The sequence below is a fragment of the Bacillus sp. CDB3 genome (genome assembly GCF_002081505.1).
Taxonomy (GTDB): Bacteria; Bacillota; Bacilli; order Bacillales; family Bacillaceae_G; genus Bacillus_A; species Bacillus_A cereus_AT.
Window position 1 is genome coordinate 57,672 of sequence record NZ_ALBR01000084.1, and the last position, 57,671, is coordinate 115,342.

Genomic DNA, 57,671 nt, shown 5'->3' on the forward strand with positions numbered 1-57,671 from the left:
AGAAAATCCAACTTTAATAGTTTTATTTCGACCTTTATCGCTAGAATCCTTTGCCCATTCTGGTGGTTCCATTGAACAACCAGCAGTAACTACCATGATGCATGCAACGAGTATCAGTAACCATTTTTTCATGAATTGCCCCTCCATTACGCTTCTTTTCGACGATCAATTAGTACAGCTAGTAAGATTACAAGTCCTTTTACAACTTGTTGGAAGAAAGAAGATACACCTAATAAATTTAAACCGTTATTTAGTACACCAATAATAAGCACACCGATGAATGTACCAACAATCCATCCTCTTCCGCCAGAAAGGCTCGTTCCTCCTAACACAACTGCAGCAATTGCATCTAATTCGTAAGAAGTACCAGCAGTCGGCTGTGCAGAATCTAACCTTGATGTTAAGACAATACCTGCAAGCGCTGCCAAAATTCCGGAAAGACCGTAAATCATTACTTTAATTCTCGTAACATTAATACCTGATAAAGCTGCCGCTTCTTCATTTCCACCAATAGCAAACGTACGGCGACCAAACGTTGTTTTCTTTAAAATAAAGTACAGTACTGCAAAAGCGATCATCATTGTAACGGCTGGCACAGGAATACCAAGGAAATAACCACGGCCAAACATTTGGAACATTAAATGATCACCAAGACCAGTGATCGGACGTCCGTCCATATAAACAAGCGTCAACCCGCGAAAAATAGTCATTGTTGCTAAAGTCGCAATAAACGGAGCTACTTTTCCCTTCGCAATAATGATACCGTTTACAATACCCATTACAAGACCTGCTAATAATCCAACTGCCATTGCAAGGAACGGATCCATGCCACTTGCCATCATTCCGGCAACAAGTGCACTTGATAATGCTAAAATAGAACCTACCGATAAGTCAATACCCCCTGTTAAAATAACGAAGGTCATTCCAAATGCAATGAGTGCATTAATCGATACTTGGCGCAGTATATTAAATAAATTTGGAATTTCAATAAATGCTGGATTTAAAGCTGTAATTACCACGATAATTAATACTAACCCAATTAAAGAACCAAGTTGTTGTAATACATTCCCCTTCTTAGCCATATCTTACTCTCCCCCTGTAGCTAGTGCCATAATAGACTCTTGCGATGCCTGATCTTTCTCTAAAATACCACCGATTTTCCCTTCATGAATGACAAGAACACGATCACTCATTCCTAAAACTTCTGGAAGCTCAGACGATACCATAATAACGGCATCACCTTGCTCGGTAAGCTTATTCATAATAGAGTAAATTTCTTTTTTAGCCCCAACATCTACACCTCTTGTTGGCTCATCTAAAATGAGTAACTGCGGATGAATACCTAGCCATTTTGCAATTACAATCTTTTGCTGATTTCCACCAGAAAGAGATTTTACAGATTGCTCTCCGTTTGCTGCTTTCACATTAAGGAGCTTCATCATATCCTCTGTAAATTGCTGTTCTAAACCTTTATTAACAACGCTTCCCTTTGAAAGACTTTTTAAGTTTGGTAATGCTAAATTTTCACGAATGGAAAAATCTAACACAAGTCCTTCTGATTTTCTATCCTCTGTAATAAAAGCAATTCGTTGTCTAATTGCATCAATTGGACTATCAATTTTCACTTCTTGTCCATTCATAAAAATTTGTCCTGAATCGAGCGGTTCATATCCAAATATTGCTTTCATGATATCCGTACGACCGGCTCCCATCAAACCAGCAACACCAAGGATTTCACCTTTTCTAACTTGAAACGAAACATTTTCAAATTTTCCTTTTTCGTTCCGTTACGCATTTCAAAAATCACTTCACCAATTTGGCTATTGCGCTCTGGATAACGTTCACCAATACTTCGGCCCACCATCATGCTAACTACTTCATCAAATGACGTTTCTGGAATTAATCTTTTCCCTACATATTCTCCATCACGCAAAATCGTAATAGCATCACATATTGAAAAAATTTCTTCCATCCGGTGTGAAATATAAACAAATGAAACGCCCTCTTTACGTAATTTATTAATAACAATAAACAGCGTTTCAATCTCGCGATCTGTTAATGCTGCTGTAGGTTCATCCATAATAATAACGCTCGCATTTGTCATTAATGCTTTCGCAATTTCAATAATTTGCTGTTGTCCAACTGATAATTCACCTGCTAGCATAGCGCCTCTCACATGTAGACCAAGATCCGCTAATTGCTGCTGGGCAATCGCATTCATTTGACGCGTACGCAAAATACCTGTTTTCCCATACATTAACTCTTTTCCAAGAAACATATTTTCAGCTACCGTTAAATTCGGTAATATGTTCAACTCTTGATGGATAAATGCAATACCATATTCTTCTGCTTCTTTCGCATTTTTAAAAGTTCTTTCTTGTCCATCAATCGTGACTGTTCCACTGTCTTTTTTATATACACCTGTTAAAATCTTCATGAGCGTCGATTTCCCCGCTCCGTTTTCCCCCATCAATGCATGGACTTCTCCTGTTTCAATCATAAACTGTGCGTTTTTTAGAACAGGATTACCACTGAACGCTTTTGAAATGTTTTTCATTTCAATATGCATTCTCATCACATCCCTTTATTAAAAAATCACGCCTGCATGTAAAATAACATTCGCATAAGGCGTTGCTTCTCCTGTACGAATAATCGCCTTCGCCCTCTTTGTATGCTCTTTAAACTCCTTATGAGACACATATTCAAATGCTGGCTCTATTAAACGCATCTCAACCTCTTTATTTACCTCTGCATTACTCATAATAACTTCTTCTGCTAACGTCACTTTTTCAATCGCCATATCATCGGCAACTACTTGTAATACGTCTAAAAAACTAGGTTTCCCAATCTCAACTGCTAAATCAATTCGTTTTACTCCATCAGGAATAGGTAATCCGCAATCAGCAATTACAATCGTATCTGTATGTCCAAGTGAAGCAAGGACTGCCGCGATTTCGCTATTTAATACACCGTGCTTTTTCATCCGACAATCACCTGCACTTCACGCACCCTATCTCTCGTTGGCATACCGCCTTGTGCCCCAAGTTTTGTTACAGAAAGGCCACCAGCAATATTGGCAAAACGAATTGCTTTTTGAAGTGTTTCTCCTTCAGAAAGTGCAACTGCTAACGCACCATTAAATGTGTCACCAGCTCCAGTCGTATCTACTACATCAACAGCAATACTAGGAACATGTACAATCTCCGTACCATTATGGAAACGAACACCGCTAGAACCTTCTGTTATCAGTAGTTTGTTTGGGTATTTAGCCAGTAGATCTTCAATTGGTGATGTGAAATCATCTAATACAATGCGACACTCATGCTCATTTGGCGTAATATAAGTCGCTTTTTCTAAAATATCTTCTGATAAGATTTGTGCTGGAGCAGGATTCAACATAACCGGAATTTTATGCTCCTCACAAATAGACAGAACGTATTTTACTGTTTCAAGCGGAATCTCTAGTTGAAGAACAACCATATCAGCTTTTACAAGAAGGTCTTTTGAACGATCTACAATCGACTCATTTACAAGAGCATTTGCTCCTTGTACGACAACAATACTGTTGTCCTCTTCTGCTAAAATGATATGGGCAATTCCTGTCGTTCTATCTGTAACCGGTACCACATAGTCGATAAAAACGCGTTCGTTCTCCAAATTTTTTCTAACTACTGTTCCATAATCATCATTTCCTACTGCACCAACCATCGCTACATTTGCTCCTAATCTAGCTGCTGCAACTGCTTGGTTAGCTCCTTTCCCTCCTGGGATCGTATGAAACGCTTCACCAATTACTGTTTCTCCTGCTTTCGGCCGTATTTTTGAAACAGCCACTAAGTCCATTGAAATACTACCTACTACTGCAATATTCGGCATCTGTCTCATCTCCTTACTTCGTTGTATTTCTTTCTATAATTTCAATCGGTAAACGATAGTGTTTCTCTTCTAATGCATTTCCTTCCATCTGCTCTAACAACAGCTCTGTTGCAATTTTTCCCATTTCATATATTGGCTGTGCAACAGTCGTAATAGATGGATACATCATTTCTGTTAAAGAAATTCCATCGAATCCGATAATTTGTAAATCATCTGGGATAGAAATCCCCTTTTGAAGTGCAGCCTTTACAATACCAATTGCAATTAAATCATTCCCAGCAACAATTCCGTCAATATGCGGATACTCTTCCAATAATTCTACCGCTACCTGTTCACTATTAGCTGGATCGAATGTACTCTCTGCAATCATATAAGAAAGATTATTTTGCGTAATAACGTCTACAAAGCCTTCAAAACGTTCATTGGCTGTGCTTACATCACGTGGTCCGCGAATATGTGCAATATGTTTACATCCTTTATCTATTAATAACTTTGTCGCCGCCTGACTCCCTGCATAGTTATCTGCATATACAGTAGGAATGCGCTCATTAAACATACGGTCAATCGCAACAACTGGAATAGACAAATTCATGTAATTAACACTATTTTGTGGATTCGTTGCCACAATAAACCCATCCACATTATTTTGTCTAAGTACGTCAATGTATTGTTTCTCTTTTTCTAAACTTTCATCAGAGTTACAAAGGACAACTGTGTAACCTTGCTTATGTGCTACATCTTCTACGGCACGTGCAACTTCCGGAAAGAATGGATTCACGATATTTGGAACAACTAAGCCAATTAAACGAGATTTTTTATTGTATAAAGAACGCGCTACTGTACTAGGCTTATAATCTAGCATTTCAATTGCTCGCTCTACTTTCTTTAATGTATCCTCATGAACATATCCATTTTTATTTAACACTCTGGAAACGGTCGCAACAGATACTCCCGCTAATTTTGCAACGTCTTTAATCGTACTCATTCTCTTTTCTCCCCATTTCGTGTAACCGTTTACAGAAAATAATATAACGCATTTATAAAAATACGTCAATCATTTCTCATAAAAAAGCACCGCCATAAGGCGATGCTTTTTCATTACGAAGATGATGCAGTTCGTTCGTTCTCTTCTACAGCAGGCTCTTCAGCACTTTTTTTACGATCAGACAGCTTAATCTTCTGTAAGAAAATCGTAAAGATTGCACCTACTATGATAAATACTAATCCTGTTAAGAATACAGTATGAAGTGAGTCTACTAAAGAACTTTTCAAAATTGGTACGATGCTATTAGAGAATGCTTCTGGCATTTGCTTTAATGCTTCTGGATTAAAGAGCATCGAATATAAACCTTGTGGGTCTGTATGAATCATATCTTTAAATTTTGTTACCATTTGTCCCGCTTCTTTCGGGAACGTATCTAATACAGGTACTAATTTATTTGTTAATGTTGTACCTGAAGTGTTATTCATAATTGATCCTAAAATTGTAATACCGAATGTTCCACCGATTTGACGGAAGAACTGACTTGATGATGTTACTACACCAAGATCTTTTTTCGGGAAGCTTTCTTGTAACGCCAATGTTAATGTTGGCATAACAAGACCCATTCCTAAACCGATAACCATCATATAAGAAGTAGCGGTAAGCTTAGTTGTGTGCATATCCATCGTTGTTAATAACCAGAATCCACCAGCCATAACAAGCATACCTGTGATAATTTGTGGTTTCACACCGACTTTTAATACAAGTTGACCGCCGATAATACTCATAACAATCATTGTAATCATCATTGGTGTCATGATCGTTCCTGATTCAGCAGCACTTACTCCTACAATTCCTTGCATGAAGAACGGTACGAACATAATAGCTCCAAACATTCCGATACTCATAAAGAATCCAATCGCATTCAGTATTGTAAAGGTGCGATTTTTAAAGAAATGCATTGGTAAAATTGGTTCTTCAGCTTTCGTTTCAACAATAATAAAGCTAACGATACCAATTAAAGCTAATGCGAATAACCCGATAATTTGCCAAGAATCCCATGCATAATCTTTCCCGCCAAACGTTAACGCAAGTAATAAACTTACAACACCGAGGATCATCGTAAAGATTCCAGCGATATCAATTTTAATTGGTCCTGTTTGTTTATGTGATTTTAATCCCATTGCGATAAAGATTGTTGCTAAAATACCAACTGGTAAGTTAATGTAGAACACCCATCTCCAGTTCACTGCGTCTACAATCCAACCACCAACTTGTGGGCCAATTACAGAAGCAAGACCGTATAGCGCTCCAAAAATCCCTTGCCATTTCGCACGTTCTTTTCCCGTGAACATATCTCCGATAATAATCATAGCCATTGGCATCATAATACCGCCACCAAGACCTTGAATACCACGGAAAATAATTAACTCTGTCATCCCATTTGCCATACCACATAACGCTGAACCAATCATAAAAATAACTAGCCCTGTTATATATACGTTACGACGACCAAGTAAATCCGCTAATTTACCTGCGATTGGTACAACTGTCGTTGATGTTAACATGTAAGCAGTTGTTAACCATGTCATTAAGCTTAGTCCGCCAAGTTCACCGACGATACGCGGCATTGCTGTACCAACGATTGTTCCGTCTAACGCAGCAAATAGCATTGCGATTACTAAACCAATCAACAACAGCTTTCTATTTGTATTTTCTTGTTGCTCCATGTAATCTCCTCAATTCCTCTTAGTTCTTCTCTTTTTTCTCTTGTGTCCCGCAAATAATTGTTTCTAACTTTTCAAAGAGGCGTAACAAATCTTCCCTCTCTTGTAATTCTAAGTGTGAGAAGTATTTTGCTATATGCTCATTACGAGCTGCCATCGCCTCTTTTACTGTATCTTTCCCCTTTTTCGTTAGCTCAATGACAACAACGCGGCGATCATTATCGTCGTGATAACGCTCTACTAGCCCATGATCAATTAAACGATCAATCATTACTGTAATCGCGCTCGGTTTCACGTACATTTTCTCCGCCAATTGTGTCGCCCTTGAAGCTCCGTAATGATCTAAAATCTTTAAAATATAAAACTGCGGTGGTGTAAGTCCTGATGCTTGCATTTGTTCTAATAGCTCTGTTTGCATTTTCTTTCCTATAGCGAATGTAAGAGCTTGAATCTTATCAATATGAGTCATATCATTTGGCATGTTATCCACCTCTTATTTAAGCAATAAAATATTTAACGTATTTAAATATTAATCCCACAAACAAAATACGTCAACAACTTTATTTATAAAAACGTTTACATTCTTGTCACAAAGTTGTATAATTTTCGTCGAAGTTAATATTGACAGTCACGGAGAATCGGAGTATACGGCTATGAATCATAAAAAAGGGAACTTTTTTATATTTCATAGCCTTTTTGTATTCTCTCTGTCTTAAAAGGCTTTGAATTAATTAGGGGAGGATTTTCATTTTATGTTTTTCACACAATTATTTAAACCTGCGCCCCACGCAGAACGCTTACCAGCTAATCGCACTGATAGCGAATACCGTAAATTACGTTTACAAGTATTTTTAGGTATCTTCATCGGTTATGCGGGTTACTACTTTGTTCGAAAAAACTTTTCACTCGCAATGCCATACTTAATCGAACAAGGCTTTAGCAAAGCGGAACTCGGGGTTATCCTTTCAGCAGTATCTATCGCTTACGGATTAAGTAAATTTCTTATGGGTATCGTATCCGATCGTTGTAATCCTCGCTACTTTTTAGCAGCTGGGCTATTTTTATCAGGTATCATTAATATTATTTTCGGCTCATTTTCTTTCATTACAACGAGCATTATACTTATGTTTGTACTTCAGTTTTTAAATGGATGGGTACAAGGTATGGGATGGCCTCCTTGTGGCCGTACGATGGTTCACTGGTTCTCGATTAGTGAACGTGGTACAAAAATGTCTATTTGGAACGTCGCTCATAATGTCGGTGGCGCACTTATGCCTTCTCTCGTTACATTAGGCTTATATCTCTTTGCAAATGACTGGAAAAGTATATTTTACTTCCCAGGTATTCTTTCAATTTTAGTTGGGATTTATGTATTAATTACGATGAGAGATACACCTCAATCTTGCGGATTACCTTCTATTGAAGAACATACTGGGGAATATCCATCAGAGGAAAAAGTAGCGGACCGTGAACGCGAACTTTCGGTGAAGGAAATTTTATTTACATACGTATTAAACAATAAGTTCTTATGGTACATCGCTATCGCTAACGTTTTTGTTTATTTCGTTCGTTACGGCGTTGTAGACTGGGCTCCTACTTATTTAGTAGAAGAAAAAAGCTTTACTCATAGTAGCTCACGTACCGCTTACGCTCTATATGAATGGGCTGGTATTCCAGGTACACTTCTTTGCGGATGGATGAGTGATAAACTGTTTAAAGGGCGCCGCGCACCTGCTGGTATTTTATTTATGGTCGGTGTATTCATTGCTGTTCTTGTTTACTGGCTAAATCCTGCTGGCCATCCAATCATTGATAGCATCGCACTCGTTTCCATTGGATTTTTAATTTACGGACCTGTTATGTTAATTGGTCTACACGCTCTTGATTTAGCACCAAAGAAAGCTGCTGGAACTGCCGCTGGTTTAACTGGGTTCTTCGGTTACCTAGGCGGAGCTACTTTTGCTAGTGCTGCTATGGGCTTTATCGTAGATGCATTCGGATGGGATGGCGGATTCATCTTATTACTTGCATCCTGTGTACTTGCAATGTTCTTCCTTGCCCTTACTTTAAATACAGGGTCGGCAAAATCAAAACAAGCTTAATTACTAATATTATACTTACAAAAAAAAGAGAGACCGTTCTTCCCAGAATGCCTCTCTTTTTTCTACATATAAATCTTTTTTCTTACAAAAGATTTATTTCCCTCTTACATATATGTTAGCGTTTCCAAAACTCTTCAACTACTAATACAACTGCATTCAATTTTTATATAAAAAGATTTTTGAATATTTTTTCAACTTATTCTTGTCAAACATTGTCAATTTATATTAAAATAACAACAACATACAAAATATTTAGTTTTTTCAGAAAGATGGAGGGATAGCCATGAAGAATCCACTTCTTCGCATTGAAAATTTACAGACGTCCTTTCGCATACAAGATCAATACCATGCAGCAGTTGATAACGTTTCGTTAACTGTCCATGAAAATGAAATTGTCGCGATAGTTGGTGAATCGGGTTGCGGAAAAAGTGCACTTGCCCTTTCCATTATGCGACTGCATAATGAAGCAAATACAAAATTACAAGGGCAACTTTACTATAGAGATAAGGATTTACTAACTATGTCGACCGCAGAAATGAATAAAGTACGCGGATCAAACATCGGTATGATTTTCCAGGAACCTCTTACAGCACTCGATCCTCTTATGACAGTTGGAAAACAAATCGAAGAAAACTTAGACTACCACACAAGCCTTTCAAAAACAGAAAAGAAAGAACGCACCTTAGAACTACTCCATCAAGTTGGTATTCCAAAACCAGAACTTACATATAAACAATACCCACATGAATTATCTGGCGGAATGAGACAAAGAATTGTTATCGCAATCGCAATTGCTTGTAACCCAGGACTCATTATTGCTGATGAACCGACAACCGCTCTAGATGTAACAATTCAAGCTCAAATACTAGACCTACTAAAATCCATTCAAGAACAAACAAAGATGGGTATCATTTTAATTACACATGATTTAAGTGTTGTTGCCGAAACGGCTGATCGTATTGTCGTTATGTATGCAGGACAAGTTGTAGAAACAGGAACAGTAGAAGAGATTTTTAATAACCCTCTTCACCCATATACTCGTTCTCTATTAAACTCAATTCCATCTGCGTATGCTGAAAAAGAAAAATTGCATGTAATTCAAGGGGTGGTTCCTTCGTTAGCAAAGCTACCTCGCACAGGTTGCCGCTTCCAAGCTCGAATTCCATGGGTTAGACCAGACCAGCATGAAGAAAACCCAGTTTTACATGAAGTAAAACCAGACCATTGGGTACGTTGTACTTGTTATAAACATTTCAACTTCCAGCATAAGAAAGGAGATGACGTAACTCATGGCACTGCTTAAAGTAGAAGATTTAAAAGTACACTTTCCAATTAAAGGTGGTTTCTTCGGGCGCACATTAGATTACGTGCGTGCTGTCGATGGTGTAAGTTTTGAATTACAACCTGGTGAAACGTACGGAATCGTTGGTGAATCAGGTAGTGGTAAATCAACAACCGGTAAAGCAATTATGCATTTAACAAAAGCGACGGGCGGTAACATTCATTTTAATAATAAAGATTTAACAAAATTAAGTCGCTCTGAGTTACGTGAACAACGAAAAGATATTCAAATGATTTTCCAAGATCCATATTCATCGCTAAATCCGAAGAAACGCGTTCTCGATATTATTGCCGAGCCTCTTCGGAATTTTGAGAAGCTTTCGCCTGAGGAAGAACGTAGAACCGTTCAAGAGTATCTTAGTATAGTTGGATTAAATCCAGAGTCTATTTATAAATATCCACATGAGTTTTCCGGTGGACAAAGACAGCGAATTGGTATTGCACGTGCTCTTACATTAAAACCAAAGCTTATTATCGCCGATGAGCCAGTATCTGCACTTGACGTTTCTGTACAAGCGCAGGTTTTAAACTTCTTGCAAGATTTACAAGCTGAACTAGGATTAACATATTTATTTATTAGTCACGATTTGGGCGTAATTCGTCATATGTGTGACCGTATCGGTGTTATGTACCGCGGGCGCATTGTGGAAGAAGCAACTAGTGCAGAGATTTATAATAATCCACAACATATTTATACGAAGCGATTAATATCAGCAATTCCTGATATTCGTCCTGAAAACCGAGAACAGCAACGTAAATTACGTCGTGAAGTAAGCGCTGAATACGAAAAATCATACGAAAACTATTTCAACGAAAATGGTCGTGCTTACGATTTAAAACCAATCTCGCCAACGCATCGGGTGGCATTACCATAAGGGAGTGATAAATCATGTGGAAGTTTATATTACGCCGAATCTTAATCATGATTCCGCAATTATTCATATTAAGCGTGCTCGTATTTCTACTAGCTAAAGCAATGCCAGGTGATGCATTAACTGGAGCAGAGATGGCAAATCCGAAAGCAGATCCAAAAATCCTTGAAGAACAACGTGAAAAGCTAGGATTAAATGATCCTGTAACAACGCAATATGTACGGTGGATTAAAAACGCTGTACAAGGTGACTTTGGTGTTTCCTATGCTCATAAAATGCAAGTAACAGATTTGATTGGTGAACGTCTCGGAAATACAATTTCATTAGCAATTGTTATTCTTATTCTTACCTATATTATTGCCATTCCACTTGGAGTAATAAGTGGCCGTTGGAACGATACTTGGGGCGATCGACTCATTACACTCTATAACTATTTAGGATTTGCTACACCGCTCTTTATTTTCGGATTAATTATGCTCTTCCTTTTCGGATTCCAGTTTCCAATTTTCCCGACCGGGGGTAGCGTAGATCCACAAATTGATACTGGTACATTTGCTTATTATGTAAGTAAATTTAATCACCTTTTATTACCGGCTCTATCAGGGGCATTAATTGCCACTGTCGGTACTGTACAATATTTACGTAGTGAAATTATTGATACGAAACATAAAGACTTTGTACGAACTGTTCGAGCAAAAGGTGTTCCTGAATCTAAAGTTTATTCACGACATATTTTACGAAATTCTTTTTTACCAATTGCGGCCTTTTTAGGTTATGAAATTACAGGTTTAGTTACTGGGGCACTCTTCTTAGAAAATATCTTTAGTTATCCAGGAATTGGACAATTATTCATCCAATCTATGGGACAACGTGACTTTAGTGTAGTAACTGCCATTGTTTTATTTACTGGATTCGCAACGTTACTCGGAACACTTCTTTCCGATATCATTTTAAGCATCGTTGATCCACGTATTCGAATCGATTAATGGGGAGGAGGAAAAAATCATGTTAGCAAATCCTGAAAAACAAACCGAAGTCATTCATTACGAGAAAAGCCCCTCTGGTTTCTCCATTATGTGGCGCGAATTTCGTAAAGATAAATTAGCAATGTTTTCACTAGTCTTTCTAGCAATATTACTATTAGCAGTCTATGTAACATCTTTTATTATGAAACAAGAAGATATTGTACGTGTAGATTTGTTTTCTATCTACGCACCTCCCTCTGCTGAACATTGGTTAGGCACTGATTATGGAGGCCGTGACATTTTTGGACAACTTATCATTGGTACACGAAACTCATTTACTATCGGACTAGCAATAACAATCCTTTCTTGCTTAATTGGTCTTTCTATCGGATTAATTGCAGGCTATTTCGGAGGAAAAGTTGATAATGTTATTATGCGATTCATTGATTTCGTAATAGTACTACCAACGTTAATGCTTATTATCGTATTTATCACACTTGTACCTACTTTTAATATCACAACGTTTATTCTAATTATGACTGCTTTCTTATGGACAGGAAAAGCAAGATTAATTCGCTCAAAAGTATTAACTGAAAAAGAACTCGATTATGTTGCTGCATCTAAAACTCTAGGTACACCTAACTGGAAGATCATCATTTTCCAAGTATTGCCTAACTTAAGTTCTATTATTATCGTAAGTGTTACATTAAACCTTGCAGGGAACATCGGTATTGAATCTGGTTTAACTTACTTAGGATTCGGTTTACCAGAAAGTACACCTAGCCTTGGTACACTTGTAAGTTATGCAACAAACCCAGATGTTTTACAAGAGAAATGGTGGATTTGGTTACCTGCATCAATCATGATTTTAGTGTTGATGCTGTGTATAAATTTTATTGGTCAAGCGTTAAAACGTTCGGCTGATGCAAGACAAAGAAAAGGATAAGGGGTGGAGAAGTTATGAACAAACCAAAATTGTACAAAGTATTAAGTACACTTGCTGCTTCAACATTATTACTATCTGCATGTGGGGGTGCTGATAGCGGAAGTAAAAAAACTAGTACTAGTACTAATACTAACCAAACAGATACGAAAAAATTTAATGCTCTTGTAAAAAATGATAAAAAAGAAATTCAAGACGGATCGTTAACATATGCTCTTGTTTCAAATACACCATTCGCAGGTGTGTTAAGTAGAGTTGTATATGACGGTGCTCCTGATGCTGAAGTTATCGATTTCTTTGATGAAGGCTTATTATATACAGATAAAAACTGGGAAATTAACAACGAAGGACCTGCAACTTATACAATTTCCGAAGATAAGAAAACAATTACAATAAAAATTAAAGATAATGTAAACTGGCACGATGGTAATCCCGTAACGGCTGAAGATTTAGAATTTTCTTACTTAATCATTGGTAACAGTAAATATGCTGGAGTTCGTTATGATACACAAATGCAAATGATCGAGGGAATGGAAGAATATCACGCTGGAAAAGCTGATAAAATTTCAGGTATTAAAGTTGTTGATCCAAAAACGATCTCTATTACTTATAAAACTGTTAATCCATCTTTAAAAACTGGTATTTGGACATATCCTACTTCTAAAAAATATTTAGGCGATGTACCAATTGAAAAATTAGCTGAATCAGATAAAGTTCGTAAAAATCCAATTGGATTCGGACCATTTAAAGTGAAGAAAATTGTTCCTGGTGAATCAGTTGAATTTGAACGCTTCGATGACTACTGGGGCGGTAAACCTAAATTGAAAAATGTAACTTTAAAAGTAGTAAACCCAGCAATCGTAAATGCTTCACTGAAAAAAGGTGATATTGATATCGCAAAAGTTACTGCAGATCAATATCCAAATGTAAGTAAATTAAAAAATACACAGCTAATTGGTAGAACGGGTCTTTACTATAGTTACATCGGATTTAAGTTCGGACATATGGACAAAGAGAAAAACGAAGCTGTAATGGATAAAGATAAATTTAAAGACGTTCGTTTACGTCAAGCGATGGCATATGCAGTGAATCGTGAAGAACTTGGGCAGAAGGTATATCATGGCCTTCGCTTCCCAGCTAACTCACCAATTCCACCATCTATGCCGAAGTTCCATAATAACAAATCTGGTGCATATGACTTCGATGTAGAAAAAGCGAAAAAATTATTAGATGAAGCTGGCTATAAGGATAAAAATGGTGATGGATTCCGTGAAGATCCAAAAGGCGGAGAATTCAAAATTAATTACTTAGCTAGTAGTGGTAGCGATACAAGTGAACCACTTGCAAAATTCTTTATTCAATCTTGGAAAGACATCGGCTTAAAAGTAGAACTTGTTGATGGTCGTCTACACGAATTCAACTCATTCTACGATATGATTAAGAAAGATGATCCAAAGATTGATATCTTCGGCGGTGCTTGGAATACTGGTTCTGACCCTGACTTATCTGGCCTTTGGTCAAAAGATGCAAGCTTCAACTACGCTCGCTGGGTAAACGATGAAAATACTAAATTATTAACTGAAGGTTTATCAGAAAAAGCTGGTGACGAGAAATATCGTAAAGAAGTATATGATAAATGGCAAAAATTAATCCATGATGAAGCACCTATGATTCCACTTCATTATCAATTTGAATTAACAGGCGTAAATAATCGTGTGAAAGACTATGATGTTGCTCCTGGTGCAAAATTAACATGGAAAGACGTTGCAGTAACAAGCGATAAAGCAGAAACAGAGAAATAAAATAAAAATAGCTCCTAGCCTATACTTTCTTTCGCTAGGAGCTATTTTTTATTTATCTCTAAAGTATACATTTTGTAGTTTATAATGACCATTTCCCTTCTTCTTATACAATACGATTAAAACATTTGCTGAAACATCTTTATTAAAACAGCTAACGTAACAGATCCAGCAAATCCCCCTAAACAAATTAAACTTACCCCTTGGCTATAAGACAAATTTTGAAGTGATTTCATATCTTCCATCCTCCCCATATCCTCTTTGATATTCTTATTTTATCAATGGGAATTTTTTCATAACATCGATTTCGCTGACAACTAACTTACAAATTTGTAAGTTAACAAATTCCCTTTAAACTTATATATCTAGTATGTCCACACTCTCCCCCTTTATACATCAAAAAAGACCTCGAAATATATCAAGGTCCTGCTTACACTACATAATATCTCACTCAACTTATTTTATCCCGCTATTTGTGGGCAGTAAGACCCCCACCTCAAAATTCAGTGAAAGCAAAGAAGTTAGATGGGGGGGCGGGCTGCCCGTAAAATCCCGATTGGTGAAAGCTGATAATAAGTGGGGGATGAACAAAACCCCCCTACTTATTAAAGTTTCACTTTATAATCATCACCGGGCATTTCACTCGTTTTGCTATTTTGTGACTTACACTACCAAGTACCATTTCTTGCAGTGTATTTAACCCTCTACTTCCAGCAATAACAAGGTCAATATCCCCTGTATTTACATATTGAACGAGCGTATCTCCAGGATCACCATGTAGAATCGTAATTTTGTAGGAAATGTTCTCTTTCTTTAATAAACCCTCAATCTCTTTTAATTTATCTTTTCGACTAGCTGATATTGTTTCTAAATCCGTTTGTCCTTGTATAATATCTGATTTTGCCGTTCTATTATCTACTACGTATACAACTTCAACATGTGTTTCTTCGTTAAATTTCGCAATATATGTTGCATGCTCAGCTGCTCGAAGTGCATGTTCAGAACCGTCACATGCTAATATAATTTGTTTGTACATATGCTGAATCCCCTTTTCGTTATCCTATCCGTATTATATAATAAAGCCCCCTAAAAAGGAGGCTTCTAACTAGCAATTCTCTTATTATAGGTAGCTAAATTTGAAACAATCTTCGAGCTTAGTTCATTTAACCCTGTGATCCTTACTTTCACACCGCTTTGTTCATACTTCATTATAACTTTATCAATTGCTGCTACTGCTGAATCATCCCATACATGTGCATGAGTAAAGTTCAGCTCAATTTCTTTTGCATCTTCATTATATGAAAAAGCATTTATAAAATCTGCCGTAGATGCGAAGAATAGTTGGCCGTGAATTTCATATATTTTCTTATTTTCAATATACAAATGTTTCACGTGAATCTTTGCCATATTGAACGCAAATAAAACCGCGCTAATTACTGTTCCAATAATTACACCTAATCCTAAATTATGTGTGATTAAGACAATTACAACTGTTACGATCATAACAAATGCGTTTCCTTTCGGTACTTTATGAAGCGTTTTTACAGAGTTCCAATCAAAAGTCCCAATCGAAACCATAATCATAACAGCAACTAAAGCAGCCATTGGAATATGAACAACGTAATCACCTAAAACAAATAGCAATACGATTAAAAAACCACCGGCTACAAACGTCGATAATCTCCCGCGACCACCTGATTTAATATTAATAACAGATTGTCCAATCATTGCACATCCTGCCATTCCTCCGAAGAAACCAGCAACAACGTTTTCAATACCTTGCCCACATGCTTCCTTATGTTTATTACTTTCCGTATGTGTCATATCGTCTAAAACCGAAGCTGTTAATAATAACTCTAGTAAACCGATAATTGCAAGCATAACTGAGTACGGTAAAATAATACGTAATGTCTCAAGTGTAAACGGCACATCAGGAATACTAAAGAACGGTAATTCTTTCGGTAAGCTTCCCATATCCCCTACTGTTTTCAACTGTAATCCGCTCATAAGTGCAATACTTGTCACAATGATAATTGAAATAAGTGTAGACGGTACAGCCGTCGTAATACGTGGAAATACATATATAATTGCAAGTCCTAAGGCGACAAGTGCATACATTTGCCAAGTTGCATTTTTAAAATGCGGCAATTGCGCTGTAAAAACTAAAATTCCAAGTGAATTTAAAAAACCACTCATAACGGATTTAGGAACAAACTTCATAAATGAGCTCAGTTTGAACACTCCAAAAATAATTTGAACAATACCTGTTACTATTGTCGCAGCAAATAAATATTGTAAACCGTGATCTTTAACGAGCGTCACCATTAATAATGCCATTGCACCTGTTGCAGCTAAAATCATCCCAGTTCTTCCGCCAACAAACGAAATTGTAACCGCAATACAAAAGGCAGCGTACAATCCCACCGTCGGATCTACGCTATCGCTTCAGGAATTAACGCTAAAGCAACGACAATTCCTGATAGTACGTCCCCTTTCACATTGGAGAACCATTCATTTTTTATAGTTTGAAACAAAGTAACACTCCTCTACTCTTTTATCCCGCATTAACGGGCAGTAAGACCCCCACCTCAACATTCAGCGGAAGCAAAGAAGTTAGGTGGGGATCAACTGCCCATAAAAGCCCGATTGGTGAGGGCTGATAATCAGCGGGGGATGAACAAAACCCCCACTGATTAAAGTTTCACTTTATCATTTGATTTTCTCCATAAGAAAACCTAAGCCGACTGCACGCAGGCTATTATATAACGGGTAGAGGATTTTTTGCTATGTAAAAGTTTCCTAAAAAAAGACGCTACCTTAGCAGCGCCTTTGCTCATTTTACCCCGCATTAACGGGCAGTAAGACCCCACCTCAAAATTCAGCGAAAGCAAAGATGTTAGGTGGAGATCAACTGCCCGTAAAAGCCCGATTGGTGAGGGCTGATAATCAATGGGGGAGGAACAACCCCCCCCCCCACTGATTAAAGTTTCACTTTATTAATGTCCACCGTGACCTTGACCACTTTCTTGCACAATCTCTAACCTCTCATCCAATATACCTTGTGTTTCAAATGAAATATCACTAGTACTTCCTAATAAGAAGCCGTGGTTATACGGTCCAAGTGTTGGGTCATCTTTAAACTTCGGTTGAATACTAGCAAGGAAGTCATAAACTGGTTGTGAAGCTTTTCCTTCCTCAAGCAAAACAACAGGGGCGTGTTTACCCATATGTGAAAACGGCGCTCCCGCAATTGCTAAGTCTGGTGTTTTACTCGAAACAAACGACAAACCGTGGCCTGGTTTTGTGAACCCCCAGCCAAATTTCGTTTTTTCATCTTTAAATTTCGCAAACGCAACCGAATTTTCTGTTGGCGTCTCCCCACTAATACGTGTTACTTTTCCGTATTTGCTTAGCTCTTTTTCTACTTCTTTTGAAATGATTTTTTCTGGTCCTAATACATATATATTGGCTTTATCTTTTCTCATCTTTAACGACTCAATTGTCGCTTCTGGCACCGTTTCTTTTTCTACATATAATAGAGGTTCTGGCATATGAGAAATCCAGTTTACAGCCGGTGTTGTATATAAACGCCCTTCCTCTTCAGACGAACCGACGATAACGCTATTTGGATAGCTTCCTGTTATATCGGCGTATTCTTTATCAACATCTTTTGCAAATGTAGCTGGATCTGTTTCTTTTATTTGTTTTACTTTATAATCTTTTAATTGTTCAAGCGTGCTAACGCCTACATCCCCCATAACCATAATTTGTGTTCCATCTTTCGTTCCGAGCGGATTTAATCGTTTTATTTCTTTTAACGTCATTTCAGGTACTTTTTCTTTTTCTATAAATAAAATCGGTCCGTTATTCGGATGATGAATAAGATCCGCACTTGCAATACCTAATTGCCACTCGTTCACTGGCACTAAAATAACAGCACCTGGCTGATTCTCTTTATGAGTTGCCGGCCATATTGTTTGCGAAGTTAATACTGCCATTTGCAAAGGATCATTTGTATTTAATCTCGTTACATTTTTTAAACTTGTCGTTAATAAATCATTCGATGCACCTTGATTCATTTCTTTCGGCGCAGTTACTTTCTGATTCATTTTCATTTCCTTTTTCTCTGTTTTCTTCTCTTCTGTAGATTCATGATTTTTATGATCTGTATTCGTTTGTCCGCATGCCGCAAGACCGACTGCTGCAATTATTGTTATCCCAAAAATTCGGATCATCTTTTTCACTATATCGCCCCCGTAATTGTTTTCGAACCAATCTTATTACCTAAAATGGAATTTCAACTTTACAATAACAAGCAATTCTGAAGAAATTATGCAGATGCATTATAATCTGCACCATTTCTTCATGATTTTGACTTACAATTTAAATAATAACTACAAATGCGGAGGTACTCTATGATTGATATACTACTCGTAGACGATGAACCGAGAATGCTTGAATTATTAACACTTTATCTTACTCCAATCGGATATAACTGCGTATGTGCAGTGTCCGGAGAAGAAGCTATTTCACATATAGAAAATCGAAATTTCAAATTTATTTTACTCGATATTATGATGCCAAAGATGGATGGATGGGAAACGTGCAAAAGAATTCGATCATTTAGTAACGTTCCTATCATTATGGTAACTGCCCGTGATCAAACGGTAGATGTCATCCAAGGGTTAAAACTTGGCGCAGATGATTACGTGACGAAACCATTCCACGAAGAGGAGCTTTTCGCAAGAATTGAAGCTGTTTTAAGACGAACGAATCAACGTACGCAAATCCAATATCACGGCATTTTATGGGATGAGGCAAAGCACTTCGTTTCTGTCCATAATGAAGAACTTCTTCTCACTCCAATCGAATTCTCTTTACTCGGATTATTTTTACGTCATATGAACTACGTATTAAGCCGTGATCAGCTCATTGAACGAATTTGGGGGTTAAATACAAATACAGAAGATAGAACAGTCGATTCACATATTCGTAATTTACGTGACAAATTACGAAAAGTAAATTTCCCCATTGATCACCATTTAAAAACTGTTTACGGAGTAGGATATCGATGGATTGATACCCTAGATTAAGGAGCAAAACGATGAAGCGAATTTCTATTCAACTCGGATTTTATTTTCTAATTGTTACACTTTTAATCGAAAGTGTTCTATTTGTCTTGCTCTATTATAGCCTTGTGAACACTAGAGTAAATGAAGAAATGACTGCTTTATTAAAGCGTGGAAATAGTCACCGAGATGTCCTTGAAAAGTATTTTGATAAGCAAACAATCTCCCATGTTGCTTTAATGGAATCCGAAGCTGAAACAACTGTTATTATTACAAATGCAAATAAGGAAGTGCTAGCAAAATCCAATGAAATAAATACTACTATAAAAAAGCATATTGAAGGAATGCAAACACGAACAGATCATGATGGAGCGATTATAGAGAATCATTGGAAAACATCTAATTACATATGTACAGTTAGCCCAATTGTAGTGGCAGGAAAAACGGAAGGCTATGTATATATGTTTCTCGGGACGGAATCAATCGAAAAAATGGTTAACGGGCTAACAAGACAATTCATTATCGCCGGAGTCATTACTTTCCTATTAACAGCTATCACCATTTTTCTATTGTCACGTTTATTAACAAAACCATTGTTACACATGAAACAAGCGACTGAAAAAATGAGTAAGGGGGATTTATCGGTTTCATTAACGACTACTCGAAATGACGAAATTGGTGAACTAGCAGAATCCATCCAAACTCTCGCAAATGATTTACATTATATGAAAACTGAAAGAAGTGAATTTCTAGCAAGTGTTGCTCATGAATTAAGAACACCTTTAACGTACGTAAGAGGTTATGCTGACATTGCATTAAAAGAAAGTACACCTCCTGAGCAACGTTTACGATACTTATCCATTATAAAAGACGAATCTGATTATATTACAAACTTAGTTCAAGATTTATTTTCACTCGCTCAAATGGAAAAACATAACTTTTTTATTCAAGTAAAGGAAGTGCATTTACACACCTTCCTTACTCGCATAACCGAAAAAGTAAACGCGATGTATAAGGAAAGACACATTACAGTTTCTTTCACTTGTCCTCCTTCACTGTTAGTAAACTTGGATGAACAGCGATTCGAACAAGTTGTAGTGAACATTTTAAATAACGCTTACAGGCATTCAAAAGAACATTCTTATATCAATATTTCTGTTACAGAAGAAGATAAACATATTTCCATCAAAATTGAGGATGAGGGAGAAGGTATTCCCCCAGAAGACCTTCCTCACATTTTCGACCGCTTTTACCGGGTTGATAAAGCGCGCTCCAGAGCTACAGGTGGAACTGGTTTAGGACTCTCCATCGTAAAGGAAATTGTAGAACTACACGGCGAAAATATTACTGCAACAAGTGAAGTTGGTCATGGATCTTGCTTTACGATTTCATTACCAGCTACATAAAAACACGACTATACATCAATAGTCGTGTTTTCTTATCCTTTAGGACTTTACTTTATAATATAGATTTACGAATTGGCCAAAACGTTTCGTATCCGTTAAAGTTAAATGAATTTCCGGGTTCTTTTCTTTAAATAACGGAATACCAGAACCTAATATATGCGGTGTAATCGTAACAACATATTCATCAATTAGATTATTCTTAAAAAATTCTCTCAGTAGACTCCCTCCGCCGACCATCCATATTTTAGAGCCTTCCTGCGATTTCAACCTTTTCGTAAACTCCACTACATCTTCATTTACAAACTCTACATGTCCGTTTGAACCTTTTTCTGAATTAGAAAACACGTAACATTTTTTATCTAAGTATGGGAATGTTTCTGTATGCTCTACCACATAATCATACGTTCTCTTCCCCATAATTATCGTATCAATCGTTTTGTACATTTCTGTATAACCGTTGTCTCCCTCTCCTTCGGTTTCCATTAACCACTGTAAATCATCATCTTCTTTCGCAATATATCCATCCAAACTAGCTGCAATAAATAAAACTATTTCACGTGACATATCTTTTCCTCCTTGCATCTCATCTTGATAAAGTGAAACTTTAATCAGTGGGGGGTCTGTTCATCCCCCACTGATTATTAGTTGAACCAATCGGGCGTTTACGGGCAGTAGATCTCCCACCTAACTTCCTTGCCCCAGCCAAATTTTGAGGTGGAGTCTTATTGCCCGTTAATGCGGGATAACATATGATGTAAACAATATACTAACAATAAAACATGACAATTTATGTCATGTTAAAAAGAAAAAAGGTGATACATTTGTCAAAAGCTAAACGCTTATTAGATATTCTTATATTTGCTTCTGCGAAAAAAACATTTACAGCGCAAGAAATAGCTGATGAATTTAATATTTCCGTTCGTACTGTCCATAGATACATTTTAGATTTAAGTGATATGGGGTTACCTATTTATGCTGAACAAGGTCGTAACGGAGGATATAAAGTATTAACGAATAGAGTCATTCCGCCTATTTTATTTACCGAAGAAGAAGCGGTTTCTATCTTTTTTGCTTTTCAATCTTTAAACTACTACCGAGACTTGCCTTTTAATACAGAAATTAATTCTGTTACCCATAAACTGTATAGCTCTCTACAAAATGATGCGAAAGCGAAAGTTGATAAAATACGTTCTTATATTGCTTTTTGGAATCCGAAGAGAACAATTGATACACCACTTTTAAAAGAAGTGTTAACGACGGCTATTGAAAATAAAAATTTACACTTTCAATACGAATCTAAATCAGGGATCAAAACAAAGCATGTTCATCCTATCGGTGTATATGCGCATGATGGTTTATGGTATTTGCCATCCTATGACTTTAATAGAAACAAAGTATTACTGTATCGCGTCGATCGTATTCTCTCCATATTATCAATGGAAGAAAATAAAGATACGTTCATGAATTTAGAAGAGTGGTTTATCTCTAACTCTAACGTAGTACACAGTCCTACTCAGTTACATGTTTTACTGACAACAGAAGGTGTACGCCAATGTAAAAGCGTTCCTTACCTAGAAGAGCTCGTTGTAATAAACGAAGACGGGACAGGATATATACATTCAACAATTGATAAAGGTGAAATTAACTTTATTACTCCTTTATTTTATAGACTTGGAAAAGATGCACGAGTTTTAGGACCGAGAGAATTGATAGATGGTTTGCGTATACGCGCGAAAGAAATTTTACATATGTATGAAGACGAAAAAAGCTGCTAAATATAAGCAGCTTTTCGGTTCAGTTGTTCCTATTGTTTTTACTATTGACGAATATCAAACCACCAACGATGTTTCGCATTCATATTTTCAGTGTCGCCAGTCCCTCTGTAATTGAAAGCATCCAAAAAGATTGAATCTAGTTTATCCTCATCTACAAAATAACCTAGGTTAACCTTTACCGTTTGTCCTGGTGTGATACTGCCAATATTGTAAAAGCTTTTTCCATCTCCGTGGGGTTCTAAATAATCAACTTCGCCCGTCATAATATTTCTTTCTGCAACTCCATTTTTTCCAGCGTACTTCCATGCATTCCCTTCAAATTTAAGCTGTTTTATGGATGGATGCATATAGATTTCTTCTGTCGCCTGTTTACCAATGTTTTTCACTGTTGTTGTCAAGTAGACAAATTTAGGCTGAACTAATTTTGACTCTACTAATTGATCAATTGAATCTTTACCATTTCCAATTTTATATTTATCCCGTCTATATGGTATCAATTGTCCTGCTTGATCCAAAGCTTGATTCTCGCTTAGTCTCCCTAATCCCGTTTCATTAAAGTTTTCTTGCTTAAAATCTTTGATTGAATCAAAAACTTCAACTTTTTCTATCACATATTCAATTTTGCTGTTATCCATGATAATCGTTACTGGAACCTTTTGTCCTATATGAAATAGTCGTTTACTATCTTCTTTCAAAGGAATCACCTTAGTTTTTTTAGGTTCATCTCCTTCGCTAAAACGATTTTTATCATAATCTGTTGTATCTGATGCCTTTTCTTTTGACGTAGGCTCAAGTGAAATGTTCTCTAACACATCCATCATTTGTTCTTCGTTTATATCTGATCCAATAAAACTTTCTAACATAATCCCCTCTTTCTCAAAAAAGAGAAAGACCTCTCTGTTAAACGCTAAATTGTTGTTTCCATTTTCTTTATTGACAATCACTGCTTTCTTGCCATTTATCTCTTTCTCTTCGTAGCTTTTTGAGTACAGCGTTTTAAAATTCGAATCTTTTCCTACTCTCCAAAGAATGAATGAAAATCCACCCTTTGCATAGTTATCTTTAAATGAATATTTCATAGCAGTGTCATCAATTGCTTCCATATTTTCTGGCAATTTACCAACCTTCAACTTATACCACTTATCAGTCTTTTTCGATTCCTTATTTGTTACTGAAACATTTACTTCGTAATTTTGTTTTTGGACAATCATATTATAGACTTTTACTGCACCAAAAACGGTTGTCGGCATGCCAATCAATAAGCAGGCAGCAGCGATTAACATACGATGTCTTTTACGCTTTTTCTGTGGTCGCTCGCCCTTCAGCTTAATCTCCTCCATAAACAATTTCTTTTTGCGCGTATATGTATGTGAAAATTCATGTTGTTCTTCAAGTGTATCAAAATCATCTAAAGCAATATTTTCAGCAAGGTCATACATTTCTTTGGAGTTCTTTGAATTCGTCATTTTGTATACCTCCTATAATACTTTGTACTCGTTTTCGAGCGCGCTCAAATTGCTTGCGGACGTTAGCCTCTGTTATCCCCATTACATTTGAAATTTCTTGATACGTTAAGTTATAGAAGACTTTGTACTTAAACACCTGTCTGTTCGATTCATTTAACTCTTTTAGCAATGTATCAATTTGAACCTCAGACATTTTACGTTTTTCCCACTCTTCAATATTTTCATCTACTGCTTCTGTTGATTCTCTTTCATATTCTTCTAAAAATGTTTCATGTCGTTTATTTTTCCGATAACTATCAATCGCCTTGTTTTTCGCGACCCTCAAAATGTAGCGTTTAAGCTCTTCAGTGCTCAAGCTATGGAGCTTTTCCAAGTTCTTATAAAGAGTAATAAACGTCTCTTGAACCGCATCTTCAGCCTGCTGAATATTATTTAAAATAGAATAAGCTACATAATAAATTTTTTGTTCATACAACTCGTATAGCTCTTCCATCTTTTCATAATCATTGTTTGTAACTTTCATATAATTCCTCCTCTCACTCTATATAACGAATGAGCGCTATACTTTGTGACACTGCAAAATCTTTTTATAGATAAAATTTAATAATAGAATAAACAAAGCTCAATTTCTCTATTGTAACTGATAATTGAGCTTTTGTTTATTGTAATTTTCCTGACTGCCCCATTAAAAACAACTCTCTTACGCCTTTTCAGTAAGTAGCATTTGCTCTATCGCTTCTTTTAACAAATTCTGTGTCTCTTCAAAGCTATAATTCTTCCACTCTCCCGGTTGTACCGTATAAAACTCAGCAAATGAACACTCTTTGTATCTCGGTACAACATGCATATGATAATGCCTTAATCGCTTTTGCAATAATCTTAGAAGCATCCATAATCGCTTTTGCTACACAATCATCTAATTCATCTACTTCTACAACATGCTGCTTTGGAACGATTAAAGTATGTCCTGCATAGAAAGGTGCATGATCTAAAAAAACAAGTTATATAATCGTCTTCATATAGTTTCCGCTTCGTTTGCTAGTTTAAGTTTACACCCTAAACAGTCCATCATGGTTCCTCCTCTTTCAAAAACAAAAAAACGTGAGCGCCCTATTCTCACGTTTTTCTGTTTCACTTTACCCCGCATTAACGGGCAGTAAGACTCCTACCTCAAAATTCTGCTATAAAGCAATGAAGTTAGGTAGGAGATCAACTGCCCGTAAAAGCCCGATTGGTTCAACTAATAATCAGTGGGGATAAACACCCCCACTGATTAAAGTTTCACTTTACTAATTCAATTGTTTCTGTAACTTTTATACTATCCTTTACAGATTGAACGATCGTACAGTTTTTCACCGCAAGTTGCAGTGCCTTGTCTAATTGCTCTTCTGTAATGTTCTCTGCTTTAATTTTATAGTGCAAATGAACACTTTCAACTGGTTTTGATAAAGCTTCACTTCTCCCAATTTCAGTTTCAATTGTAAACGTATCGTATGTAATACGTTTCTTTTCTAAAATTGTTCGGAAGACAATTGCACTACATCCTGCGATAGAAGAAATGAGTAATTGTAACGGTGAATACCCGTTTTCTTTTCCAATCGCTAATTGACCATACGATAAATCTGCTTCTATATCATCGTGTTTGATTGTTAGTTTCATTTGTTTTTTCCATCTCCACTTTCATCGGTTTCTGTCGCTTCTTACTCATATAATAATATATGTAGCAGAAAATGATAAATGGAATACCACAATATAAAGCCATTCGTTGTTCTGGAATAAACGCTAAACTAATAACAACGATACTATTTGTAATTAAAGCTAAAATCGGAACAATCGGGTATAGTGGTGTTCTATACTTTAAGTCCTCTAATTTTCCTCCGCCTTTTATATACTGACTTCTAAAGCGAAGTTGCGATAAAGCAATAATGATCCAACTTGAAACAGCCGATAAGCCAGCTATAGATAATAAGTACATATATACTGTATCTTCTGCAAGGAAGCTTGTTAATAAAGATAATGCCGCAACAGCAATCGTTACGACTAACGCTGTAATTGGAATACCACGTTTATTTACTTTCTTGAAAGAAGTTGGTGCCATTCCTTCATTTGCAAGTGACCATAGTATACGCGTTGCTGCATATAATCCTGAGTTCGCTACAGATAATAAAGCAGTAATAATAACGAAGTTCATAATATCAGCTGCATATGGAATACCGATTTTATCAAATACAACTACGAATGGACTTTCAATTACTCCTGCTTCTTTCCAAGAAATTAATCCTACTAAAATTGTCATTGTTAAGATGAAAAATAACATAATACGCCATACTGTATTACGAATCGCGCGTGGAATTGTTTTTTCAGGATTCTGACTCTCTCCTGCTGCAATCCCGATTAACTCTGTTCCTTGGAACGAGAAGTTAACTGTAATCATCGTAAGTAGTACCGCTGCTAGTCCATTCGGGAATAATCCGCCATCACTTACAAAGTTAGAGAAAAGAGGTGCTGCTTCTTTTCCATCGTATGGTAAAAATCCTAGCAATGCACTACCACCAAGAACAACAAATGCAAGAATTGTAACTACTTTAATACTAGAGAACCAAAACTCTAATTCAGCATAACTCTTCGCTGATATTGCGTTTGAAGCATATAAAATAACCCCGAATACGAGACACCATACCCAAACATCAACATTCGGAAACCATCTTTTCATCATTAAACCGATCGATGTTAATTCTAATCCTACTGTTACTGCCCATCCAATCCAATATAGCCAACCGATCATAAATCCAGTTCCTGGTCCAATAAACTTCGTCGCATACTTTTGGAAAGATCCTGAAACTGGCATTGCTACCGTTAGCTCTCCAAGACAAAGCATTGTTAAATACATAATAAATCCGCCCACTAAATATGAAAGGATGGCTCCCCCTGGTCCAGCCTGATTAATGGTGTAACCTGAACCTAGAAAAAAACCAGTTCCGATTACACCACCTAGTGCGATCATAAATAAATGTCTACTCTTCATCGTACGATGTAATTGTTCATTCGTTGTTTGCTGCATCTTAATCCTCCCCTACAAGTACCCCTATATCTTGTTAAAATTTTCTGATAATAAAAATATACACGAAAGCGATTACAATTTCTATATAAAATTAAAACTTTTCTGATAAAATAATATAAAAAATCGAATTATCGCGAGATTTAGATTCTAATTAGAGGAAAATAAGGATAAACAAGGAAAAACCCTTACATATATTGTAAGAGCTAATGAAGTTCTAATCTTCTCGATAAAATTGATAAACTATAATTTACGATAAAGTACATACAAGCTACTACTATAAACGTTGGAATCATATAATTTACATTCTGCCCGCTAATAATTTGAGCATTATGCATAAGCTCTGGCAGTGATATACCAACTGCTAATGATGTATCTTTCAGCAATGAAATAAACTGACTGACAAGCGGCGGGACCATTCTCCTTAATGCTTGTGGCAAAATAATATGCCAAAGCGCTTGAACATACGTTAATCCTGAAGATCTTGCGGCCTCAATCTGCCCTTTTTCAATCGATAATAGACCACTTCGAACAATTTCAGATATCATTGCTGCTTCAAATATTGTTAAAGCAACAATTACAGCTGTTATAATTTCTAATTTCAATCCTACTTCTGGAAGTGCAAAATATGTGAAAAATATAATCAAAAGTAGTGGTAAATTTCGAATTACTTCAACGATAATTCCTAATACTTGTGAGACGACAGGTATTTTCATGTAGCGCAATATCCCTATTACACTACCGATAATAAAACTAAGTACAATCGCTACAAGAGCGACTTCTAGCGTGATAAGCAATCCTTTTAATAAAAAGAGTATATGATCTCCTGTAATAGCACCTTGAAAATCCATCTACACCCCCTCCTTTGCCAAGCGTCTTTCCAAATAACGCACCAGCATACTTAGCGGAATTGTTAATACTAAATAAAACATCCCCACAAATATATATACATCAAACGTAACAAACGTCTTCGTTGAAATTAAGTCTCCTTGATACATTAAATCTGTTCCAGCAATAATTCCGAGTATTGAAGAGTTTTTTACTAAATTGAGAAATTGATTTCCTAGAGGAGGAATTACGATTTTCATCGCTTGAGGTAAGACGACATAATACATCGCTTGCGTATAAGTTAATCCTGAAGAACGTGCTGCTTCCATTTGACCTTTCGCGACTGATAAAATACCAGCACGAATTACTTCCGCAATAAAAGCCGCTGTATAAACTGTAAGCGCAACTGTCCCTGCTACAAAACCGTTGAAAGTAATTCCTATTACCGGCAAAGCAAAATAAAAAATGAATGCAATTAATACGAGTGGAATATTTCTAACAAACTCTACATAAGCAGAGCCACTCCAATTTAAAATACGAATAGGTGAAATTCGCATCACTGCTATAACAATCCCTAAAATAAAACTTCCTATTAGCGCAACTATACTAGACATCACCGTATATTTAAATCCATCTAAATACATATCAATATTATTCGTCAAAATAGAAAAGTCAGGCACATATTCCCCCCTCTTTCTTTATAAGAAGAGGATGAGTATCCCTCACCCTCTCATTCTTACTTTTTATTCCGATCAGTTTCACTTTATTTTTCTTGCTTTTGACCGATCCATTTTTCATACAATTTATCGTATTCTCCATTCGCATTCATATCTTTTAGTAAACTATTAATCTCTTTCGTTAAATCGTCTGCACCTTTTTGCACTGCAATTCCATACGGTTCATCCGTAAATTTTTTCCCTACAACTTCATAATTAGAATCTTGTTTTGCCATTCCATAAAGAATTGCATTATCTGTCGTTAAAACATCGCCCTTACCTGCTTTTAACGCTGTAAATGCTTCACTGTAATTTTCAAATTCTAATACTGTTGCTTCTGGTGATTTTTGACGAATGTTATTTGTAGATGTTGAGCCTTTTACAGCCAATACTTTAACGCCTTGCTTCACATCATCAATACTTTTAATATTGCTTCCTTTTTTCACAAGTAACGATTGCCCCGCTTTAAAATATACGTCTGAAAAATCCACTTCTTTTTTACGCTCTTCCGTAATTGTCATTGTAGCAATAATGGCATCAATATCACCATTTTTCAGCATCGGAATACGTGTTTTAGATGTTACTTCTTTCAGCTCTAGTTTCTTTTCATCACCAAGAATTTTTTTCGCAAGCGCCTTCGCGATATCAATATCAAATCCTTCTACCTGCCCTGTTGAAGGGTTTTTCAATCCAAATAAATTCGTATCATTCTTCACCCCAACTACTAACTTCCCGCGCTTCTTAATTTGTTCAACAGCTCCGCCCTGCTTCGTATTCGTTTCTTTCGCCTCGTCTTTTTTACCTCCGCATCCAGCAACAATAAGCACGAATAAACATGAGAATACGATTAGGGTAAACAACTTTTTCATCTTAATCATGAAATTCCTCCTTTAATGATTTAATACCCGGCTTAAAAATAGACGTGCTCTTTCTTGTTCAGGATTTGCAAAAAATTGTGCTGGTGTTGTATCTTCGATAATTTGACCGTCATCCATAAATAAAATTCTATCTGCTACCTCGCGTGCAAATCCCATCTCATGTGTGACGACGACCATCGTCATTCCTTCTTTAGCCAGCGCTTTCATAACATCAAGCACTTCTCCGATCATCTCTGGATCAAGAGCGGACGTAGGCTCATCAAATAGCATAATTTCCGGTTGCATCGCGAGCCCTCTAGCAATAGCTACCCTTTGCTGTTGACCTCCGGATAATTGATGGGGATATACACCCGCCTTCTCCGGGATTCCCACTTTCTCTAAATAAAACATCGCTGTTTTCTCTGCTTCTTCTTTGGAAATTTTATTTACTTTAATTGGTGCTAGTGTAATATTCTGCAGAACTGTTTTATGTGGGTATAAGTAAAAATGCTGGAAGACCATACCAATATTTCGGCGTAATTCATTCATATCTGTTTTTTTATTGTGTACGTCTGTATTTTGTACAATTAATTCTCCATCGGTAATCGCCTCTAACTGATTTATACACCGAAGCAATGTACTTTTTCCTGATCCTGAAGGACCAACAACTACTACCACTTCACCTTTTTTCACTTGCACATTAATATTTTTCAAAACTTGGAAGTTACCATAATATTTATTTACATTACGAAACTCTATCAACATACTCCCCCCTTCCCCTAAACAAAGCATGTACATTCTTTTTATATTCAAAAATAGGCAAAAAAATAACTTTCAGCTTCATTTTGTCCATAAAAAAGAGCAAAGGGATTTCCCTTTGCTCCTTCATTTCTATTCTCTTAAGATACTTCTTCTTTCTTGTCTTTCCCGTATTCATGCTCCCAGAAATCAGCATTTTTAATTCCTAATTTTTGCGGATCGAATACTGGATCTTTTCCTTCTTTTTTCTGCTTTTCATAATCCTTTAATGCAATCAATGCCGGCTTTTGTAATAATAGAATCGCAATAATGTTAACCCATGCCATAATTCCTACACCAATATCTCCTAAGGCCCACGCTGTTGCTGCTGTTTTTACGCAACCGTAGAATACAACTCCTAAGAATACAAACTTTAGTACGATAGACATCCAAGGGCGGTCTTTATCACGATTTAAGTAAGCGATATTCGTTTCTGCAATGTAGTAATAAGCCATAATTGTTGTAAATGCGAAGAATAGTAGAGAGATTGCCACGAAACCGTTTCCAAATCCAGGGAAAACAGATTCTACCGCAGCCTGTGTATAACCAGGACCTGGTTGTGCACCATTTAATTTATTGACGATAAAGTTTTTTCCGCTTGCATCAAATACGTTATACATGCCTGTAATAATCATCATAAATGCTGTTGCTGAACAAACAAATAATGTATCAATGTAAACGGAAAATGCTTGTACTAATCCTTGTTTAGCTGGATGTGATACTTCAGCCGCTGCTGCTGCATGGGCCCCAGTTCCTTGCCCTGCTTCGTTTGAATAAATACCACGTTTTACACCCCAAGAAATTGCTAAACCGATAATCCCGCCAAAAGCCGCTTCTAATGCAAATGCACTTTTTAAAATTAACATGAAAGCATCTGGTAATTTTTCAATATTCATAGCTACAATTACACAAGCTACTAAAATATAACCAAGCGCCATAAATGGAACTACAACTTGCGCTACGTTAACAATTCGCTTAACTCCACCAAAAATAATAAGTGCTAATGCCGCTACTAATACCGCTCCAGATACAGAAGTATTAATACCGAAAGCTGTTTCCAAACTTACAGCAATACTATTCGCCTGAACACCCGGTAACAGCATCCCCGTTGCAAGAATTGTCGCTGCAACGAACACTAATGCATACCATTTAACCCCTAGTCCTTTTTCAATGTAGTAAGCCGGACCTCCGCGGAATTGTCCTTGATGCTTCGTCTTATATATTTGTGCAAGTGTCGATTCTACATAAGCAGAACCTGCTCCTAGAAAAGCTACCGCCCACATCCAAAAGACAGCTCCTGGACCACCGAATGCAACCGCTGTGGCTACTCCAGCTATATTCCCTGTTCCAACGCGTCCTGATAAAGAAAGTGCTAACGCCTGGAATGAAGAAACACCAGCGTCTGATTTTTCTCCTTGAAATGTAAGCTTCACCATTTCTCCTACATGCCTTACTTGTAAAAACCTCGTTCGAATGGAAAAATATAGACCTGCTCCTAAACATAAATAGACAAGTGCCGGACTCCAAACAATATTATTTATCCAACTTACGATAGCTTCCAACATTCCTCCCCCTTTTTATAAAGAATATTCAGAATATACATAAAATTATATAATGTATACCGAATCTATGACAATATTATTTTAATAAAACAAACATATTTTTGTATAAAAAAACAAAGTATATATTTATTTTACATACTTTGTTTCGATATGAATGTATTATATATTCACAATTGCTTCCCTCTTTATAATTCTTTCATAGAGTTGTTCTGCTAATTCTCGGAAATGATCTGGCATATCTTTCCCTTTAAACTTCTTTTGAAGCGTACCGTATAAACCAATATCACGTAGACGTAAAAATAACGGTAACGCTTCATACCAACTATCCGCTAGCCTGTGCTCATATTCATAACCCTTTCTTAGCACCTGCAACTGTTTACGAGCAAATTCTGTCTTCTCCTCCACTGTCCATGGTGTAAAAAGAACAGAGTAATAAAGAACCATTGCCAAATCATGAATAAAGTAATTATAGGCCGCATCATCAAAATCAAAGATTGTTAGCCCTTTTCCGTCATAATGAAAATTCCCTGGATGAATATCGCCATGCATAAGGCCGAATGTTTCTCTTTTAACCGGAAGAGCATTTATTTCCTCCATTAATACAGTGGCAATCCCTTTCACCTTCTCATCTTCTAATTCATTAACAATGCTACTTTCGTCCTCTTCCCACGTATCACGGTAGTCTGTTTTAGGGTAATTCATTGTAAGACGATGCAGTTGTCCAATCGCTTTTCCCCACGCTTCAAAGTAAGCATCTCCCCAATAAGGCGATTCTTCTCCTTTTACTCGCTCACCTTTTGCATATGTAAATAGGGAAGCAAAAAAGAAAGTGCCATCTTCCGCTCCGATTTCTTCTACAAGATTTTGAGATATTGAATTACGAGGTCCCGCCACTTTCGCCCCATGCTCCGCAACATACCGTAAAAAATCTAGTTCAGCCTCTACCGCTTTTTTAGACCGATGAGAAGAATGAGTTAAGCGTAATACGTAATCTTCATTATTTTTATCCTTCGCCTTAAAAATATAATTCTCAAAATCACCAAGTGGCTTTTCTTCCACCGTTACATGATATGCCTTTGCTGCTCTTGCTAAAATCTCTTTTGTAAAAACGCGTTCTACAGCTATTTCCATATGTATCCCTCCTATATCTCTTCTTAATTCGACATAAATGTGAGAAGTACTGCTATGAAGTTAAATAGTGCATGGGCAATCATAGCAGATAAAATGGAATTTGTTTTCTCATATAACCACGCGAATGCTACTCCGCTTAAAAAATTCACCGGTAATGTGTTGTATGTTGGAATATGAACAACGGTAAATATTATGGAACTTATAAGTACGCCGCCCCATATGCCATATCTCTCACGAAAAAACATATAAAAAGCACCTCGATATAAAATCTCTTCGTAGATTGGAGATATAACCGCCGCTCCAATTACCGCGATACAAAATGCGTAGAATGATTTATTATTTTGGACCGTCTCTGTTTTACTATTTTCAAAGGAAATACCCATTTTCTCCATTATCATTAATACAGCAACACTAACTATAATTAAGAAAATACCCACTACAACTGTCCATAAGAAATCTTTCCATGAAAGCTTCCGAATTCCAATATCTTTCCACGACAGTTTATATCTTTTTATGCAAAAAAGATAAACTAAAAATGTAAATATCACTGCCATTATAAGTCCCATTAATACTCCAGCATATAATGAGTTCCCTATTATTTTTAAAGCATAATCATAAAAAAGAGATTCAACCGTTACTGGAACAATAATGAATACAAACATAAATAAATATAAAATTTCTTTCCATCCCCACATATACTTTAAAGTCATCTACACCATCCCCTACATCCTATTTTCTTTAGTATAAAAGACGACGTAACGTAACTTTCAAGCTACTTTTTCAAATAATCCAAGCATAAATTTCTTATAAAAAACAAAAATTAACAGAAGGAATTTTATTCTAAAAGAGGTGGAATTTATGACACAACACGAAGAACAGCAAGAAAGCAAGAACCAAAAGCATATGTTTCCATCACTTCCGGAAAACGTTAATTATATTGAAAATAAACTTTGCCACTCGGATGATATAAAAAAATTAGATATCCCTTTTCAAAACGGAAAAGGAACCATTATATATATCGAATCTTTAGCAGATCCAAATTTAATTCATCAATTAGCTCTTGAGCCTTTATTAACGCGGTCGGATTTGGCTTTAGATAAAGCTTTTTCTACATTAAATATGAAAAAAGAAACGAATTTAAATTATGGGGTACAGCTTTTATTACAAGGAAAATCATTATATTTTCATGAACACGTCGATAGCTTTTGTATTTTCGAAACAGCTCTATCTTTAAAAAGAGATATAACAGAGCCGGATAATGAAGGCATTGTACGTGGACCACATACCGGTTTTGTAGAAGATTTAGCAACCAATTTAGCTTCTATTCGTAAACTCATAAAAAGTCCAAGTGTCGTCGTTAAATATTTCACACTTGGTGAAGAAATGCACACGAAAGTGGCAATTGCTTATATTCAAAATATAGCTAATGACGATCTCGTTGCAGAAGTAAAAAGAAGATTAGAAATGATTAAGACAGACGCACTCATGCCACCAGGCTACATACAGGAATTTATAGAAGATACATCTTTCTCACCATTCCCGCAGCAATTAAATACAGAGCGCCCAGATAGAGTGGCTGCCAATTTAATGGAGGGGCGAGTTGCTATTTTATCTGACGGAGATCCAACAGCTCTTATCGTTCCTGTTACATTATTCGCTTTTTATCAATCACCTGATGACTATAATAATCGCTGGATTGTCGGTTCTTTCGTGCGAATGATTCGCTTAGTAAGTTTTTTAATTGCCTTTCTCTTACCAGCTATATATATCGCAACTGTCGCTTTTCATCCTGATGTGTTGCCACTCGAACTCGTTTATACAATTAAAGCTTCATTAGAAAAAGTGCCACTTCCTCCTATTTTTGAAGCTCTCTTAATGGAATTGATCTTCGAATTATTGCGCGAAGCTGGTATTCGTCTGCCGAGCCGCGTTGGACAAACAATCGGTATTGTAGGTGGTTTAGTAATTGGGGATGCGATCGTAAAAGCCGGCCTCGTTTCTTACACAATGATTATCGTTGTAGCTTTAACTGCAATTGCATCTTTTCTCGTTCCATCAAACGACATGAGCTCAGCAGTTCGAATTCTTCGTTTTCCGTTAATGATTCTCGCTGCTCTATTTGGCTATGTAGGAATTTCTTTCGGTTTAATTATTACTTTCGTTCATTTATGTCAGCTGCATTCTTTTCATACACCATACCTTTCACCCATTGCACCCATGCGTATAAAAGATATGAAAGACTCTTTTGTAAGACTTCCTATTTGGTCATTTTGGGAACGCCCCCATGATCCAAAGCCGAAAAAAATGCAAAGACAACATGTAACACGAGAGGATGAGAACGGTGACAAACACGCAAAGTAAGGTTTCACTCACTCAATTTACCTTCTTCGTTGTTCAGTGCCAAATTGGTGTAGGTATACTCTCTCTTCCTAATCGTCTTCATCCAATTGCGAAAGGAGCTGGATGGATTTCTACACTTATAGCTGGGATAGCTATTCAAATTATCATTTTACTTATGTGGTTTTTATTAAAGAGATTTCCCGATAAAACTATATATGAAATTGTTTGTACAATGTTTGGAAATAAGCTCGGGAAACTATTCGGTTTTTCTTATATTGTCTACTTTATCATCATCGGGATGACTGTTATGTTAAATGCTTGTAATGTCATTAAAGTATGGATTTTACAAGCAACGCCTTGGTCTGCGATTCTAATTTTATTTACAGTTACATGTGCTTATTTAGCTTATAACACATTCAAAGTCATTGTACGATTTTACGTCATGGCCTCTATCCTCATTATTCCGATGGCCTTCTTAATTGCGCTCGGATTAACACGTGCTGATTTTTCATATATTTTCCCGCTCACAGAAGCTGGATGGTGGAATATTATTCAAGCATCAAAAGAAACCATTACAGCAATGTATGGCTTTGAAATTATCCTTATCGCCTATCCAAAAGTAAATGGGACTCCTGCCGGAAGACTAAAAGCAATTTCTATCGCTAACGGGTTAGTAACAATATTTTATGCTTTTACAGTCTGGATTTGTTTTATCGTATTTAGTCCGAAACAAGTTGAACTTATTCCTGAACCAGTTGCTTATTTACTACGCTCTCTACATATTGGAATCATAGACCGGACTGATTTACTATTCATACCAATATGGATGATAACAGTTGTGGCTTCTATTGCTAGTTATTATTGTGCTGCTTCAATCGGAATTGGACATATATTCAATCTTGCTAATCATAAAAAAGCTGTTCCAATCGTTGGTATTATTGCTTTTAGTGTAGCCTTATTTATAGATACACCTGAAGAATTAAAAGTAATTGCAACTTTCACTGATAAGTTCACCTATATTTTCATAGTTGTCCTCCCTCTTTTATTTCTACTTTATTCAGTAATAAGAAATAAGAAAGGAGAGCAATATGTTCAAAAAAAGAATTAAATTACTTTTTGTATTATGTGCTAGTTCATTCCTTTCTGGCTGTTGGGATCAAGAACCATTAAGAGAGGCAAGATTAGCTTATAGTATTGGATATGATATTACAGAAGAAAATAAACTTCAGCAAACGATTGAGCTCGTAAAAAGTTCAAGCGGAGAGCAGTCTTCATTCGAGAATGAAGTACATTCAGCAACCGGACATAACATAAGAGATACAAGCGATGCACTAAAAAAAAATGTAACTGGGAATATCCGTTACTTTAAATACGGTGTTCAATTATTAGGAACAAAAATCCAACAAAAAGGTATACTACCCTATTTAGATGTCAGCTTTCGAGACCCAACAAACCCAACTGCTTTAGTGAAGCTTATTTCAGTAGATGGTGATACATCCGAGATACTCGAAAAGAAGAAAGTAGGGAATTTACTGATTGGAGATTTTCTAAAGAAAAAAGTGAAAAGCTTAGAAGATATGAGTGTGTTTCCAAAAGAAACTTTAGAAACAGCTGCTACAAAAATGTTAGATCCGGGTAAAGATTTCACTCTCCCTTCTATAAAAATAAAAGGAAAAGAAGTTATTACAGACGGGTTAGCTTTATTTAATAAAGACAAATTAACTGGACATTTACCCTTGAAACAAGCTGTTTTATTCGTGTTATTAAACGGAAAAATGGGAACAAGTGCCCGTATAACCCAAAAACTTACTAGTGATGAATCAGAGAAGACATCTGATTATTTAACAATGGAAGTGAGCAATCAGAAATTAAAACGAGACTTAAAAATAACAACAGATAAAAAAGGAAATGTTTATGCTCACATTAAGCTTCAACTAAAAATTATAGCGCTTGAAGCTCCAAGGGATAATCTTTATAAAATGGGTGAAAGAGAAAAGCTAAATAGAGAATTATCGAAACAACTTACGAAAGAAGCTAAACAAATAACGAAAAAGCTACAAAAAGCAAATTGTGATGCTTTCGGTATCGGAAGACACCTTATCGCTTATCATCCTGATTTATGGAAGAAAAAAAATTGGAATAAAGATTATGCAAAAGTGAAATTTAAGCCCGAAGTAGAAGTAAGCATTTTATATAGTGGTGTCTTAAAATAAAAGGTTGTATGCCACTTGGGCATACAACCTTTTATTTCGTATATCGATATACAATTGATTCATATGGTCTTAAATTAAGATTTGTAATATCCTTGCTTGAATCTTTATAATTTGACAATAATACTTCTTGTTTCATTCCATCTAATTGAACATTACCTGGTACAGAATATGTTATTTCTTCTCCATAGAAGTTATTTATAACAAGTAATACTTCATTGTCTACAGTACGTGTATACGCCCAGATCTTAGGATGATTTCCATCTAAAACATCATATTTTCCGTCTGTAATTATATCGTATTTTTTTCTAAGTTCAATTAACTTTTTATAATGATAAAATACAGATTCTTTATCTTCTAATGCCTTCTCTACGTTTATTTCTTTAAAGTTTTCAGCCACTGAAATCCAAGGTATACTTGTTGTAAAACCGCTATTCACCTCTTCATTCCACTGCATCGGAGTACGTGAATTATCACGAGATTTTTGTTTTAAAATCCCTATAATCTCTTCTTTTGACAATCCTTCTTCTAGCTTTATATCATATATATTTAACGATTCCACATCACGATATTGCTCGATGGACTCGAATTTAGGATTCGTCATACCGATTTCTTCCCCTTGATAAATGTAAGGTGTTCCTTGCAGCATGTGCATAGCTGTCGCTAACATTTTCGCAGATTCATTTCGGTACTTCCCATCATCACCGAAGCGTGACACGATGCGAGGCTGGTCATGATTACACCAGAATAATGCATTCCATCCCCCGCCCTTTTGCATTTCAATTTGCCAGTTAGACATAATTTCTTTTAATTTCATAAAATCAAAATCAGCTTTCGTCCACTTATCACCATTCGGATAATCTACTTTCAAATGATGGAAACTAAACGTCATACTCAGTTCATTGCGCTCAGGGTTTGAGTATTTAATACAATTATCAATTGTCGTCGATGACATTTCTCCAACTGTAATTACCTCTTTCCCTTCAAATACATTTCGATTCATCTCTTGTAAATATTCATGAACACGCGGACCATCCGTATAATATTTACGTCCATCACTTATCGCAGTACTTCCGTCATCGCTTAAGAAACGTTGGTCTTTTGAAATTAAGTTAATAACATCAAGGCGGAATCCAGTTACCCCTTTATCAAGCCAAAAGCGCATCATATCATACACTTCTTCACGAAGCTTTTCATTTTCCCAATTTAAATCAGCTTGTGTCTCATCAAATAGATGTAAAAAATATTGCTCTGTCTTCTCATCATATTTCCAAGCAGATCCACCAAACTTAGACTGCCAATTATTTTTTTCATCACGCCAAATGTAATAATTGCGATATGGACTATTTTTATCTTCTTTCGCTTCTTTAAACCACTTATGCTCCGTCGAACTATGGTTTACAACGATATCAAGCATAATTTCAATGTCACGTTCTTTCGCTTTTTCTAGAAGCTTTTCAAACTCTTCCATCGTTCCGTAAGATGGATCAATGCTATAATAATCACTTACATCGTACCCATTATCATTTTGTGGTGATTGGTATATCGGTGTTAACCAAATATAATCCACTCCGAGTTCTTTTAAATAATCTAGTTTCTCTGTAACCCCTTTTATATCACCGGTTTCTTTATTGTAATAACTATTAAAGCTCTTCGGATAAATTTGATAGACTACACTTTTATGCCAATCCTTCATGTTTAACTTCCTCCTACTTCTGTTTAACTCTTTTAGCAAATAACCATGTTAACGTAAATGGGATTACAACTGCGATAATCATTCCTACAATAAACATTGGAATCGATTTCGGAATGATAGAAATAAATGCTGGCAATCCGCCAATTCCGATAGCAGGTGCTAATACACCATTTAATGTAATGAATATCGCTGCCACAGCAGATCCTATAATTGCTGCATAAAACGGAAACTTATTTCGTAAATTCACACCAAACATCGCCGGCTCTGTAATACCGAAATACGCTGAAATTGCTGATGTCGACGCCATACTTTTATCATTTTGATTTTTAGAAATCCAGAACATTGCAAGTGCCGCACTTCCTTGCGCAATGTTAGAAAGAGCAATCATCGGCCAAATAAATGTACCACCGTGCTGTGCAATTAATTGTAAGTCAATCGCAATAAACATATGATGCATGCCTGTAATTACAAGCGGTGCATATAATGCTCCAAATAATACTGCTCCAACTACTGGTACTGTTTCATATACGCCCACTAATCCAGCTGTTAATAAATCTCCAATATGACGTGTAACTGGACCAATAATTCCTAATGCTAACACACCTGTTACAACGATTGTTGTAATTGGTACAACTAATAATTGAATTGCATTTGGTACATGTTTCTTTAAGAAAATCTCTACTTTACTCAATACAAACGCTGCTACTAACACCGGTAAAATTTGACCTTGATATCCTACCTTTTCAATTTGGAACAATCCTAAAATATTGAAGTACTCAATCTTTTGACCTTCTAAGCCAGTCGCTGCTTTTCCATAATCCCAGGCGTTTAATAAGGCTGGATGCACAAGCATTAAGCCCATAACAATACCTAGTATTGGACTACCACCAAAACGCTTCGTTGCTGACCAACCGACAAGTGCTGGTAAGAATACAAATGCTGTATTGGCCATCATATTAATTAAATCCCAAAGCCCGCCTAAATTCGGATAAACATCTAATAAATTTTTACCATCAAAAAATAAGTCCTTTGCTCCTAATAAATTGTTAATCCCCATTAGTAAACCAGCTGTTACGATCGCTGGTAATATCGGCATAAATACATCTGAAAATACTTTTACAAACTTTTGAGCTGGATTTAACTTTTGATTTCCAGAATCTTTCACGTCAGCCACTGTCGCTTCCTTCATACCTGCAAGCGTTATCAATTCAGCGTAAACACGATCTACGTCCCCTGGGCCAATTACAATTTGAAATATCCCAGCATTATGAAACGCTCCCTTTACTAATGAAACAGACTGTAATTTATCATTATCTATTTTACTTTCATCTTTTAAAGCGATACGGAGCCTCGTTACACAGTGCGCAGCTTGTTCAATGTTGTCTTTCCCACCAATATACTGCAACACTTCCTCTGCTGTTTTACGATAGTCTTTCCCCATATTCCCGTCCCTCTTTTCTTTTTTTGATACCGTTTACACTTACATATTAACTCATATATATAAGTTAGTCAACACTCGTATATACGAGTTGATGATTTTTTTATAAAAAAAAGATGAAACGTTATTTCGTTTCACCTCTTTACTTTCTTCGCGCCACATCCGAAAAGTGAAAAATATCTAAGCGGTGACGTGATTCCGTATATTCGAATTGACTCCCATCGTATAAATGAGTAAAGTTTTTCACAACGACAACATAATCTGTGCCATTTAAATCTAAATACTTTCGGTCATCATCTGTACACGGCTGCACTTCAATTACCCTCTGCGAATAACTAATATGTAGCCCTAATTCTTTCTCAATGTATTTATAAATTGATGCCGTTGCAATTTCTCTCGTTAACCCTGGAATAAACTCAGATACAAAATGATTTATATCTAAAATTACTTTTTCTCCATCAATATTTCGCACACGTTTAATATGATCTATTTCTGTTTTTTCTTTCACGTTTAATAATTTTGCAACCTCTTTTGTCGCTTCTTCTTTCTCCATTTCCACGACTTCTGTAATACAATGACGTCCTAGACGCTCATTTTCTTCTTGAAAACTTACAATGCCACCGAAGTTAAACTCAATATTTTTTCGCTTTAATACAAAAACACCTTTTCCATGTATTTTTTGAACATATCCACGCTCTTGCAATAAATCTACCGCTTTTCTTACAGTGCCCCGGCTTGCTTCATACTGCCTCATTAATTCAGTTTCTGATGGGATTTTGCATCCCTCTTTTAATTGTTTATTATCAATAGACTTACTGATTTCTGTATAAATTTGTTCATACTTACTCATCATCTACAATAGCCCCTTGTCACCTTCTAATTCTATATGTATTATACCACGCTACACTCTTCTGCCAATCTCTCACTTATTTTCCAGTACAAGAAAAATATAGGTAAATATTTAACCAATGGTACGTATTTTTATAAAAAAATTTATATTTTTCTTTTCATTCAAAAAAACATGTAGTATACTAGCTTCAAAATCAGAGGAGAAAGGGAGCAAAGAACTATGCTTACTTATACAACAATTGTAGTTACATTTGCACAAAAACATCATCATCATACTTAACCCTTGAAACCTAGCGGAAAAATTACGCGTAGGTACAAGGGTTATTCCCATTGTACCTACGCTTTGGCAAAGAGCCATGTAGGTATTTTTTATCTACATGGCTCTTTTTTTATTGCCAAAAAGCTAGTAAAAAATGATGTTTAAGCAAATCTTACTACAAAGGAGTTAACAAAAATGGAAACGAAAAAATGGGGATTATGGGTTTTAACAGCTTTTGTTATCGGGAATATGGTTGGCGGTGGCGTATTTATGCTCCCAGCAAATTTAGCACACGTATCAGGTCCAATGGGTTCTACACTTGCATGGAGTATTACAGGACTTGGCGTATTTATGATTGCACTCGTATTTGGAAATTTAGCAATTCGAAAACCAGAATTAAAAGCCGGACCACAAAGTTATGCCCAAGCAATGTTTACATCCAAAAAGGCAGGTAAAATTGCAGGTTATAGTATGGCTTGGGGATATTGGGCTGCTAACTGGGCTGCTACAGCATCTGTAATTATTTCCTTTGCAGGATATTTATCAACCTTCTTTCCTGTTTTACAAAGTAAGCAAATTCTCTTTTCAATAAATGGATTTTCACTAGAACTTGGAAAAGGGTTAACTTTCCTCGTATGTAGCCTTATGTTATGGGGTATTCAATATATTCTATCTCAAAATATTGATCGCGCTGGTAATATGAATCTTCTTGCTACCATTGCAAAAATCATCGGATTTACAATGTTTATTGTAATCACATTATTTATTTTCAATGCCTCTAATTTCGGAGACGGTCAAACATTTATGAATGAATCTGGACAAGCCATTTCATTAGGCGGACAAATAAATTCAGCGGCTATTGCAACACTTTGGGCGTTTATCGGTATTGAGTCAGCAGTTATGCTTTCTAATCGTGCAAAATCTCAGCGTGATGTTAAAAAAGCAACGATTTTCGGATTAATTATTGCTCTTCTTATTTACATGGCAATTACTCTACTAACAATGGGTGCTCTTCCGCAAGATGTTTTAAAAGAGTCTCAAAAGCCATTAGTAGATGCATTAAATTTAGCAATTGGTAGTAAAGGTGCTTATATAATGGCCTTACTTGCACTCGTATCTTTATTCGGCTCTACTGTAGGCTGGATCGTTGTTAGCTCAGAAGTACCTTACCAAGCAGCAAAAAATGGGCTTTCCCCTAAGTTTTTCGGAAAAACAAATAAAAAAGGCAGTCCTTCAAAATCATTATTGATTACAAATGTAATGACACAAATTTTCTTATTTTCAACGATTTCTGGTACGGTTTCAGAAGCATATAATTTCGCTATTGTTGTAGCGACATTAGCATATTTAATCCCCTACCTTGTTTCTACCTTGTATCAATTAAAATTAGTTATTACGGGCGAAACGTATGACATAATGCCTGGATCTCGCATAAAAGATGGTATCATTACTGCACTAGCATTTTTATATTCCATTTGGGTTATTAAAACAGGAACTGCTGATTTAAAAACTTTCTTCTTAGGAATTGGGTTGTTTGTATTAGGCCTTATTCTTTATCCAATTTTAATGAAAGATTCACAAAAAAAATAATAAAAAAGAGAAGCATTCCGCTTCTCTTTTTTTATTAAAAATCAGTTAATAACTTTTCTTTTAGTTCACCTACATCTAGTGGTTTTGCATAATAAAAACCTTGTACAAAGTCACAACCCATTGATTGTAATAAACTTTCTTGTTCTACCGTTTCTACCCCTTCAGCAACCACTAATAAATTTAAACTATGGGCAATCTCAATAACCGATTTTACAATCGTTCGCTCAGGTTGTGCGTGATCATAATGAAACTCACGAATAAAATTACGATCAATTTTCACAATATCAAGTGGGAGTTTTTTCAAATAATATAATGAGGAATACCCTGTTCCGAAATCGTCTAAAGCGATTAAAATCCCCATACTTCTTAATTCTTGTAATGTAGCAATAATATAATCAAAATGACGTACAGCTATACTTTCTGTTATTTCTAATATTAAACGATTTGGTGAAAATCCTGTTCGCTTCAATATACTACGAACAGATAAAATAAATCGCTTTTGCATCAATTGTTGTATTGATAAATTAACAGATAACTTCAGTCCCTCTTGATACTCTGGTAAAGTTTTAAACAGTCGACATGACTTTTCTAGTACCCAGTCTCCTAGTTTTATAATAAGTCCACACTCTTCAGCTACAGGTATAAATTCACTTGGTGAAATAGGTCCTTCTTCTGTATTACAACGTACTAAAGCTTCAATACCAGTACATTTCTTTGTTTTCAAATCAATAATAGGCTGTAATGCCACTTTTAATTCTTCGTCACGAATTGCTTTTTGCAAAGCAAATTCTATTTTCATTCTACGGTTTATTTTCGCACGTAATTCATCTGTAAAGAAGCACGCCGCATTTCTTCCTTGCTCTTTTGCACTATACATGGCTAAATCCGAATTTTTCAATAACGTTTCAACGTCTTTTCCATCTTGCGGATAGGAACAAAGTCCTAGACTAGCTGAAATATATACTTCATGACCTTCAAGCATAAATGGCGCTTGAAAGCATGACAATACCGATGTCGCTAACTGCCGCATCTCATCATGTGTATGAGTTTTTGTTAACAACACAAATTCGTCGCCACCCAGCCTAGCCAGAACATCTTTCTCTCCTAGCACATAATGCAACCGTGAAGCAACTTCGCTTAAAAGTAAATCTCCTATCATATGACCTAACGTATCATTCACTAATTTAAAACGATCTAAATCAAAGTAAATCATGCCAAACTCTATTTTCTCTGCAATCATCTTATTTACAGTCGTAATTAACTGTAAACGGTTTGGTAAACTTGTTAACGCATCGTGATAAGCAAGTTCCCTATAACGACTTTCGCTTAATCGTAATCTTTGTTCTGCTTCTTTCCTACTACTTATATCATTTCGAATTGCAATAAATTGATAGGGTTCACCCTTTTCATTTAAAAATGGAACAATTGTTGTTTTAACCCAATAATACGTACCATCTTTTGCTTGATTTCGAATTTCCCCCGTCCAAACTTTCCCACTCAAAATACGCTTCCATAAAATTTGAAAAAATGCTTTCGGATGATATCCAGAATTTAAAATACGGTGATCTTTTCCTATTAACTCTTCTCTTTTATATTTTGAGATTTTACAAAATTTATCATTCACATATGTAATACGACCATTTCGGTCTGTAATAGCAACAATTGAAGACTCATCTAATGCTAACTTTAAATCTCGCAATGAAGAGTCATATAATGCATGACCTCTTTGTTCTAGCATACGCATCTCTCCTTGCTTCCTATCTGACTAAAACACAACTCGTTTCTCTTCATAGAAATAGAGATATTTCATTTTCTAACAATATGCCTTTACATAAATCACAAATTCTTTCTAAATAGGCCGATTAAAATAACATAATATTATTTATAAAAAAAGCAATATGGTGCTATTTTAATGATAGTAGAAGCTTCTCATCTCTCTGTTTATCTAAACTTATTATACCGTATTCTCTTACATTCTTTTAATTTTTAAAGTGACAATTTCATCAATATTAGCCTCTACTCCCTATTAATGTGGCCTCACACCTAATCTCTTTTATTTTATGAGATGTTAAGATGTAAATCTAACTGCCGATACATAATGAAATAGAGATTAAAATATAAAATGCAACTATTCACGAATAATAATATAAAGTGAAACTTTAATCAGTGGGGGGGTTCATCATCCACTGATTATTAGTCTTCACCAATAGGGCGTTTACAGGAAGCAGGGCTTCCACCTAACTTCTTTGTTCCAGCTGAATTTTGAGGTGGGAGTTTTACTGCCCACAAATAGCGGGATAAAATCAAAATTTGCATTTAATATACTGAATTACAATAACAAAATATTAACATATTTTCACCTTAATTTTGGAAGTATTTTATAAATAAATATAGTATTAAACTAAAAAGAGGATATCCTCTTTTTTAGTTTAATACTGATATGGTGTTTGCTGGTAACCCGGGTATGGTGCTGGATATGGTGCTGGGTATGGTGCTGGATATGTTACTGGATATGTTACTGGGTACGGTGATGGATAGTAGCCTCCACCTGCCGCACCCGTTAATGCGCCAGCTGTAAGCCCACCTAACACGCCTCCAGCAAAACTTCCAGGGAAAAATCCACCGCCCCATGAGCCGCCACCCCAGCCCCATCCACCACCGTGATGATGATGATGATCATAATGATTGTGTCCACCATGGTGATTATGTCCGCCATTATGATGGTGCCCTCCATGATTATGACGATAATACAATCCGTTATTTTCTATATAATTCATTATTCCCCTCTCCCTTCCATTTTCTCACCTTAATAGGTATTGTATGAATAGTACGGTCCTTGTTGGTAACCTATATAATAAGAAAAATCCGCGTAATATGGATAACCATATCCTGGGCTTCATAATGCACCTGCTACAAATCCAGGAAAGAAACCTCATTCCCTTTCCTATATAAGGAGCAAGGTTTTTGTCCCTCCTAAACTGATCATTAACCAACAAATAGCGGGATAACAACGTAACAATATACTGTATGTAGGACAAATGCGGAAAGTATAGGGCAAATGTCTATATTTTGTAAAAAAAACAAAACGCTTTATAATAAGGATGTCAGATTATATCTTCTATTTAAGAAGTCTATATTTAAGAAAGATTAGAGGAATTATATAGAAATGAAGAAACCTATCGTTCAATTATTATTAATATTTACAATCGTATCTATCGTTCTTTTCCTATTAAATACATCGGTTATTTCGTTATATACGTTTGTCGGTGCTCTATGGTCCATCACAATCGTAGGAATTTCATTCGTTATTTTTATAGAAAATAGATCTCCCCAAAGTACTTTAGCGTGGTTTTTAGTATTAGCACTTCTTCCTGTTGTAGGTGTACTTTTATACTCTATTTTCGGGCGTAGCCGTTGGAGAAGAAAAAAACATCTTCATCGTTCAGAAGAACAAAGAAAATTATTCCGCGAAATATTAGAAGGAAGACGACTAGAATTATCACTCACAGTCCCATTACATGAACGTTCTATACATTTAACAGAAATCGTACAAAAATTCGGAGGTGGGCCTGCCGCAGATAGAACGACAACAAAACTTTTAACAAACGGTGATCAAACCTTTTCAGAAATTTTGAACGCAATCGAGAATGCAAAACACCATATACATATTCAATACTATATTTATAAATCTGATGAAATTGGTACAAAAGTTCGGGATGCTTTAATAAAGAAGGCAAAAGACGGTGTTATTGTACGCTTCCTTTATGATGGACTCGGAAGTAATACGTTAAGAAGACGCTTTTTACAGCCTATGAAAGAAGCTGGAATTGAAATTGTCGAATTTGACCCTATTTTTTCAGCTTGGTTACTGGAGACAGTTAATTATCGTAATCACCGTAAAATCGTCATTGTAGATGGAGAAATTGGTTTTACGGGAGGGCTTAACGTAGGTGATGAATATCTTGGTCGCTCAAAAAAATTCCCTGTTTGGCGTGATAGTCATTTAAAAATAGAAGGAAAAGCATTGTATAAATTACAAGCCATCTTTCTAGAAGATTGGCTTTATGCGTCTAGTGGATTGAATACTTATTCTTGGGATCAATTTATGAATAGACAATACTTCCCAGGAAAAGAAATTCCGGATGCAGAAGGTGCGGTGCAAATTGTAGCAAGTGGACCAAGCTCAGATGATAAAAGTATTCGTAATACATTACTAGCTGTTATGGGCTCAGCCAAAAAATCTATTTGGATTGCTACACCATACTTTATTCCGGATCAAGAAACTTTAACATTATTACGATTAAGTGCAATATCTGGCATAGATGTACGCATTTTATATCCTGGTAAGAGTGATAGTATTATTAGCGATCAAGCATCTCAATCCTATTTCACTCCACTTTTAAAAGCTGGTGCTTCTATTTACAGTTATAAAGATGGATTTATGCACGCAAAGATTGTACTCGTTGACGATAAAATTGCAACAATCGGAACAGCAAATATGGATGTACGTAGCTTTGAATTGAATTATGAAATTATTAGCGTACTATATGAATCAGAAACCGTTCATGATATTAAACGCGATTTTGAAGAAGACTTTAAACACTCCACTGAAATTAAATGGAACTCGTTCCAAAAAAGAAGTATCAAAAAAAGAATATTAGAGTCCTTTATGCGACTCATTTCTCCTTTACTATAAGCAATCAATGTGATATTGATTGCTTTTTCTTTTATATTTCCCCCTTCTCCTTTTCTTTGCATACCATATTAAAACAAGTTATCATAAGATGTATTACTTTATGAAAATAATGTTAGGTGGGAAATACATGTTAGAACAATTTCATATACATTCTGATTTAAAACAGCAGCTTTCTACAATTCATGAAAAGAATAAACAAGAAGCTGGTGAAAATGCTCATTTAATCGGTACTAAAATATATAAAGCATCTGATAACAGCATTATCGAAGATGCTATTACGGCACTTCTTCTTGGCAAAAATATTCTATTAAAAGGACCGACTGGTAGTGGTAAAACGGTACTAGCGGAAACTCTTTCTTCTTTATTCCAAAAACCAATGCATAGCATTAACTGTTCTGTCGATTTAGATGTGGAAGGTATTTTAGGATACAACACATTACAAACGAAAGACGGAGCATCTGAAGTTACGTTCGTTAACGGTCCTCTTATGAAAGCAATGAAGAACGGTCATTTCCTATATATTGATGAAATCAATATGGCAAAACCTGAAACGTTACCACTTCTTCACGGCGCATTAGATTACCGTAAAATGATTACAAACCCATTTACACAAGAGGTTGTATACGGTGATGGCGAATATCGCGTAATTGCAGCGATTAACGAAGGTTACGTTGGGACAAGTGAACTAAACGAAGCATTAAAAAACCGTTTCGTTATTATTGAAGTTCCTTATATTCAAGGTGATACATTAAAAGAACTATTACTATCTGAATCAAAATTAAATGATGTTGCAACAATTGAAAAATTCGTTGCATTTGCAAGCGATCTGATGCCTTTAGCTCGCGATGGACGTATAAGTGAAGAAGCAGCAAGTATTCGTGGTATTATCGACGCATGCGATTTAGGTGTATACATTCCTGTTATGCGTGCTATTGAGCGAAGCATTATTGCGAAATTAAATGATGAAACAGAACAAATGACTGTCCGTGAATTAGCAGAAAGTTATTTCTTTGAGGGATAATTCATGAGACAAATTTTTAGTGACAAAAAAATTGATGCGTCGCTGTTTCTACAAATGGAAAACTTAATGTATGCCCTTCTAAAAGAAGACGATGCCTATCTTGAATATGGCTATAAAGCATACTACGACGAAATTGAAAAAAAGGTTGTCATTAGTCACTTTTGGGATGATCGAAAAGAAGAAGATACAGTAATCGGATTAAAAAGCGAAGTGTTCTTAAAAGCACTTGGTAATAAACATTACTCGGACATGGCTTTAATTCGTTCTTATGCGATTGAATTACAAGAATCGCCCCTAAAGAAGTTCTTAACACAATTATTTGTTCTATTAGAAGATTTACGTGTCGAGGAAATCGTAAAAAACTTACGCCCTGGCACGAAACATATTTTTAAACGCCGAAAAGAAATGTACCGCAATTACTTCGGCTCACAAAATGAAATAAACCGCGTTCGTAACTATCACGGTGATCGTCTATTTTGTCTATGTTACCTTTCATTAACGAGTGATAAATATGAAATGTTTAATAATGAATATTTCGAGCAAATTGAAACAATCTTACATGAAACATTCCAAGCTCGTAATACAGAAGATATTATGTATATCATTGAGAAAATTCGCTACCGCTTAGAGGAGCTTCTTGAAAATGATATGCTTAACAATTATTTCGGACATGCCCCGCTCTACTTATCTGTTATTGCAGATGAGAAAGACAGTCGCGCTGAAAAATTAGCAAATGATGATACGCAACTCATAGATGACGATGACAATAAAAACAAAATGGATGAAAGCTTCTCCACATGGCATCGTGAAAATAAAAATAACGAAAACGAGAACTTTTTACGCTTTGAATTAGAAAGTGGAACAAAAACAAACATGATGGGTGATACTGCTCGCGAATCAGAAGATGGCGATCAAGCGCTTGGTTCTGTACAAGGTACTTCTCAAAAAAGTACGCAATCCAACTTTGATGGCGCTGATACAGAAGAAGCAAGAGCTTCACACGCTTCTAGCCAAAACGAGGGTGCATACGGTAAGTATAACGTTGGTGCCTCTCATACATTTAAAGAAGCTCGCAAATCAAATCCTGACGAGAAAAAGGATTACCAAGCTATCAAATCAGTTGTTAATAAGGATGTAAAAGAATTAAAAAAAATTATCGAAAAGACGATTGAAAATAAAACGAATGCACATAGTGATAAATACTACGGAAGACTTCGTAAGAAATTCCTTCGTATTTATACTGAAAAGCAGCCGCGCATGTTTTATAAAAAAGGGCAAGAATCACAAGAGCTCGACGTTGCATTCCAACTACTAGTGGACTGCTCTGGTTCTATGTATAACAAAATGGAAGAAACGAAAAAGAGTGTGGTCCTATTCCATGAAGCATTGAAATCTTTAAAAATCCCGCACGCTATTAGCGGATTTTGGGAAGATGCATCTAGTGCTAAACCTGAAGATAAGCCGAACGTTATCCATGAAGTTGTGACATATAAAAACTCAACGTTACCAAACGTTGGTCCCGAAATTATGCAGCTTCGCGAAGAAGAAGATAATCGCGACGGATATATTATTCGTATCGTTTCTGAAAAGCTTGCAAAAAGACCAGAAAAGCATAAATTCTTACTTGTCTTTACAGACGGTGAACCTTCTGCGCTAGACTATCAACAAGACGGTATTTTAGATACGCATGAAGCTGTCAAACTTGCTCGTAAAAGTGGTATGGAAGTAATCGGAATCTTCATCGAAGAAGGCGAAGCGAAAGAAGCAACTTATCAATTAATGAAGAACATTTATAACCATCACTTCTTAGTTGCAAATCACGCTGAAGATTTACGTTTGAAGATTAAACCACTATTGAAAAAGTTATTACTGAAGACAATTGAATAGAAAAACAGGAGCGTTGTCGCTCCTGTTTTTTTCTTTCAATCACTTTGTTTCTGGTTGAAACTTGTATGGAATGGAAACTTCTAGTAATGACTCGAATCCTCCATCGTAGAATGGGAATCGTTCATTTGCGATTGTTCGATCCACCCACTCGATTGCGGAAATTTCTCCTTCATCTTCTGCAATAAGTTCACCTGTTACTGCATTTGCTCGGAATGTAAAAAATAGCGCATGATTCCCTGATTCTTCAAAGAATTTTTCATTTATTGTAACAAGTCCACCTGCTATAGGAGTTAAACCTGTCTCTTCTTTCACTTCTCTTACTAGTGCTTGCTCTAATGTTTCACCTTTTTCAACAGCCCCACCCGGCAGTGACCAAACGTTTTGTTCTATATTATGTACCATTAATATTTTATCTTTTTCGCTATCGTGTATTAGTGCATATACGACATCAACTCTTTGCATGTTGCTTTTCTCCTTCAATTAACTCATCCATTGTAAATAAAGAATGTAGTTGTAAGTCATCTTCTAATAAGTTTTCTCTTCCCTCTTTTGTTCGTTCGATTACGCCTAGAACATGATTCACTTTCGCACCCAGTTCTCTTAACTCTTTCGTGCTTAATAATATTTGACCGCCTGTCGTAATGACATCTTCAACAACACAAACATTTCTCCCAACAATATCAATACCTTCTGCTAACTTACATGTACCGTACTTCTTCGCTTCTTTCCTTACAAATACAACTGGTATACCTGTTTGTAAAGATAATGCTGTTGCTACTGGAATTCCGCCCATCTCTAAACCTGCGGGCACTTCTGTCTCAGGAGGAATGAGCTCTTTCAATTTTTTAGCAATTTCTAATAACAGTACTGGATTAGATTCAAATAAGTACTTATCAAAGTATTGATTTGATACTTGTCCTGATCGAAGCTTAAATGTTCCCGTTAAACGTGACGTATTATAAATTTCCTTTGCTAACTCCCATTTCTCCATTGTATCTCTCCCCTTCATGCACAAATTAATTCATTTTATCACGATTATAATTATTTGTATATTCTTAAAAATACAAATAAAAGAGCCAATTCCTAAGAATCGGCTCTTCCTATTAATTCATTACTAACTCAGCTGTGAGCTTTTTTTTTAACTTAGCCAACATGTCCGTTGTCATTTTGTCTAAATCATATTCCGCTTTAAAGCCCCACTCTTTCATTGCTGCTGTCGCATCAATAGAGTTTGGCCAGCTATCAGCGATTGTTTGACGAGCAGGATCTACTGCGTAATCCATTGTAAACGTCGGGATGTGTTTACGAATTGCTGCTGCGATTTGCTCTGGCTCGAAGCTCATTGCTGTAATGTTAAATGCATTTCTATGCACTAGCTTACTTGGATCAGCTTCCATTAATGAAATGATCGCTTGTAGAGCATCAGGCATATACATCATATCCATGTACGTTCCTTCTGCAATGTATGAGGTGTATGTACCTTTTTTAATCGCCTCATAATAAATTTCAACTGCATAGTCAGTTGTTCCGCCTCCTGGAGGAGCTACGTAAGAAATTAAGCCTGGGAAACGTACACCGCGCGTATCAACGCCAAACTTTTGATGATAATAATCACATAGTAATTCTCCTGCTACTTTGTTTACCCCATACATCGTAGTAGGACGCTGAATTGTATCTTGTGGCGTATTATCTTTTGGCGTTGATGGACCGAATGCACCGATAGAACTTGGCGTGAAGAACTTACAGTTTAATTCACGAGCTGCTTCTAATGCATTTACAAGTCCGCCCATATTTAAATTCCAAGCAAATAACGGATTTTTTTCTGCCGTTGCTGAAAGTAAAGCCGCTAAATGAATAATTGTATCTACTTCATTACGCTTTGCAATATCATGTAACTTTTGTCCATCTGTTACGTCTAACGTTTCAAATGGACCAGACTTTACTACTTCACTATCTGTTTCACGAATATCTGTTGCAATAACGTTTGATGCGCCGTATACATCACGAAGTTTCATTACTAGTTCAGAACCAATTTGCCCTAAAGAACCGGTTACTAGAATTTTTTTCATTTTCCCCACTCCTCATTTGCAAGCTATTCAAAAGATGTCGTTACTTAAATGATGCCCATTTCTTTCCCTACTTTTTCATATTTAAGAATTGCTTCATCTAGCATTTCCTTCGTATGAGCTGCTGTAGGCATATTACGAACGCGACCCATTCCTTTTGCTACAGTTGGGAACACGATAGATTTTGCGTATACGCCTTCTTCATTTAGACGTTTGCTAAATTCTTGTGTTAATACTTCATCACCAATAATACAAGGCGTAATTGGCGTTTCACTTTCTCCGATGTTAAAGCCAAGTTCTTTTAACCCTTGTTTTAAATAGCGACCATTTTCCCATAAACGATCGTGTAACTCTGTGCTTTCCATTAAAATTTCAATTGATCTCATGCAAGCTGCTGCATCAGCTGGTGTTAATGCTGTAGAGAATAAGAATGGACGTGAACGAACTTTTAACCAATCAATTAAGTTTTGTTTCCCTGCTACATATCCACCAATTACCCCAATTGCTTTTGATAATGTACCAATTTGGAAATCAACTTTATCAGAAAGACCGAAATGTTTTACAGTTCCTGCACCTTTTCCAAGTACACCTGAACCATGTGCATCATCTACATATGTCATTAAATCTAGCTCTTCTGCAATTTCAACAATTTCTGGTAATTTTGCAATATCTCCATCCATTGAGAAAACACCGTCTGTAATAACCATTAATTTATTGTAAAGACCTGATTCTTTTGCCTCGATTGCTTTTTTGCGTAAATCTTCCATATCAGAATGTTTATAAACGATAATTTTCGCTCTTGATAGACGACTACCATCAATAATAGATGCATGATTTAATTCATCTGAAAGAATCGCATCATTTTTATCCATAACAGCTGAAATCGCTGCCATATTACAATTAAATCCTGATTGATAAGCGATTGCTGCTTCTGTATGTTTAAACTTTGCAATTGTTTCTTCTAATTTAATATGCAAATCTAAAGTACCGTTAATTGTACGAACAGCTCCTGCTCCAACACCATACTTATGAATCGCACCAATTGCTGCTTCTTGTAAGCGATTATCAGTCGCTAATCCAAGATAGTTGTTTGAAGATAAGTTAATATATTCTTTTCCGCCAATTGTAATAATCGGTCCATTTGGACTTTCAAGCGGATCAATTACGTTATAAAGCCCCTTTGATTTTAAATCCTCTAAATTGTCTTCTAAAAATTTCGCAAGTGTTTTACTAGACATTGTGAAGCCTCCCATCGTTCATGTAAGCGAATTATTATCTTAATAGTTCTAATAATCCCTCTACTAGCTTAACACGTTTTCAGAATTTATTATAGAAAAATAGTTTAAAGTAACCGCTTACAACTTTAGATTATATATGATTCATTACAAGAAATCTATCATTTACTTTTCATATTTGATAGAATTAAAAAAATATTTAGGAGGCTTTTAAAATGGCATTTACTGAATCTGATGTATATAATAACGAATCGTTTTTTAAACAATATATGAAACGAAGATACCGAGAAAATAGCCCAAATGAATCACTTGAAAAACCAGCCTTCTTTCAACTCATTGGTGATGTAAAAGGGAAACATATTCTCGATTTAGGATGCGGTGACGCTAAGTTCGGCGAAGAATTATTAGAAAATGACTGCTACTCTTACACTGGCATTGAAGGCTCCGAGCTTATGTATGAAAAGGCTAAAAAACAACTAGAAAATAAAAATGGCACCGTCCATTTTTTAAACCTCAAAGACTATACATACCCTCCTTCTACTTTTGATTTAGTAACATCTAGACTTGCCTTACATTATATTGAACATCTTGATACCATTTTTCAAAATGTGTTTCAAACTTTAAAAACAAATGGAGCCTTTACCTTTAGCGTTCAACATCCTGTTATTACCTCTTCATTTGAAAGCTTGCAAACGAGTGGTAAAAGAACTAGTTGGCTCGTCGATGATTATTTCAAAACGGGAAAACGCGTTGAACCTTGGATTGATCAAGAAGTTATTAAATATCACCGGACTACGGAAGAATATTTTACATTATTACAACAAGCCGGATTTACGATTACAAACTTAAAAGAAGCTACACCAAATCGAAACTGTTTTCAGGATGAAGAAGAATATGAACGACGTTTACGTATTCCCCTTTTTCTATTATTTTCTTGCCAAAAATAAAAAAGACGATGAATCCTCATCGTCTTTTTTCGTTATCTCATCGCCTGAACAGCCTCTTTAAGTACACGTCTTCCTCTTCCATGCGGGATACAGAGCGGTGTCCCAAATAACGGATCAGCGCTTATTTGGCACTCCATACGGAATACATCCCTAACTAACTTCTGGTCAATAACTTCTTCTGGTTTACCTTGCGCATATATTTGTTTATCTTGAATAGCTACAATGTTGTCTGCATAACGACATGCCAAATTCAAATCGTGCAATACCATAACAATCGTTCTTTGCTCTGTTTCATTTAATTCGAATAATAAATCTAACACTTCAATTTGGTGCGTCATATCTAAATATGTAGTCGGCTCATCAAGCAAAATAATATCTGTATCTTGTGCAAGGGTCATTGCAATCCAAGCACGTTGACGTTGTCCACCTGAAAGGGCATGAACATCACGCTCAGCAAATTCTGTCATACCCGTTGCAGCAAGCGCTTTTTGTACCATTTCCTCATCTTTTTCGGACCATTGCTTCAGCCAAGTTTGATATGGATAACGTCCTTGCTTTACAAGTTGCAATACTGTAAGTCCTTCTGGAGCTTGTGGTCCTTGCGGTAAAATTGCCATTTGGCGAGCAATTTGCTTCGTTTGCATACTTTGAATCGCTTGATTATCTAATAAAATATCACCGGACGCTGGCTTTAATAATCTAGCTAGTGAACGTAATAAAGTTGATTTACCACAACCGTTAGAACCAATAAAGATTGTAATTTCTCCTTTTGGAATTTCTAAATTCAACTCATCAATAATGATTGTTTCGCCATAAGACAACGTCAAGCGTTTCGTCTCCAATGCTTTTTGCATATTCATCTCCCTTTATGAATTCCGACTTTTATAAAGTAAATAAATAAAATAAGGTGCACCAATTGCTGATGTAAATACCCCTGCTGGAATTTCGAGTGGCGCGAAAACTGTACGCCCAATTAAATCTGCAGCAAGTACTAAAATTGCACCGACAATAGCCGCAACTGGGAGTAATGCACCATATAAAGAACCAACTAGTCTTCGTGAAATATGAGGTGCCATTAAACCGACAAATCCGATTCCTCCTGCAAAGGCAACCGCGCCACCAATTAAAGCTGTACTAAGTAGTAACATGAATACGCGTGACTTCGTTAAAGGAACACCCAGTCCTACCGCAATATCATCCCCTAACTCTTGAGCATTTAAATGTCTAGCCGCTATAAATGATATTACCGTTAAAATAAGAACCCACGGCGCAAGTATCATAACGTTTTGCCACGAAGAGCCGTAAACAGTACCTGTAATCCATACATTTGCTTGACTCGCTTGATAAATTGGTGCTAACAACATAAATAAAGTTGTTGCCGCTTTCGTTAACGCCCAAAATCCAACACCAATTAAAACAAGACTAATCGGTGATAACCCGTCATTTCTCCATGCAAATAAATATACAAATAACGCAACAATCGTTGCACCAGCAAAAGCTGCGAGTGGCATATAATGAATGCTTACTGTTAGCGCATTATTTTTATCACTAAATATAGCTAAAAATAGTACAACTGCAACACTTGCCCCACCCGTAATCCCGATGATATCAGGAGAAGCCAGTGGATTTCGAACGAGCCCTTGTAAAATACACCCCGCTACAGCAAGTGCTATTCCTACAAGGATTGCAATTAAAATACGCGGCATACGAAATTTATTTACAACCATATTTGACATCGCATCACCATTTCCGGTAATTGCTTGCCATACATCATAAAGAGCAATTTTCATATCTCCCATACCTGCGCTCGCAAAAAATAATCCTATTAAAACAACTAGTAAACTGAATAAGACTAGAACAGCTCGTTTATACATTAAAAACGAGAGCCCACCTTTTCCTATACGAAACGGAATGTACTTCTTCATTTGCTAAGCCCTCTCTTACGTGCAATATAAATAAAGAATGGGGCCCCGATAAATGCTGTCATAACCCCTACTGGTACTTCTTGTGGCATAATGACATATCTAGCTGCTATATCAGCTAAGAGTAATAGTATTGCACCTAACAAGCCGCTATACGGTACTCTCCACCTGTGATCTACTCCAACAAGGAATCTGGCAAAATACGGAGTAACAATACCAATAAATCCAATTGGACCAGCGAC

The 57,671-nt window shown here is 36.1% G+C and carries 50 protein-coding genes and 4 pseudogenes (2 of these 54 cut by a window edge); 17 read left to right on the forward strand and 37 right to left on the reverse strand.

Going from position 1 to position 57,671, the window contains the following annotated elements:
• From rbsB to CDB3_RS20900, 8 genes and pseudogenes are all read right to left on the reverse strand, one after another.
• Positions 1-132, reverse strand: the beginning of a protein-coding gene (gene rbsB, locus CDB3_RS20865; protein WP_000758996.1) for a ribose ABC transporter substrate-binding protein RbsB. Its footprint begins 792 nt before the window's first position; 132 of the gene's 924 nt are visible here — the first part of the coding sequence; it begins with the start codon at positions 130-132; its stop codon lies off the left edge, out of view.
• Between the two features lie 14 nt (positions 133-146).
• Positions 147-1,082, reverse strand: coding sequence for an ABC transporter permease subunit (locus CDB3_RS20870; protein ID WP_001074641.1), 936 nt, complete (start codon positions 1,080-1,082; stop codon positions 147-149).
• A 3-nt stretch (positions 1,083-1,085) separates the two neighbouring features.
• Positions 1,086-2,569: pseudogene (gene rbsA / locus CDB3_RS20875) on the reverse strand (ribose ABC transporter ATP-binding protein RbsA).
• A gap of 18 nt (positions 2,570-2,587) precedes the next feature.
• A complete protein-coding gene (rbsD, locus tag CDB3_RS20880; RefSeq protein WP_071772206.1) occupies positions 2,588-2,983 on the reverse strand; it encodes a D-ribose pyranase in 396 nt (131 codons plus the stop codon).
• Complete coding sequence (gene rbsK, locus CDB3_RS20885; protein WP_097832875.1) at positions 2,980-3,876, reverse strand: ribokinase; 897 nt, start codon at positions 3,874-3,876, stop codon at positions 2,980-2,982. Before rbsK ends, rbsD begins: the two co-directional genes overlap by 4 nt.
• A 13-nt stretch (positions 3,877-3,889) precedes the next feature.
• Complete coding sequence (rbsR, locus tag CDB3_RS20890) at positions 3,890-4,861, reverse strand: ribose operon transcriptional repressor RbsR (RefSeq protein ID WP_083596136.1); 972 nt, start codon at positions 4,859-4,861, stop codon at positions 3,890-3,892.
• A gap of 113 nt (positions 4,862-4,974) precedes the next feature.
• Positions 4,975-6,588, reverse strand: a complete 1,614-nt coding sequence (locus CDB3_RS20895) for an MDR family MFS transporter (protein WP_128855804.1) — start codon at positions 6,586-6,588, stop codon at positions 4,975-4,977.
• A gap of 19 nt (positions 6,589-6,607) precedes the next feature.
• Complete coding sequence (locus CDB3_RS20900) at positions 6,608-7,066, reverse strand: MarR family winged helix-turn-helix transcriptional regulator (protein WP_128855805.1); 459 nt, start codon at positions 7,064-7,066, stop codon at positions 6,608-6,610.
• A gap of 271 nt (positions 7,067-7,337) precedes the next feature.
• Here CDB3_RS20900 and glpT point away from each other — a divergent pair, with 271 nt between their 5' ends.
• The 6 genes from glpT to opp4A all read left to right on the forward strand — a co-directional run bounded on the left by glpT (position 7,338) and on the right by opp4A (position 14,610).
• Entirely contained in the window at positions 7,338-8,687 is a 1,350-nt protein-coding gene (gene glpT / locus CDB3_RS20905) for a glycerol-3-phosphate transporter (protein ID WP_128855806.1), read from the forward strand.
• Positions 8,688-8,970: 283 nt separating this feature from the next.
• Positions 8,971-9,990 (forward strand): ABC transporter ATP-binding protein, encoded by a 1,020-nt coding sequence (locus CDB3_RS20910; RefSeq protein ID WP_097832872.1) that lies wholly within the window; start codon positions 8,971-8,973, stop codon positions 9,988-9,990.
• Complete coding sequence (locus CDB3_RS20915; protein WP_097832871.1) at positions 9,977-10,903, forward strand: ABC transporter ATP-binding protein; 927 nt, start codon at positions 9,977-9,979, stop codon at positions 10,901-10,903. The genes CDB3_RS20910 and CDB3_RS20915 overlap by 14 nt, the downstream gene beginning before the upstream one ends.
• A 14-nt stretch (positions 10,904-10,917) precedes the next feature.
• On the forward strand, positions 10,918-11,886 hold the full coding sequence (gene opp4B, locus CDB3_RS20920; RefSeq protein ID WP_029437469.1) for an oligopeptide ABC transporter permease: 969 nt from the start codon (positions 10,918-10,920) through the stop codon (positions 11,884-11,886).
• A gap of 19 nt (positions 11,887-11,905) precedes the next feature.
• Entirely contained in the window at positions 11,906-12,811 is a 906-nt protein-coding gene (locus CDB3_RS20925; protein ID WP_128855807.1) for an ABC transporter permease, read from the forward strand.
• Positions 12,812-12,825: 14 nt separating this feature from the next.
• Positions 12,826-14,610, forward strand: a complete 1,785-nt coding sequence (opp4A, locus tag CDB3_RS20930; protein ID WP_128855808.1) for an oligopeptide ABC transporter substrate-binding protein — start codon at positions 12,826-12,828, stop codon at positions 14,608-14,610.
• A gap of 116 nt (positions 14,611-14,726) precedes the next feature.
• Here the strand turns inward: opp4A and CDB3_RS20935 are convergent, their stop codons facing one another.
• From CDB3_RS20935 to CDB3_RS20950, 4 genes and pseudogenes are all read right to left on the reverse strand, one after another.
• The gene (locus CDB3_RS20935; RefSeq protein ID WP_097832917.1) at positions 14,727-14,843 is read right to left on the reverse strand and encodes a DUF4027 family protein; all 117 of its coding nucleotides are present in this window, start codon (positions 14,841-14,843) and stop codon (positions 14,727-14,729) included.
• Positions 14,844-15,220: 377 nt separating this feature from the next.
• Positions 15,221-15,643 carry a universal stress protein gene (locus CDB3_RS20940; RefSeq protein ID WP_128855809.1) on the reverse strand — a complete coding sequence of 141 codons (423 nt, stop codon included), beginning with the start codon at positions 15,641-15,643 and terminating at the stop codon, positions 15,221-15,223.
• A gap of 65 nt (positions 15,644-15,708) precedes the next feature.
• Positions 15,709-17,141 (reverse strand): annotated as a pseudogene (locus CDB3_RS20945) (SulP family inorganic anion transporter).
• A 462-nt stretch (positions 17,142-17,603) separates the two neighbouring features.
• Complete coding sequence (locus CDB3_RS20950; protein WP_128855810.1) at positions 17,604-18,851, reverse strand: cell wall-binding repeat-containing protein; 1,248 nt, start codon at positions 18,849-18,851, stop codon at positions 17,604-17,606.
• Between the two features lie 171 nt (positions 18,852-19,022).
• On the opposite strand from CDB3_RS20950, the gene CDB3_RS20955 reads away from it, so the two are divergent.
• Together CDB3_RS20955 and CDB3_RS20960 are read left to right on the forward strand one after the other, a co-directional pair.
• Complete coding sequence (locus tag CDB3_RS20955) at positions 19,023-19,700, forward strand: response regulator transcription factor (protein WP_128855811.1); 678 nt, start codon at positions 19,023-19,025, stop codon at positions 19,698-19,700.
• 11 nt (positions 19,701-19,711) lie between these two features.
• Positions 19,712-21,082 carry a sensor histidine kinase gene (locus CDB3_RS20960; protein WP_128855812.1) on the forward strand — a complete coding sequence of 457 codons (1,371 nt, stop codon included), beginning with the start codon at positions 19,712-19,714 and terminating at the stop codon, positions 21,080-21,082.
• Positions 21,083-21,121: 39 nt separating this feature from the next.
• Here the strand turns inward: CDB3_RS20960 and CDB3_RS20965 are convergent, their stop codons facing one another.
• The gene (locus CDB3_RS20965) at positions 21,122-21,646 is read right to left on the reverse strand and encodes a dihydrofolate reductase family protein (protein ID WP_128855813.1); all 525 of its coding nucleotides are present in this window, start codon (positions 21,644-21,646) and stop codon (positions 21,122-21,124) included.
• 215 nt (positions 21,647-21,861) lie between these two features.
• Between CDB3_RS20965 and CDB3_RS20970 the strand changes: the two genes are divergently transcribed.
• Positions 21,862-22,857, forward strand: coding sequence for a helix-turn-helix transcriptional regulator (locus CDB3_RS20970; protein ID WP_179139726.1), 996 nt, complete (start codon positions 21,862-21,864; stop codon positions 22,855-22,857).
• Between the two features lie 41 nt (positions 22,858-22,898).
• Here the strand turns inward: CDB3_RS20970 and CDB3_RS20975 are convergent, their stop codons facing one another.
• The 12 genes and pseudogenes from CDB3_RS20975 to CDB3_RS21030 form a co-directional block, all read right to left on the reverse strand.
• A complete protein-coding gene (locus tag CDB3_RS20975; RefSeq protein ID WP_128855815.1) occupies positions 22,899-24,323 on the reverse strand; it encodes a DUF4367 domain-containing protein in 1,425 nt (474 codons plus the stop codon).
• On the reverse strand, positions 24,289-24,846 hold the full coding sequence (locus CDB3_RS20980; RefSeq protein WP_128855816.1) for an RNA polymerase sigma factor: 558 nt from the start codon (positions 24,844-24,846) through the stop codon (positions 24,289-24,291). Before CDB3_RS20980 ends, CDB3_RS20975 begins: the two co-directional genes overlap by 35 nt.
• 177 nt (positions 24,847-25,023) lie before the next feature.
• Positions 25,024-25,392, reverse strand: a pseudogene (locus tag CDB3_RS20985) (HIT family protein).
• Positions 25,393-25,604: 212 nt separating this feature from the next.
• Positions 25,605-25,982 (reverse strand): OsmC family protein, encoded by a 378-nt coding sequence (locus CDB3_RS20990; protein ID WP_128855817.1) that lies wholly within the window; start codon positions 25,980-25,982, stop codon positions 25,605-25,607.
• The gene (locus tag CDB3_RS20995; protein WP_128855818.1) at positions 25,957-27,384 is read right to left on the reverse strand and encodes an amino acid permease; all 1,428 of its coding nucleotides are present in this window, start codon (positions 27,382-27,384) and stop codon (positions 25,957-25,959) included. Before CDB3_RS20995 ends, CDB3_RS20990 begins: the two co-directional genes overlap by 26 nt.
• 203 nt (positions 27,385-27,587) lie before the next feature.
• Positions 27,588-28,232, reverse strand: a complete 645-nt coding sequence (locus CDB3_RS21000; protein WP_128855819.1) for an amino acid ABC transporter permease — start codon at positions 28,230-28,232, stop codon at positions 27,588-27,590.
• Positions 28,233-28,889, reverse strand: a complete 657-nt coding sequence (locus tag CDB3_RS21005; protein ID WP_128855820.1) for an amino acid ABC transporter permease — start codon at positions 28,887-28,889, stop codon at positions 28,233-28,235. It abuts the gene before it with no gap.
• A gap of 83 nt (positions 28,890-28,972) precedes the next feature.
• Positions 28,973-29,803, reverse strand: coding sequence for a glutamine ABC transporter substrate-binding protein GlnH (glnH, locus tag CDB3_RS21010; protein ID WP_128855821.1), 831 nt, complete (start codon positions 29,801-29,803; stop codon positions 28,973-28,975).
• A 12-nt stretch (positions 29,804-29,815) separates the two neighbouring features.
• Positions 29,816-30,737: pseudogene (locus tag CDB3_RS21015) on the reverse strand (amino acid ABC transporter ATP-binding protein).
• Entirely contained in the window at positions 30,682-32,142 is a 1,461-nt protein-coding gene (locus tag CDB3_RS21020; RefSeq protein WP_128855851.1) for an alanine/glycine:cation symporter family protein, read from the reverse strand. Before CDB3_RS21020 ends, CDB3_RS21015 begins: the two are co-directional and overlap by 56 nt.
• 159 nt (positions 32,143-32,301) lie before the next feature.
• Complete coding sequence (locus tag CDB3_RS21025; protein ID WP_128855822.1) at positions 32,302-33,273, reverse strand: phosphotransferase enzyme family protein; 972 nt, start codon at positions 33,271-33,273, stop codon at positions 32,302-32,304.
• A 23-nt stretch (positions 33,274-33,296) separates the two neighbouring features.
• Positions 33,297-33,983, reverse strand: coding sequence for a CPBP family intramembrane glutamic endopeptidase (locus CDB3_RS21030; RefSeq protein WP_128855823.1), 687 nt, complete (start codon positions 33,981-33,983; stop codon positions 33,297-33,299).
• A gap of 148 nt (positions 33,984-34,131) precedes the next feature.
• Between CDB3_RS21030 and gerKA the strand changes: the two genes are divergently transcribed.
• From gerKA to CDB3_RS21045, 3 genes are read left to right on the forward strand one after another with little or no spacing between them, the layout of a single operon-like run.
• Positions 34,132-35,634 (forward strand): spore germination protein GerKA, encoded by a 1,503-nt coding sequence (gene gerKA / locus CDB3_RS21035; protein WP_128855824.1) that lies wholly within the window; start codon positions 34,132-34,134, stop codon positions 35,632-35,634.
• Positions 35,615-36,721, forward strand: coding sequence for a GerAB/ArcD/ProY family transporter (locus tag CDB3_RS21040; protein ID WP_128855825.1), 1,107 nt, complete (start codon positions 35,615-35,617; stop codon positions 36,719-36,721). Before gerKA ends, CDB3_RS21040 begins: the two co-directional genes overlap by 20 nt.
• Positions 36,702-37,826, forward strand: a complete 1,125-nt coding sequence (locus tag CDB3_RS21045; protein ID WP_128855826.1) for a Ger(x)C family spore germination protein — start codon at positions 36,702-36,704, stop codon at positions 37,824-37,826. The genes CDB3_RS21040 and CDB3_RS21045 overlap by 20 nt, the downstream gene beginning before the upstream one ends.
• Positions 37,827-37,857: 31 nt before the next feature.
• On the opposite strand, the gene treC is transcribed toward CDB3_RS21045, so the two are convergent.
• From treC to treR, 3 genes are all read right to left on the reverse strand, one after another.
• On the reverse strand, positions 37,858-39,519 hold the full coding sequence (gene treC, locus CDB3_RS21050) for an alpha,alpha-phosphotrehalase (RefSeq protein ID WP_128855827.1): 1,662 nt from the start codon (positions 39,517-39,519) through the stop codon (positions 37,858-37,860).
• Between the two features lie 13 nt (positions 39,520-39,532).
• Positions 39,533-40,960 (reverse strand): PTS system trehalose-specific EIIBC component, encoded by a 1,428-nt coding sequence (treP, locus tag CDB3_RS21055; protein WP_000513928.1) that lies wholly within the window; start codon positions 40,958-40,960, stop codon positions 39,533-39,535.
• Positions 40,961-41,099: 139 nt separating this feature from the next.
• Positions 41,100-41,810 (reverse strand): trehalose operon repressor, encoded by a 711-nt coding sequence (gene treR, locus CDB3_RS21060; protein WP_097832845.1) that lies wholly within the window; start codon positions 41,808-41,810, stop codon positions 41,100-41,102.
• A 450-nt stretch (positions 41,811-42,260) separates the two neighbouring features.
• Here treR and CDB3_RS21065 point away from each other — a divergent pair, with 450 nt between their 5' ends.
• Positions 42,261-43,655 carry an amino acid permease gene (locus tag CDB3_RS21065; protein ID WP_128855828.1) on the forward strand — a complete coding sequence of 465 codons (1,395 nt, stop codon included), beginning with the start codon at positions 42,261-42,263 and terminating at the stop codon, positions 43,653-43,655.
• Between the two features lie 34 nt (positions 43,656-43,689).
• Here the strand turns inward: CDB3_RS21065 and CDB3_RS21070 are convergent, their stop codons facing one another.
• Positions 43,690-45,393, reverse strand: a complete 1,704-nt coding sequence (locus CDB3_RS21070) for a putative bifunctional diguanylate cyclase/phosphodiesterase (protein WP_128855829.1) — start codon at positions 45,391-45,393, stop codon at positions 43,690-43,692.
• A 691-nt stretch (positions 45,394-46,084) separates the two neighbouring features.
• A complete protein-coding gene (locus tag CDB3_RS21075; protein ID WP_128855830.1) occupies positions 46,085-46,432 on the reverse strand; it encodes a cobalt transporter in 348 nt (115 codons plus the stop codon).
• Between the two features lie 389 nt (positions 46,433-46,821).
• On the opposite strand from CDB3_RS21075, the gene CDB3_RS21085 reads away from it, so the two are divergent.
• From CDB3_RS21085 to CDB3_RS21095, 3 genes are all read left to right on the forward strand, one after another.
• A complete protein-coding gene (locus CDB3_RS21085; protein ID WP_128855831.1) occupies positions 46,822-48,351 on the forward strand; it encodes a cardiolipin synthase in 1,530 nt (509 codons plus the stop codon).
• A 127-nt stretch (positions 48,352-48,478) separates the two neighbouring features.
• Positions 48,479-49,372, forward strand: coding sequence for an ATP-binding protein (locus CDB3_RS21090; RefSeq protein ID WP_128855832.1), 894 nt, complete (start codon positions 48,479-48,481; stop codon positions 49,370-49,372).
• A 3-nt stretch (positions 49,373-49,375) separates the two neighbouring features.
• Positions 49,376-51,259, forward strand: a complete 1,884-nt coding sequence (locus CDB3_RS21095; protein WP_128855833.1) for a vWA domain-containing protein — start codon at positions 49,376-49,378, stop codon at positions 51,257-51,259.
• A 39-nt stretch (positions 51,260-51,298) separates the two neighbouring features.
• On the opposite strand, the gene CDB3_RS21100 is transcribed toward CDB3_RS21095, so the two are convergent.
• The 4 genes from CDB3_RS21100 to CDB3_RS21115 form a co-directional block, all read right to left on the reverse strand.
• Positions 51,299-51,721 carry an NUDIX hydrolase gene (locus CDB3_RS21100; protein WP_128855834.1) on the reverse strand — a complete coding sequence of 141 codons (423 nt, stop codon included), beginning with the start codon at positions 51,719-51,721 and terminating at the stop codon, positions 51,299-51,301.
• Complete coding sequence (pyrE, locus tag CDB3_RS21105; protein WP_128855835.1) at positions 51,708-52,250, reverse strand: orotate phosphoribosyltransferase; 543 nt, start codon at positions 52,248-52,250, stop codon at positions 51,708-51,710. Before pyrE ends, CDB3_RS21100 begins: the two co-directional genes overlap by 14 nt.
• Before the next feature lie 112 nt (positions 52,251-52,362).
• Positions 52,363-53,328: an L-threonine 3-dehydrogenase gene (locus tag CDB3_RS21110; RefSeq protein ID WP_128855836.1), complete on the reverse strand. Its 966-nt coding sequence runs from the start codon at positions 53,326-53,328 to the stop codon at positions 52,363-52,365.
• 44 nt (positions 53,329-53,372) lie between these two features.
• Entirely contained in the window at positions 53,373-54,563 is a 1,191-nt protein-coding gene (locus tag CDB3_RS21115) for a glycine C-acetyltransferase (protein ID WP_128855837.1), read from the reverse strand.
• Between the two features lie 212 nt (positions 54,564-54,775).
• On the opposite strand from CDB3_RS21115, the gene CDB3_RS21120 reads away from it, so the two are divergent.
• Positions 54,776-55,507 carry a class I SAM-dependent DNA methyltransferase gene (locus CDB3_RS21120; RefSeq protein WP_128855838.1) on the forward strand — a complete coding sequence of 244 codons (732 nt, stop codon included), beginning with the start codon at positions 54,776-54,778 and terminating at the stop codon, positions 55,505-55,507.
• Positions 55,508-55,539: 32 nt separating this feature from the next.
• Here CDB3_RS21120 and CDB3_RS21125 read toward each other — a convergent pair whose 3' ends face one another.
• The 3 genes in view from CDB3_RS21125 to CDB3_RS21135 are tightly spaced (at most 12 nt apart) and all read right to left on the reverse strand, a layout consistent with a single transcriptional unit that may run on beyond the window.
• On the reverse strand, positions 55,540-56,361 hold the full coding sequence (locus CDB3_RS21125) for an ABC transporter ATP-binding protein (protein WP_128855839.1): 822 nt from the start codon (positions 56,359-56,361) through the stop codon (positions 55,540-55,542).
• 12 nt (positions 56,362-56,373) lie between these two features.
• Positions 56,374-57,432 carry a FecCD family ABC transporter permease gene (locus CDB3_RS21130; RefSeq protein WP_128855840.1) on the reverse strand — a complete coding sequence of 353 codons (1,059 nt, stop codon included), beginning with the start codon at positions 57,430-57,432 and terminating at the stop codon, positions 56,374-56,376.
• Positions 57,429-57,671, reverse strand: the 3' end of a protein-coding gene (locus CDB3_RS21135; protein ID WP_128855841.1) for a FecCD family ABC transporter permease. 762 nt of this gene lie beyond the right edge of the window; only the last 243 of its 1,005 coding nucleotides appear in the window; the start codon falls outside the window, past its right edge; the stop codon is at positions 57,429-57,431. The genes CDB3_RS21130 and CDB3_RS21135 overlap by 4 nt, the downstream gene beginning before the upstream one ends.

Coding starts and splice junctions, on each gene's coding strand:
- CDB3_RS20935 (WP_097832917.1), bottom strand. CDS start 14,843: ATGAAATCACTTCAAAATTTGTCTTATAGCCAAGGGGTAAGTTTAATT.
- rbsK (WP_097832875.1), bottom strand. CDS start 3,876: ATGCCGAATATTGCAGTAGTAGGTAGTATTTCAATGGACTTAGTGGCT.
- CDB3_RS21030 (WP_128855823.1), bottom strand. CDS start 33,983: ATGACTTTAAAGTATATGTGGGGATGGAAAGAAATTTTATATTTATTT.
- CDB3_RS20900 (WP_128855805.1), bottom strand. CDS start 7,066: ATGCCAAATGATATGACTCATATTGATAAGATTCAAGCTCTTACATTC.
- CDB3_RS20970 (WP_179139726.1), top strand. CDS start 21,862: ATGACAATTTATGTCATGTTAAAAAGAAAAAAGGTGATACATTTGTCA.
- glnH (WP_128855821.1), bottom strand. CDS start 29,803: ATGATTAAGATGAAAAAGTTGTTTACCCTAATCGTATTCTCATGTTTA.
- CDB3_RS21115 (WP_128855837.1), bottom strand. CDS start 54,563: ATGTCTAGTAAAACACTTGCGAAATTTTTAGAAGACAATTTAGAGGAT.
- CDB3_RS20980 (WP_128855816.1), bottom strand. CDS start 24,846: ATGAAAGTTACAAACAATGATTATGAAAAGATGGAAGAGCTATACGAG.
- treP (WP_000513928.1), bottom strand. CDS start 40,960: ATGGGGAAAGACTATCGTAAAACAGCAGAGGAAGTGTTGCAGTATATT.
- CDB3_RS21000 (WP_128855819.1), bottom strand. CDS start 28,232: ATGGATTTTCAAGGTGCTATTACAGGAGATCATATACTCTTTTTATTA.
- CDB3_RS21095 (WP_128855833.1), top strand. CDS start 49,376: ATGAGACAAATTTTTAGTGACAAAAAAATTGATGCGTCGCTGTTTCTA.
- CDB3_RS20915 (WP_097832871.1), top strand. CDS start 9,977: ATGGCACTGCTTAAAGTAGAAGATTTAAAAGTACACTTTCCAATTAAA.
- opp4A (WP_128855808.1), top strand. CDS start 12,826: ATGAACAAACCAAAATTGTACAAAGTATTAAGTACACTTGCTGCTTCA.
- CDB3_RS20870 (WP_001074641.1), bottom strand. CDS start 1,082: ATGGCTAAGAAGGGGAATGTATTACAACAACTTGGTTCTTTAATTGGG.
- CDB3_RS21120 (WP_128855838.1), top strand. CDS start 54,776: ATGGCATTTACTGAATCTGATGTATATAATAACGAATCGTTTTTTAAA.
- CDB3_RS21070 (WP_128855829.1), bottom strand. CDS start 45,393: ATGCTAGAACAAAGAGGTCATGCATTATATGACTCTTCATTGCGAGAT.
- CDB3_RS20990 (WP_128855817.1), bottom strand. CDS start 25,982: ATGAAACTAACAATCAAACACGATGATATAGAAGCAGATTTATCGTAT.
- gerKA (WP_128855824.1), top strand. CDS start 34,132: ATGACACAACACGAAGAACAGCAAGAAAGCAAGAACCAAAAGCATATG.
- CDB3_RS21065 (WP_128855828.1), top strand. CDS start 42,261: ATGGAAACGAAAAAATGGGGATTATGGGTTTTAACAGCTTTTGTTATC.
- CDB3_RS20895 (WP_128855804.1), bottom strand. CDS start 6,588: ATGGAGCAACAAGAAAATACAAATAGAAAGCTGTTGTTGATTGGTTTA.
- CDB3_RS20965 (WP_128855813.1), bottom strand. CDS start 21,646: ATGTCACGTGAAATAGTTTTATTTATTGCAGCTAGTTTGGATGGATAT.
- CDB3_RS21130 (WP_128855840.1), bottom strand. CDS start 57,432: ATGAAGAAGTACATTCCGTTTCGTATAGGAAAAGGTGGGCTCTCGTTT.
- CDB3_RS21085 (WP_128855831.1), top strand. CDS start 46,822: ATGAAGAAACCTATCGTTCAATTATTATTAATATTTACAATCGTATCT.
- CDB3_RS20995 (WP_128855818.1), bottom strand. CDS start 27,384: ATGCAGCAAACAACGAATGAACAATTACATCGTACGATGAAGAGTAGA.
- CDB3_RS20910 (WP_097832872.1), top strand. CDS start 8,971: ATGAAGAATCCACTTCTTCGCATTGAAAATTTACAGACGTCCTTTCGC.
- CDB3_RS21025 (WP_128855822.1), bottom strand. CDS start 33,273: ATGGAAATAGCTGTAGAACGCGTTTTTACAAAAGAGATTTTAGCAAGA.
- CDB3_RS21125 (WP_128855839.1), bottom strand. CDS start 56,361: ATGCAAAAAGCATTGGAGACGAAACGCTTGACGTTGTCTTATGGCGAA.
- CDB3_RS21100 (WP_128855834.1), bottom strand. CDS start 51,721: ATGCAAAGAGTTGATGTCGTATATGCACTAATACACGATAGCGAAAAA.
- CDB3_RS20960 (WP_128855812.1), top strand. CDS start 19,712: ATGAAGCGAATTTCTATTCAACTCGGATTTTATTTTCTAATTGTTACA.
- opp4B (WP_029437469.1), top strand. CDS start 10,918: ATGTGGAAGTTTATATTACGCCGAATCTTAATCATGATTCCGCAATTA.
- CDB3_RS20925 (WP_128855807.1), top strand. CDS start 11,906: ATGTTAGCAAATCCTGAAAAACAAACCGAAGTCATTCATTACGAGAAA.
- glpT (WP_128855806.1), top strand. CDS start 7,338: ATGTTTTTCACACAATTATTTAAACCTGCGCCCCACGCAGAACGCTTA.
- rbsD (WP_071772206.1), bottom strand. CDS start 2,983: ATGAAAAAGCACGGTGTATTAAATAGCGAAATCGCGGCAGTCCTTGCT.
- CDB3_RS21110 (WP_128855836.1), bottom strand. CDS start 53,328: ATGAAAAAAATTCTAGTAACCGGTTCTTTAGGGCAAATTGGTTCTGAA.
- CDB3_RS21045 (WP_128855826.1), top strand. CDS start 36,702: ATGTTCAAAAAAAGAATTAAATTACTTTTTGTATTATGTGCTAGTTCA.
- CDB3_RS20975 (WP_128855815.1), bottom strand. CDS start 24,323: ATGACGAATTCAAAGAACTCCAAAGAAATGTATGACCTTGCTGAAAAT.
- treR (WP_097832845.1), bottom strand. CDS start 41,810: ATGATGAGTAAGTATGAACAAATTTATACAGAAATCAGTAAGTCTATT.
- CDB3_RS21090 (WP_128855832.1), top strand. CDS start 48,479: ATGTTAGAACAATTTCATATACATTCTGATTTAAAACAGCAGCTTTCT.
- pyrE (WP_128855835.1), bottom strand. CDS start 52,250: ATGGAGAAATGGGAGTTAGCAAAGGAAATTTATAATACGTCACGTTTA.
- rbsR (WP_083596136.1), bottom strand. CDS start 4,861: ATGAGTACGATTAAAGACGTTGCAAAATTAGCGGGAGTATCTGTTGCG.
- CDB3_RS21075 (WP_128855830.1), bottom strand. CDS start 46,432: ATGAATTATATAGAAAATAACGGATTGTATTATCGTCATAATCATGGA.
- CDB3_RS20940 (WP_128855809.1), bottom strand. CDS start 15,643: ATGTACAAACAAATTATATTAGCATGTGACGGTTCTGAACATGCACTT.
- treC (WP_128855827.1), bottom strand. CDS start 39,519: ATGAAGGATTGGCATAAAAGTGTAGTCTATCAAATTTATCCGAAGAGC.
- CDB3_RS20955 (WP_128855811.1), top strand. CDS start 19,023: ATGATTGATATACTACTCGTAGACGATGAACCGAGAATGCTTGAATTA.